Genomic DNA, 56,707 nt, shown 5'->3' on the forward strand with positions numbered 1-56,707 from the left:
AACCAAACCTTCAGCAGTCCCCCCCCTTCTCGGCTGAATGGTGGTGGCTCGCGACGGTTCGTCGTGAGGGCGACGTGGCGACTGTGGTGCCCTTCGAGCCGGCAGACGCGTTCGGCATCGACGAGCAAGGCCTCGTGCACTTCCACTACCCGCAGGAGATGCCCCTGCGCTATCTGGCCAAGGGAATCGCGGAGGGTCACTACTCATCTGCCGAGGACTTTCTCGTCGTCACAAGAGCGGGAGAGTTCGGTGGCAATGGGTTCCAGATCACTTCGTTGGTCGTGTGGCTCCTGCAGGAGTTCCCAGCCATCCTGCTCGGTGTCGGCGTAGATCGGCTGGTCCTGCGGTACGACACCAAGAAGCGCGAGGACTTGGAGGTGCTGGCTGCCGACTGGGCCGGTCGGCACGTCCTCTACCCCAGGAAACTGAGGCAGTTCGTTGAGTCCAAGACCGCTTGGTACCCCTCGATCCTCGCTGAGCGGCTCGCCCTGAGCGAGGCCGCAGCCAAACGACTTCTAGAAGCCGTCGGATACGTGGCGTCCCCACACGACGCTGAGCTCATGGAGTTCTCGGACAGCCCAAGCGCGCATGCGGCTCGCCGTTGCTGGGAGGACGTGGAATGGGAACGAACCTTTACCAGTCTCGACGAGCTGCTCGAAGCTGGCACCGATCGCCCCGAGGTCCCCTACTCGGCCCCGCTCTCCGACGAGGAGTGGGACGCACCGCAAGAGGATCGTGCGTCGGTGTGGTCACGGTTCCGGGACTGGTTCAGGCGCAGCTAGAGCCGGCCACTCATGACGTGGTCGATGTAAGCACACACAGTCATCGCGGCATGCCCGGACGTTCGAGCTGCGCTAGGTGCGGCGGAATGACCTGGGTTGGCGACTGTTCAGCCCAGGAAGGGTCCTGTCCGACCGCTAACCGATCTGAGCGCGCCGAGGAGCAGTGGCTAGTTCTTGTTGAGTCCGTGTGCTCGGGTGTCGAGCGCGGTCTTGTAATGGCTCTCAACGGAATTCACGTCGGCGGTGGCAGTGCTGGGATCGAGGACGCGGAGGACCGAAAATCGAAAGTTGCTCCGCTCGCACTTCTTCAGCACGACGTTGCCGCCGTGCCCGTTGGTGGCGTAGGCCGTCCACCGCTGGAGGAGGGTGTCGTTGCCGTCCGCCTTCCCGACGTACTGTCGGCCGTCGCTCAGATCGGTAATGAGGTATATCCCAATGACCGAGGAGAGCGCGGTCCTCCATGCGGCGTACCGCGGGTCGCTGACAACCGCTTGCAGGCGATCAAAGTCGACAACGAGGTTGTCGAAGCCGGGGAACGGTTCAGGTTCTGCTTCGACAACCTCCAGTACGGGATAGTTCTGCGCGGTCGTGCCGTTCACCCACCACGCTCGGGGTGAGGCCCACCGGATGACGAGACGGCCAGCAAGATCAGAGAGTGCATCGGGTCTCACTCGGAGGTCGAACTCTCGAAGTGGCCCGTCGTTCGCGATCTCGCCCAGGTTCTCTACCACAGCCCACAGACGCGCGGTCGTTCCGAGTTCAGGGAGAAAGACGACCCAGTAGCGTGCTGGCTCCTTCTTGAAACCCTTCGGGTCGCGACTCTGCGTGCTAGTGAAAGTCATGATCTGGTCGAACGTCGAGTCGGCGTTGATGCCAGGGAATCCGTCTTTGTGGATCTTGAGATAGGCATGACGGATCACCATGGTGTCCGCAAGGGGGAGGCCAGCCTTCGCGAGCGCGTCGCCGAGGGTGAAGGTCGAGGGAGTCAGCAGCGCTGGCTCTGGTACCTGCTTAGCCTCCAAGGTCGAGGGGTCTGTGGGCGTTGATCCGGCCATGGAGCCATCTTTCCCCACTCGAGGCCGCCCTGCAGTGTGATCGGGCGCCGGCAGGAGGAGCTAAGCCGCGCGAGCCGTGGCTGTTCAGGTGCCTGGCTGTCGCAGGCGGTAGGTACCGCGGTCGACACGGTCGACGTCGTCGTAGCTTCCGATGTTGGAGCCTTGTACTTGGGCGCACATGTGGCTCGTGAGCATGGTGCGGACCGTCGATTCGGCGTAGCGCGATCCGCTTCGTCGCATCTCGTCGACGACCTGTTGAACGGCGACCTCGGGGCTGCCAGATCTGGAGGTGAGAGCGTGGATGGCGTCGAGGATCTCTGAACGAGCCGTTCCGTTCCGGGGGGAACGGGCCACGTCGGGTAGAGGTCGTGGCGTTCGAATAGCGGTGTCAATGGTTGTCAGCGGTCCGGGGACGGTGCCATCTGCTGGTGCCTGGACTTGGTAGGCGAAGAGGGCGAGGTCGACGCCAACGGGGGTTGCGACGACGCAGCGTGCTTGGACGGGCAGGGCCCAGGCGAGTGGCCCGATGGCATCTCGTGCCGTCTTGGGCAGCGACTCGAGTTCCTCGCGGGCCAGGATGATCTGGTCGCCTACTTCGCTCTTCCACTGGGGCGCGGACAGCCGTGCGAGGTATCGGCGGAGTTCGGGTTCGAGGACCGCGACAACCCACCGATCGGTTGCTGGGGTGAGCGCAACGCGTAGGAAGTCTCGAAGCAGTTCCCCGCGGATCATGGTGTCGGGTGATGCACCAACCCGTGAGCCTCGGGGGTACTTGAGTTCGATCACGGCGCGTGTGGCTGAGCCGGTCGCAACGAGGTCAAGCTTCCCGCCGCGGAGGACGGGGTCTGACACCTCGATGGCGAGCTGGCCGGGTTCGACGCCGGCTCGCTGGAGGGCGAGGACGGTGCTCATGCGGACCGTGTCCTCGGTCAGTAGGTGTTTTAGTCCTGCTGACCGGTGTGCTGCCAGCTGCTCGGCGACGTCGATCCACACTGCGGCCCAGTCGATCGTGCCCAGGTCGTCGATCATCGATTTCCCTCCAGCCTGCCGCGTCGGAAACGGTTGTGGGCGGCGGCAACCAGCTCGACTCATGTTGACGGAGAACCCGGTCCGATGCGCCGCGATCGTCGAACTCGAGCGCTACGGTCAGAATGTGGCGAGCGCAATCGGACGACTCCTGGATGAGTTGTCGTGGGAGGGCAACGCTCGGAAGTACCGCGGTGGTGGTCGTGGATTGGAGAACGTGCTGACCGCCGAGGTGTTCCAGGCGCTCGACCTTCTACCGCGGGCAGCGTTCCTTGGCGCCGTCCTGCGCGCGGCCACCACAATCGCCCCGGAGGACAGGAGCTCTGTCGCACTGCCGAACGCCATCGAGCATCTGGAGGCTGCCTCGGTCGAGGTGTTGCTGGGAGACCTGGTGATTCCCGACCTGGGAATCCAGGCCCAACCTGACGTGGTGATCGAGTCAGAGTCGAGCTATGTCTTCGTTGAGGCGAAGCGGGTCCGTGGTGGCTCGTTCCCAGAGGAGCAGCTCGCGCGCGAACTCCTGCTGACTGCGACCTACGGGCAAGGTCGCCAACCGGTGCTGTTGCTGGTGGTGGGTGGGCCACCACCCCTGCTGGTGAAAGGCCATGGACGGGTCTCGGTCGAGGACGCAATCGAGGTCGGTCTGCGCAGCATCGAGGAGCGTATTGGGTTCTCGGTGCGTGACCGGCTCGCGGGGGCGACGGTGGCGTTTCTAACGTGGGCTGAGATTTCGGCCCACGTCGAGGCCGCTGTCGCCGATTACCAGAACTCCGACACTTCGACCCGGCAGGCTGTCCAGCGAACCGCGGCCACCCTCGTCGATGCGGTGGCGACCCACAGCTGAAGTGAGCAGCTCTGCGCCTGTCCCGCTTGAACCGAATCTGATCGGCTCACACGCCGGCAACGTACGCGGTGAGGAAGTGGACGCCGTGCCGGTCGAGGTTGCCGCGGGCGCGGTCGTAGTGCTCGGTCGTCCGTGGATCGGCGTGGCGGGCGAGGATCTGGGCGTCGCGCAGTGGCACGCCTGCGTCGAGCGCATTGGTGATGGCTGCGTGCCGCAGGGAGTGCGGGCTGATGTGGCGTGGGATGCCAGCGACCTTCGCGATCCTGGTGACCATTCGATAGGCGTCGCGGCGGTCAATCGGGTTGCCCGAGACCGGTCGGAGGAGGAGTCTTCCGGTGGTGCGTTGGCCGCGGCATGCTTTCAGGACGCGGAGGACGGGCACCGTGATCGGCATGGTGGCTGGCTTGTTGCCTTTGCCGACCAGGTGCAGTACTCGGTGGCCCCGGAGGGTTTCGGCGTAGTCCTCGATCCGCACGGCTGCGGCTTCGGATGCTCTGAGGGCATTGATGCCGAGCAGGTAGGCCAAAGCCCCGTGGTGAACGGTGAGGGTCTGTGCGACCTGGAGGAACCGGATGAGTTCGAGCCGGTCGAGTCCCTGGGTTCGGGACTCGTCGCGGTGGACTTTCGGAAGTCTCGCGTAGACGGCTGGGTCGGACACGATGAGGCCGTCGATGTGGGCAAACCGGAAGAACCCTCGGACCGGTGCATCATCGTGACGACTGAGGAGTCCATCAGCCCCGAGTCGCTGAGGTGGCGGATGTAGAGCTCGATATGGGCGCGCTGGATCCCTTGTAGCGGGTCAAGCTTGTTGCGCTCGCACCAGGCGAACCAGCGTCGTAGCTGGAACGCGTACAGCTGGCGAGTGTGCCCGGAGTAGCGGGCATGGTAGGAGACCGCGGCCAGTTGGGCCGGGGACATCTCGGTCGGTTGGAAGGCTAGGAGTGCGGTTGTGCCTGACATGGAGTCACCTCGCGGCGGCCCTGTACGGCCCGACCCGCCCGCCGTCAACGCAACCGAGCGTCTGGCCTATCGACGCTAGACCCTCTCGCCGCGCTCGCTAGCGCCTGCTCGCGGCGGTATGACGTGGACTCCTTGTCCAGGGCGCTCAGTCCTCAAGCAGGTCGTCATCGAGCTCCTCGATGCCGGGTACCTCAGTCGGCATCTGGCCCCAGCTGTTCGCTTCGTAGAGCGACACCCGGCGTTCGTGGGCAGCGTCACGGAGGTACTTGATGTGCTTCGGCTTGTATCCGTAGCGACGCAGGTACCGGAGGTTCTTGGTGAGCGCCAGGGCCCATGCGCTGTATTCCCAGGCCCTTTCGAGCTGCTCGGTGACAGTCTCACCCGGACGGTGTCGCTCCATTACGACTCGTGCGATCACGGACCCGAGGGACATTTCCTCGGCGAGCCAGGTGTCGAACCCGTCCCACTCATGCAGGTGGTCTATGAGCAGGGTCAAGCGTATTCGGAGGTCTTGGTTGCGCGTTCCGACGGCTTCCCTGGCAGGATCAAACCCCATATGCCGGTTCGCGGCCTCGATGGCTCCGGTCCATAGGGCGAGCTCGACGGACTCTTTGCGTGCGAGGCGGGCGTCCTCGAGTGCTTCGCGAGCGGTCTTCTCGCCCGCCTTGGCCCGCTCGTTGGCGAGATAGGTGCCTCCCACCGCAACCAAGACGGACAGCACAGCAAGAACCAGCGTCAGCAGCTCATTGGTCGACAACCCGGCGTCGGAAGCTGGATCGGTGGCGACACGCACAGCCTGCGCCCACGAATGAATCTCGAACCTCGTCGAAAACACAAGAAGGCACTCTAGAGCCGACTTGGGCCTGCAGTATGCGCTTCGCCTGGCTGACCCATGAAGACGATCCCACCGCGGGTATCGATCCTGAGCGCAGACCTCAACCGGGAGGCATCTTCGTAGCGGCGAGACGTACTCGACACACGGTGGAACCGATCCACGTGCCGACGTCACTGGCGCAGGCAAGCGGCGGATAGACGCACCTCCGCAGCCGCGCTCATCGCGGCTGCTCCGGTCGGTTAGCTGAGAACCCAACCGGCCGAGCGCAACGACGCGGTGCGCGGTCCGGATCCGAGATGCTGCCGTATCAACGAGGACCAGGACGGCACCGCCTGCGGGGCATCCGCCGGTCGATCGGGCTAGCCGCCGACCGGCCGGCGTTTCGGCCTAAGAGGGTGGCTCGCTGTCACTCTCGGCCTGCCGGGAAACGACTCGGTCGGTCAGCTCGATCGTCCCGAGGTACCACCAAAAGATCCAGTCGAGGAAGACCGGATCGTAGTCGCCCTTCTGGCTCTCGCTGCGGTGCCGCAAGTCGAACTCGTTGGCGATCTGGAAGAGCGCCCCCTCGTCTCTCCGATAGAGCTCCTCCTTCAACAACGAGCGGCGGAGCTCAAGTACCCCCGCGAGCGTCGTACACGCCGACCGTTTGTCCTCAACGGTCGCGCCGCGTCGACGAAAGAGAGCAACCGCGTGCTCGATCGGGCTGCGCGTGTCCTCGTCAGCGCCTTCGATCGTCGCGGTGACGAGGTCATTGCGCGCATCGCCATGGGCTTCGACCAGCCGACCCCGATCCTCACCCGAGGTCGCCAGCCGGAGGTCGAACGTGGTTCGCTCCAGCAGCCTATTGATCTGCCAGAAGTAGATGTCACGTCCCATCTGGATGTTGAAGTCGCGGTGGTGCCATCCGCACCCGCCGTAGCCGTGGTTCGATCTACTTTGGGGAGCGGCGACGAACTCGCCGAGAACCTCGATCACATCCATGAAAACGTCGAGGTCGTCGATCAGGCGGTCGACGGAGAGCGGCCATAGGTCAGGCACGCCGATTTCCTCTTCGATGAGCACCGAAGGGTCGATTGATCGCGGGTCGTCTACGCAATCCTTCTGGAAAGCGCGCTCGAAGTAGCCACGCTCGTCGAGGTCGATGATCAGGCTGGTGAATCGTGCGACGGTCGCCGACAGCGAGATGGTTGGAGCTGTGCCATCTGGCCGGCCACGCTGCGAACGGTACGGCCGGCGTTGGACCTCGTGCGGTAAGGAGTCTGCGGCCTGGAGCAGGTCGACCAGGTAGCGGCGCCTCGGGGGGATCTGTTTGTGATTCGCTGGCTCGGCAGGGCCCCACGGATCGATCACCGGGCTGTTGGACGTGGAGCGAAATGTGTCGACCGGCCGGTTGCCGTCGAACGCGTCGTCGAGTAGGAGCTCTACTTCTTCAGCCCAACCGGGGGTGAACTGCTGCTGTGCGTTGATCAACTCCGCCAAGCGACGCCGGAACAACTCGCGCGGCCACCGCAACACATGGTCCTCGGCCTCGAACGTCCCGGGCAAAGCGTCACCTCTCCTAGTCGTCAGGGCTCCATGATGCCGCGAGGGTCCCGTTCGAGCGCAGAGGATTGCCGTGCGCAATCAGACGTTCCGCAGAACTGTCGGAGCCATGCGACAGCATGGCTTGCATGACCGAAGACTTCGCGAAAGACGTACACGACCTGCTGGCAGAGATTCGTGGCGTCGCAACTTCGCTAACCGTGGGCGGGCCTGATGCTTTCGTGCGCAACTTTGAGCTTGGGGTGGGCACGTTCTCTCACGGGCCGGACCACGCTGTCGGCATCGCCGCGATGATGTCGGTTCGCCGCTTCGAGCAGATGAACGACGCCCGCGTTCAGTCGGGTCGCAAGACCATCGCCTTCCCAGAAGCAGCGCTGCTCGAGCGCTTTCCAATCCGCAAGGGCGTCGTGCCCGATTGCCTGGCACTGATCGGTCATCTCGTCGACCACGGGATGACCGACCCCGAGCCGGTCCGCGAGCTCGTGCGCGGCCATGGCGTCCCTGGATTCATGATGCTTGTGCAGATCTACAACGAGCTCGGGAAGATGCTCGTCGATGTCGATCCGGACCTCGATAGTTTGACGGAGTTGATGACCCGCGAAGCCCTCGCAGACGAGCGGGATTGGTTCGGCGGCGACTTCTGACGCACTGGAGCATCGCCGGGCTGCGGCAAACTGTGCCCGCTCCTCGCAGATCCGGTCGCTTCGCCGGCGCCGACAGGCGGCTGAGTGATGCACCGGCTCGGCTAGCGTCAGACCGGCACGACCGGACTCTCAGGTGCCGAGGATGGGCTCGCTTGGCCAAGGCAATGGGGAGGCATCTGCTACGGCGCCATCCCTGGGCCACTGGGCGTGACCAGTGGCGTCCGGGCATGCTTTCCGTCGCGGGCTGACGGGCCCAACGGCGGCAACTGGCGGCGGCGGCACTCGAGCCGCGCGGAAAACCATTCGGTCGGTGTCGGTTTGCGAGATTCAATGGTGAGGCGACCAACTTCGATCCGGCTGCTTGACCGGTCGGCGCCGGCGTTGGCCCAGGGGAGGAACGACATGACCGACGACACCGACGTCGACGACGTCAGTATGCGCCTGCGCTTCTACGGCGCCGGCGACTACGCCACCTACTGGCAGAGCCAGGAGGCGGCAGACATCATCCAGCGGTTCAACCCGTCCGCCCGGCCCGAAGACGTCAACGGCATCCTTGAACTCCACAACGCACGCCTTTTCGTGGAGGCAGGCTTCACGCCGAAGGACCTGCCCGAGGCCGAGCAGGCCACGCTCACCGAGGCGGCCGGCCCCATCAGACGAGTCGTCGCCCAGTGGTTCCACGCGCTCGAGGACGAGGATCTCGATGACAAGCTCAGCGACGTCGACTGGCAGTACCACGAGCACCTCCTCGAGCTCCTTGCCGGACTCGGTGTTTTCGGGCGCTGCAGTGCGACCCCCATGCTGGCAGCCCTCGACCGGGCCCGCATCCACCCCGGTGACCTGCTCACCAGCAAACGGCTCGTCGAGAACTACGACACCCAGGTCCGCGACCTCGTCCTCGCCGACCCCGACCGAGCCGAGCTCGTCATCCGCCACCACCTCGAGGACCAAGTCAGGAAGGAGACCTTCCTCCCTGCCAGCCTCACCCCAGCCGACCAGCGCGCACTGATTCAGAAGTACATCGACAGCGACAACCCGAACGGCAACTACCTAAAGCTCGTCGCGAACGCCCCGATCGACGCCAAGACCGGTGTCGACAAGCGCCTGATCGTCAACGCCAAGCGCCGCTACGACGCCCAGGTGAAGGAGTTCTTCGCGACCAACACCGGCATCAGGACCGGATGCTCGGTCTCCGTGTCTGACACGCAGATCGAGCCGATGACGGTCTCCCTGGACGACACCGTCATCGAGTACACCTTCAGCGAGGCCTGGCTCGAGGACACCCTGGACAACGCCTCGGTCCTCAACAACTTCCAGTTCCTGTTCGAGTTCGCACCCGAGGACGGACTGCTGACGATGCCAGCCGTCGACAGCGAGCGCCGCGGTCTCGAGTCCGTCTTTGGCCTCGACGGCACCCACGACTACCTGACCGGACACGTTTTCGCAGCCAAGGACCTCGCAACCCTCTCGCAGACGGTCATGTACCGACGCTTTCTCGAAGCGAGGGACATCGACCTTGAGGAAGTGCTCCGCTGGTACTTCGAGGAGCACCTGGCCTCGGAGCTCGGCATCACCGGGTTCGCCTTCACCCCCAGCAGCTCCACCGCGAACTACCTGGAGAGGTGCCGCAACCTCTTTGCGGAGATGGAGTCGATCGCCACCCAGTACAACCTCTTCATCGAGGACGGCGAGATCGACCACGACGTGGCCACCGCCGGGGCAGACCTGGTCCGGTACCGCGCCATCCCCAGCGCGCTCGAGGGCAAGTACGCCTACGCGACCGACCACCCCGAGATCCAGTCGATCCTCCACATCCTGTTCTCCGACCAGTCACACCTCGCCTACGTCGACGACAACCTGAGCGGCGACAATGCCGTCGACCTCCTGGTCCGAAACGAGGTCCCCTACCAGGCACTGCACGCCTTCCAGCAGCCCATGATCGACAAGCTCATCGAGATCGGGCTCGCAGAGAACACAGGGCAGCGCATCGTGTTGACGAACTTCCCGCTCTTCTCGGTCTTAAGGTCACTCAGTCACCACGAGGCAGTGGCCTACCACCACCTCGATCAGGCGGCCCGCGCCCACGTGGACACGATGATCGACGCAGGATGGCTGGTACGACGCTCCACCCTGCTGACCGAGGCCGAGGCCGCGTACTTCAACTACAACCTGAACTCGGTCGACTTCAGCAACGGCCCCAAGCTCCGCAACAAGTACCAGCACGGAGTCCAGCCCAAGGGCGAGGGCGAGGCCCAGCACCAGGACACCTACTACAGGGCCCTACGGCTGATGATTGCGCTGACGATCAAGATCAACGACGAACTCGTCCTCGCGTCGGCTGAGAACGGCATCCCGACCGCCGACGAGACCCCGGCAGACCGAGACAGCTGACCGAGCGTCCAGGTCAATCGGACTTGCGGGCGTCCATTGACGCCTCGCTATATGTACTTCTCCGGAAGCGGCTCCGCATTCACGGCAGGGTTCACGTTGGAGGCGTCAAGTTCGACCGGCGCATGACTAGTGCAAGACATTGTGGGTGCTGCGCACCCGCGTCCAAGCGGGCGCTATGCACCTGCGTCTATCTGGGCGCAAAGAGCTACCGGTGGTCGTTCAACGCGTGCCCAGATCGAGGTTGCATGTGAGGATCCGTCGTTGGTCGCGGCGCAGGCAGGTGGAGCAGTGACCGACGAGTGGCACGCCCTCCGGAGTCGCGGGGCGCGGCGTCCCGGCCGACCCCACCGACTGCGTTAGCTGACCGCGTGAGTGGCGATGGGTCCCGCCTCGCCATGGTCAATTGGCCTGATGGCCGGCCGCTGGTGCTGCGCAAGGCTGACGGCTACTCACCGGCGCGTGTCACAGGCGCACGACGTCCTTCTCGGCGCGCAGCTCAGTGCGGGCGACCTTCCGGTCGGTCACCACGATCCAGGCTGCGAGCGCCGCGCCGCCCAGGATGGCGGCCGAGAAGAGGACTATGCCGATGGCCGGGTAGCCGAGGATCTGGCTGTCGGTCGGCACCTGCATGAGCAGCGAGGCGCCCAGGATCGTGGCGCTGATGACCAGCCCCAGGGTGAGTCGGTTGGCCAGGCGATGCAGCACGGTGTGCAGCCGCTCCTCGTCGACGGCGTCGACCCGAAGCCGGAGTCGCCCGTCCGCGAGGTTCTCGAGGATCTGGTTGGCTCGCCGAGGGAGCTCGGCGGTGAACTCCTTGGCGTCCAGCGCGGCGGTGACCAGACCGCCCGGCGACGTACGCAGCCCGTCGCGCAGGAGGTGCGGCAGGTTCTCGCGGATCGCCTCGGCCGGGACGAAGTCGGGATTGAGGTGGAGCGTCGTCTGGTCGAGGTTGAGGAGCGCCTTGCCGACCATGGACATCTCGGGCGGCGGGCGCAGGCCGTGGGAGCCGGAGACGCGGCTCAGCTCGACCAGTAGTCGCCCCGCCTGCAGGTCCCTGCCCTGGGCGATGGAGTCGGAGACCAGGTGCGTGACGTCGTCGCGGAAGGCGGTGGCGTCGTAGCTGTCCAGCGGCTGCCCCATGGTGGCCAGGACTCGTGCGGCCTGCTCGCCGTTGTCGTCACCGATGGCGACCAGCAGCCGAACGACCTTCTCCTGGAGGCGCGGCGGAATCGTGGCGACCATGCCCAGGTCGAGGATCGCGAGCCGGCCGTCGGGAGTGACCAGCACGTTGCCGGGGTGAGGGTCCGCGTGCAGGAAGCCCTCCTCCAGGATGCACTTCAGGTACGCCGAGAAGAGCTGCTCCACGATGGCGCGTGTGTCCAGGTCGAGCAGGCCGAGCGGTCCGACGTCGGTGACCTTGCGACCCTCGATGTAGTCCATGGTGAGGACCCGACCCGACGTCAGGGCCGGCACCGGCTCGGGCACCACCAGGAGGTCGTAGGCGCTCATCAGCCCGACGAAACGCTCCAGGTTGCGGGCCTCTCGTCGATAGTCGAGCTCGAGGTTGAGGGACCTCTCGAACTCCCGCAGCAGCCGCGCGAAGCCGTAGGTCCGGCCGAGGTCGCTGCCCTTGTCGGCGACCGTGGCGATCCGGGCGAGGGCCGCCATGTCGGCCCGTACCTCCTCACGTACGCCGGGACGCTGGACCTTGACGGCCACCTCGCGCCCACCGCGGAGGGTGGCCCGGTGCACCTGCCCGAGCGAGGCCGCGGCCAGCGGGTTGGGGTCGAACTCGGCGAAGAGGTGGCGCACGTCGCCGCCCAGCTCCTCGGCGATCGTCGCCCTCACGACCTCGAATTCGAACGGCTCCACCTGGTCCTGCAGGCGACTCAGCGCCGTCGTGTAGGAGGCCGGAAGCAGGTCGAACCGGGTCGAGAGGAGCTGCCCCAGCTTGATGAAGGTCGGACCCATCGACTCCAGGTCGGCCGCGAACGACTGAGCCCGGTCGGCTGCACCTTCGTCCTCGAGCGCATCCCCTGCGTACTCGTCGAGGCTCGCGTCGGGCACCAGGTCCGAACGCCCGTGGCGGATCAACAAGCGTGCGATCGCCGCGTAACGCCGGGGCGTCGAGTCCTCGAACCTCATGCCGCCACAGTGCCCAGCACCTGGCCATGAAAACGCGCTGTGGCGTGCGTCCCATTCCTCGCACGACCGGTGTCGGGGCGCCGTCGTCGAGGCGGTCTCGAGATGACGCACGAGTGGACCACGTCCCTTCAGACCATCGGGCAGACTTGGATCGATGACGGACCAGCGGACGGTCGTGGTCACCGCGAACATTCGCCGGGGCCTTCCGCTCGAGGCTGCCCGCACTGCGCTTCGCGGTGTCCTCGACATCGGCCCCGACCTGGTCGGCCTCCAGGAATGGAACCTCTCCCGGGCCGGGCTGCTGCTCGAGACCGGGCGGCTCGGTCTGCTGCCGGCTGCCGGGATCCGGCTCGGACGGGCGTCTGGGTATCTGTGGACCGCACCGCTCATCGGCGGTTGTCCGGTCGGGGCCCGGGTGGATCGCTACGAGCAGGTCGGGGGCTATGCGCGCAGCCTCAGCCGGGTCGGTCACGCCGACAAGCCGGACCGCTGGCTCGGCGTCGAGCCGCCCCGGGTGCTCACCGCAGGGATCTACCGGGACCGTCGCGACGACCGGACGGTCGCCCTGCTGAACTTCCACCTGGTCCCGGGCGTGCAGGCAGGCGGTCGCTACCGGGCGGACCGGCCGCTGCTCGTCGTCCGGCACCGGCGGGAGGTGCACAACATCGAGCGCCTGGTCGCCAGGCACCTCGACCTCGGGCATGTCGTGTACGCCGTGGGCGACTCGAACTACGACGGGTTGCGGCTCTCCGGTCTGACGTCAGCCTGGGAGGGACGCGAGGCGGACCCCGGCACGCTGGGGCCGCGCCGCAAGGTCGACGACGTGCACGGTCCCGGCTCTGCTACCGCCGTCCGGTTGCTGCTCAACGACTCCGACCACAAGGCGGTCGTTGTCGAGCGGCTGGCTTGACGCAGCGTCCGATCCGCCCGCTGGCTGGCTGGGGATCAGGTCTTGATTTTGAATCGAACATGTGATCGAATATCCACTGATGCAGTAGTCCTCCGGCTCGACCGGGGCTCGTCGTGTGACGCGCTGGCATCGACGTCGAGATGTAGTCCCGTGTGGTGTCAGTCCCCGGGCGGCCGTCGATCCCGAGGTGTGTGTGTCCCAGTCCGAGGTCCAGCTGCATCCCGTGCTCGCCGCGCTGTCCGCGGTCGGTGCGGCGCTGAGCGACGTCGCTGAGGTCGATCCGATGTACATGGACGCCGGGGAGAAGGCGGCGGCGCTCCTGGGGTTGAGCACCATCGTGGATCGGGTGGAGGAGCTGCGGATGCGGGTGCTGGCCTCCGCCGAGGACGTCGCCGCCCAGCAGGGCGCGCGCGACGCCGCGGCGTGGTTGGCCCACCACGGCCGCCGCGACCCGGGCGAGTGCCGCCGGCAGCTCCGCCTGGCCGGGGCCTTGGCCGAGCGGGAGGCCACGGCGGCGGCGTTGCGCGAGGGCGGGGTGAGCCTCGCCCAGGCCGAGGTCGTCGTGCGCGCTCTGGAAGCCCTGCCCGCCGAGATCGGTGCCGGGGTGCGCACCGCGGCCGAGACCCGGCTCCTGGAGGAGGCCGCCCGGTTCGGGCCGCGGGCGCTGCGGGTGCTGGGGCGCCGCATCGTCGACGTCGTCGCGCCCGAGGTGAGCGAGGGCCTCGAGAGACGTCTGCTGGAGCAGGAGGAGGCCCGGGCCGCGCGGCGTACGTCGCTGACCACGCGCCGCAACGGCGACGGCACCACCGACATCCACATCCGTGTCGCCGACCTGGTCTGCGACCGGTTCCTGACCTACCTCGACGCCTTCACCGCACCACGACGGGGCGGCACCGGGTCGCCCGATGACCGGCGTCCGCACGAACGCCGCCTCGGCGAGGCGTTCGGTTCCTTCCTGGAAGCCATCGACCCGACCCGGCTGCCGCTGCACGGCGGCGACGCCACCACCCTGCTCGTCACTGTCGACCTCGACGTACTGCGAGGAAGCCGCGGCGCCGCCCTGGTCGGCGACACGCCGATCTCCGCGGGCCAGGCCCGGAGGCTCGCCTGCACCGCCAGCATCATCCCGGTGGTCCTCGACGGCGCCAGCCAGGTCCTCGACCTCGGGCGCCAGCGCCGGTTGTTCTCCCGCACCCAACGCAAAGCCCTCTCGATCCGGCAGCCGACCTGCGGAGCCGACATCTGCGACATCCCCGCCGCCTGGTGCGAAGCCCACCACGCTGGCGATCCCTGGTCCCGCGGCGGCCGCACCGACCTGGTCGACGGCGTCCTCCTGTGCTCCTTCCACCACCACCGCGCCCACGACCACCGCTACCGCACCGACCGACTCCCCGACGGAGGAGTCCGCTTCCACCGACGGACGTAAGCCAACCCTGACCGCGTCACGTCCGTCTCTCATGAACCGGGTCTAGCGTCCGGCGCATGATCCTGCCCACCATCTCGTTCGTCCGTGCGTCTCGTGTCGTCGCCGGGCTCGTGCTCGTCACAGGCCTCGCGGCCGTGCCCGCCGCGCCCTTCCTCGCAGGGTCCGCGACCGCCGGCGGCCCCACCGTGTCGGTCGCGAACATGCGGTTCACGCCCGCCACCCTGAAGACCGGTCTGGGCAGCACCGTCACCTGGAGCTTCCCCGACGCGATGGCTCACACCACGACCTCCAACCAGGGCTTCTGGAACAGCGGGCCGAAGTCGGGCGGCGCCACCTTCGCCCACACGTTCGGCTCCGCCGGCAGCTTCGCCTACCGGTGCACCATCCACCCGTCCATGACCGGCACCGTGCAGGTCCCCGTGAGCCGCAGCGGGTCCGCGGGCAGCGGGTGGACGCTGCGGTGGGCGACCGCCCGGGGCACCGGCGGCACGACCTACGACGTGCAGGTCCGCAAGGGCACCCACCCGTGGCGGGCGCTGCGCACCGACACCACCGCGCCGAGCGCGACGTTCGCGAAGCCGGGCGCCTGGTCGGTGCGGGCACGCACGTCTGCGGGATCCGCCACGTCGGGCTGGTCACCCGCCGTGGTAGTCAAGACCTCGTGATCGACCTCCGCAGCGACACCCTGACCAGACCGACCGAGGCGATGCGCGCCGCGATGGCGCGCGCCGAGGTCGGCGACGACGTGTACGGCGAGGACCCGACGGTCGCGCGCCTCGAGGAGCGGGTGGCCGGCCTGTTCGGCCACGAGGCGGCGCTGTTCACCCCTACCGGGTCGATGGCCAACGTGCTCGCCGTCCGGTCGGTGGTCGGCGTCGGCCAGGAGGTGCTCTGCGAGGCCAGCGCCCACATCGCCCGGGCGGAGCTGGGCGCGCACGCCGCCTACACCGGCCTGACGATGCGCACCTGGATCCACCCGCGGGGCCAGGTCGACCTGCCGACGATCCAGACGATCTTCGCGCCCGACATGGGGCCGTTCTTCGTGCCGACCGCGGCGATCTCGGTCGAGAACACGCACAACTTCGCCGGCGGCGCCGTGCTGCCGCTCCAGGACCTGCGCGACCTGCGCGAGTACGCCACCGGCGCCGGCGTTCGCGTGCACATGGACGGCGCCCGCGTGTGGAACGCCCACGTGGCGACCGGCGTCCCGCTCGCCGAGTACGGCGCCGTCGCCGACGTGCTGGCGGTCTGCCTGTCCAAGGGCCTCGGCGCGCCGATCGGCTCGCTGATGGTCGGCAGCGCCGACGCGATCGCCGAGGCCCGCATCTGGCGCAAGCGGATGGGCGGCGGGATGCGCCAGGTCGGCATCCTCGCGGCGGCCGGCCTGCATGCCCTCGACCACCACGTCGAGCGGCTCGCCGACGACCACGCGCACGCCCGGTTGCTGGCCGAGGCCTGCGGGGTCGACCCGGCGACGGTCGACACCAACATCGTGGTCGTGCGTCGCGACGACGCCACGTCGTTCGTGGCGGCGGCGCGCGAGGCGGGCGTGGTCGTGGCGACCGTCGGCCCGACCGCCGTACGCCTGGTCACGCACCTCGACGTCACCCGCGACGACGTCGAGAAGGCCGCGGCGGTCCTGGCCCGCCTGTAGGTCTCGCTGGGCCCGTTGCATGAGGGAGCCCTCATGAGCGGCACGTACGGTCTGGAGGTATGACCAGAACCCGCCGGTGGGCCGTCGTCGCCGTCGGCGTGCTGCTGGTGGTCGGGGTGCCGGTCGCGATCCGGGCGATCCCGCCGTCCGACTCCGACGTCGGCGCCGGTGAGCTGCTCGCGGCGGTGGCCGGATCCGAGGACCACCCGTGGTCGGGGTACGTCGAGACCGAGGGCGCGCTCGACCTGCCGGTCGAGGACGACTTCAGCGACGTCGGCTCGCTGTTCGGGGAGAGCACCCGGATGCGGGCGTGGTGGCGGGGCGACGACGACTGGCGGGTGGACCGGCTCCTGGTCGCCGGCGAGACCGACCTGGTGCACCACTCCGGGCTGACGATCGAGTGGAGCTACGAGGGTGACCGGGCGCGGCTCAGCCGCGACCCCGACATCCGGCTGCCGCGCACGGCCGACCTCGTGCCCCCGGTGCTGGCCGAGCGCCTGCTGCGCGACGTCGACGCAGGAGACGTCGTCCGCATCGAGGCGCGCAGGGTGGCCGGCGTGGACGCCCCCGGGCTGCGCCTCGAGCCGACCGCCCCCCAGGCCAGCGTCGACCACGTCGACCTCTGGGCCGACCCCGAGAGCGGGATCCCGCTGCGGATCGAGGTCTTCGCGGCCGGGGAGCCGAGCCCGTCGTTCACCACCGAGTTCCGCGACTTCTCCGCCGCGACGCCGGCGACCGCAGCCACCGACTTCCCCGCGGCGCCCGGGATCGAGGTGGACCACGACGACGTGCTCGACATCGCCGACGCCGCCAACCAGTACGCGCCGCTGCGCCCGCCGGACCGGGTCGGTGGCCTGGCGAAGTCGTCGACCTCCGACGGCGCGGTCGGCGTCTACGGGGTCGGGCTCACCCAGCTGATCGCGATCCCGATGCGCGACCGCGAGGCCGACCCGCTGCGCGAGCAGCTCGGACAGACGCCCGGGGTGAGACACCTGGCCGCCGGCACCGCCGTCTCGGCCGGCCCGCTCGGCGTGCTGCTCACCGGCGAGGACGGCGACGGCGGCTGGCTGCTCGCCGGCACCGTCACCGAGACCACGCTGGTCGAGGCCGCCGGCGACCTCGCCCGCGGCACGACGTACCTCCAGGACGACTCGTGATCCGCACCGAGGGACTCACCAAGCAGTACGGCCGGATCACCGCCGTCGACGGGATCGACCTCGACGTGCGCGAGGGCGACGTCTACGGCTTCCTCGGGGCCAACGGGTCGGGCAAGACCACGACAGTGCGGATGCTGCTCGGGCTGGTGCTGGCGACCAGCGGGTCGATCGAGGTGCTCGGTCGCCCGATGCCGGCGTCGGGACGCGACGTGCTGCCACAGGTCGGCTCGATGGTCGAGGGGCCGGCGGCGTACCCCCAGCTCTCCGGGCGCACCAACCTGGCGCTGGTCGACGCCTCGGGCCCGGGAGGCGGACGCCGGACGCGGGCCGGTCGCATCGACGACGCGCTGGCGCGGGTGGGTCTCGACGGGGTCGACAAGCGGCCGGTGCGCGCCTACTCGCTCGGCATGCGTCAGCGCCTCGGCCTGGCCGCCGCGCTCCTGCGCACGCCGCGGCTGCTCGTGCTCGACGAGCCGACCAACGGCCTCGACCCGCAGGGCATCCGCGAGATCCGGCAGCTGCTGCTCGACCTCAACGCGGCGGGCACGACGGTCTTCCTCTCCAGCCACCTGCTCGCCGAGATCGAACAGATGTGCACCCGCGTCGGCGTGCTCGACCGCGGCCGTCTCGTCCTCCAGGACGAGCTCGCCGACCTGCAACGGCCCACCGGCCGGATGGTCGTCCGCACCCCGGACGTCGCCGCCGTGCGCGGGCTCTTCAACGGGCAGGTCGAGAGCCAGGACGGCGACCGGCTCTGGATCCGGGTCGACGATCCCGCGGCGCTCAACGCCCGCCTGGTCGGCGCCGGCATCCGGGTGGCCGAGCTCGCGCCCGAGAAGCGGACCCTCGAGGAGATCGTGCTCGAGGCGGCGACCACGAGCGGTGACCGCCGATGATCGCCGTCGAGCTGCGCAAGCTGCTCCTGAGCCGCCGCACGTGGGTGACGATCCTCCTGATCGACGCGCTGCCCACGCTGGTCGGCGTCCTGCTCGCGGTCACCGACCTCGGCCCGCGACCCGGCACCGGCCCGGCGTTCCTGTCCGCCGTCCTCACCGACGGCACGCTCTTCCCGCTCGCCGCGCTGGCGATCGTGCTGCCGCTCTTCCTCCCGATCGCGGTCGCGGTCACCGCGGGTGAGGCGATCGCCGGCGAGGCGCAGCAGGGGACGTTGCGCTATCTCCTGGTCCGGCCGGTCGGGCGCACCCGCCTGCTGGTCGCCAAGCTCGTGGGCGTGATGGTCTTCGTGGTGCTGACGGTCCTCGTCGTGGCCGCGACGGCGTACGTCGTCGGCGTGGTGCTCCTCGGCAGCGAGGACGTCACGACCGGCGCGACCAGCGTCTCCGGGAGCTCGCTCTCGACCCAGGAGCTCGCCGGTCGCACGATGCTCGCGCTCGCCTACGCGATGCTCTGCATGCTCGGCGTGGCCGCGATCGCGCTCTTCCTGTCGACGGTCGTGACCACGCCGCTCGCCGCCGCGCTCGGCACCCTCGGTGTGCTCGTCACCTCGACCGTGCTGCTCACCCTCGACGCGGCCGACGTGCTCCAGCCCTATCTGCCCACCCGTTACTGGCTGTCCTTCGTCGATCTCTTCCGCGACCCGATCCTGTGGCGCGACGTGGAGCGCGGGGTGCTGCTCCAGATCGTCTACGTCGTCGTGTTCCTGGGCGCCGCCTGGGCCAACTTCGCGACCAAGGACATCACCGACTGACGCACACCGTGGCGTCCGGCACCGACGGCTCGCCGCGCCCGAGCTCGGCGGCGACCATGGCCATCACCGCCGGGGTCCGCGGGACGTCCGGGTGCCCCACGACCAGGCCGGGACACACTGACTGCACCGAGAAGGCCGTCGCGCCGTCCAGCACGCCGGAGTCCGGCGGCACGACCGTCTTGTCGTCCTCGGTCCAGATCGCCACCCAGCGCGGCCCGGCGGGCGTCTCGTCCCCGGCGTTGAGCTCGCGGAGGAGGTCGCTGTCGGTCGCCAGCTGCCGACAGGCCGCAGGGCAGGCCGTCGTCCCGAGGCCGCTCGCGACGGTGGCCAGGTCGGTGCCGTGGTTGGGGGTGGCGAGGGTGACGACCCGCCGGGCCAGGGCGTCACCGCCGAGGTCGGCGACCCAGAGCCGGGCGACGATCCCGCCCGCGGAGTAGCCGACCACGTCGACCGAGGCCGCGCCCGACTCGTCGAGGACCGCCCGGACGGCACGACCGAGCGCCGCGGCCTGGTCACGCAGGTCCTCGGTCCCGGCGCCCTCGGCCGGCACGACGGTCACGTCGCGGCCGTCGGCACGCAGCGCGGCGGCCAGCACGTCGAGGGCGGCCGTCGACCCGTCGTACCCGGGCACCAGCAGCACCGGTCCGGGCTGGTCCTGCGACACCGGGGTCACCTCGTCGGGACGGGACAGGACGACGGCCACGACGACCGCCACCACGGCGACGGTCGCCAGCGCCGCCAGGGCCAGGACGAAGCGCCGCCGCGCTGGAGACAGGCGCCCGAGCACGTCGTCAGCCAGCGCTGATGATGGAGAGGTCGCTGATCGCGGTGTAGTCGCGAGCCGCGCGGCCGGTGCCCGGCGCGGAGACCGAGACCAGCCGCAGCGTGATCGTCGAGGTCCGTACGTCGTCGACGTCGATCGACTGCATCGCGGTGCTGTCCTCGAGGTCCTGGTCCAGCGTGGTGCCGTCGTCGAAGACCCACGCGACCGAGAGCACCCGTCGGTTGCCGTGGTACCAGTCCAGCTCGCGGCCCTGGGCGTCGCGGGCGGTCTTGGCGTAGCCGTTGACCAGGCCGACGCTGCTCACCACGGTCTCGCCGGGCAGGGTGATCGTGATCTGCTCGCCGGTCCCGTCGCCCGCCATCCGCCAGCAGGTCTCGGGCACGCCGTCGAGCATGTTCGCAGCCTCGAAGTCGACCGGGTTGCCCTGGACGTCCTGGTTGGGTGGCGCCGTCGCGGGCACCTGCGCGGTCGACTCGGCGGTCACGTCGCCGGCCGGGACGGGGTCGCCGGGCGCGGACGTGCGTGGGGACGTCGACGACGAGTGCGACGCGCTCGGGCTCCGGTCCGGCCCCGGATCGGTGGCGGTCGAGCCGTCGTCGTCGGTGAGCAGCCAGACGCCGAGGCCGGCGACGAGCACGAGGACGGCGGCGACCGCGACCCACGGCCCCCAGGATCGCCGGCGCCGGTGGGGGGACCGCGCCGACGGTGCGGGCGGCGGTGCGAGCGGTGGGGGAGGCGGCACCGGCGCGGGGTCCACCGGGCCCGGGGCACCGTCGACCTCGTCGGCGAAGAGGGGGAACCGCGGCTTCGGCGGCACCGATCCGACCGGTGGCGCCAGCGGGGTGGCCGGCTGCCGCTCGGCGGTGTCGGTGCGCCAGTCGGCCGGCGGGGCTCCCACGGGGTGGCCGCAGTTGGTGCAGAAGCGGCCCACTCCGAGCTCGTGGCCACAGCTCACACAGGTCGACATGGCTCTCCTCGCAGGCCCTTCTCCCCGCCCCGGGCACAGACTAGTGGTGACCGCTAGGTCACGCCGTGCGCACCCGCTCAGCAGCGCTGGTCCGGCCCACGGCCTCCGGCAGCCGGCGCACGGCCTGGGCGAGCTCTCGCAGCTCGGTGCCGAGCAGCGCCTGCGGCCCGTCGCAGAGCGCGGTCTCCGGGTCGGGGTGCACGTCGACGATCACGCCGTCGGCGCCGACCGCGATCGCGGCGCGCGAGAGCGGGACGACGAGGTCCTTGCGGCCGGCCGCGTGGGACGGGTCGACGATGATCGGCAGGTGGCTGGTCGCCTGGACGACCGGCACCGCCGAGATGTCGAGGGTGTTGCGGGTCGCCGGCTCGAAGGTGCGGATGCCGCGCTCGCACAGCACCACGTCGAGGTTGCCCCGCTGGGCGATGTACTCGGCCGCCATCAGCCACTCCTCGATGGTGGCGGTCATGCCGCGCTTGAGCAGCACCGGCTTGCCGGACTCGCCGACGGCCTGGAGGAGCCCGAAGTTCGCCATGTTGCGGGTGCCGACCTGGAGCATGTCCGCGTGCTCGGCGACCACCGCGACGTCGCGCGCGTCGACGATCTCCGTGACGATCGGCAGGCCGGTCACCTCCCGGACCTCGGCGAGGATCTCGAGCCCGGCGACGCCGAGGCCCTGGAACGCGTACGGCGAGGTGCGCGGCTTGTAGGCGCCGCCCCGCAGGATGGTGGCGCCGGCCGAGCGGGCCATGTGCGCCGCCTCGAGGGTCTGCTCCCGGGTCTCGACCGCGCACGGCCCGGCGATGAACGTGAACGTGTCGGGACCGATCGGCACCTGGTGGCCGTCGCGGCCGACCCACACGGTGGAGCGAGTCGCGTGGTGCTGGCGGCTGACGAGCTTGTAGGGATCGGAGATCCGGTGCACGTCGGCGACGCCGCGCAGGGTCCGCAGGTTCAGGTGGTGGAACGAGTCGATGTCTCCGACCAGGCCGATGATGGTGCGCACGACGCCGGTCGAGACGAAGGCCTCGCCTCCCACACTCTCGACGCGCTCCACGACGTGCGCGACGTCCTCGGCGGTGGCATCGGGGGACATGACGACGACCATGGGATGGTTCCTCTCAGGTTCCAGCCACGTCGTCGGGGCCTGTTCAGGAAGGAACCGTAGGCCACGGTGAGGCGGCTCGTCGCGGGCATTCAGCATCCGGACCGACGGGCACCGAGAAGGGGCACCGAGAAGGGCGCCCCGTGAGGGTGTCCGGGACATCGTCCGCCGCTGCGTCGGACGAGTTCTGCAGACACCCTCACGGGCGGTGAGGCCCCGGCCGCTGCGCCGGGGGAGTGCCCTCGAACAGGCACGCTATGCGCCCAGGTCCCAGAAACGCAGCGAAATCGTGGGTACTAGGACCAAAGGGCACCGCGGTGCGCACTCACCCAGGCGCACCTTCCTGGCCGGCCGGCCTCCTCCAGTCCGCTCTCGTGGGCGACGACGACCAGCTGCGTGCGGTCGCGCAGGCCGAGCTCGGTGAGCAGGCCGGAGAGTGCGTCCTCACCGTCGCCGAGCCGGTGGACAGCTCCGCCGAGATCTCGGTGTTGCTGGCGCGCCGGGCGACCGGGAGCTGCACCTCGCGCCCGCGGATCGACACCTCCGGAGCACCATCCTCGCGACCCCGCTCAGACCGCGATGTGCGGCACCTCGGCCTCGAGCCGGCGGCGCGGCCCGATCTCGACGATCAGCATCGCGGTGAGGACCATCAGCCCGCCGGTGACCATCCGCACGGTCGTCGACTCGCCGCCGAACCAGACCGCGAAGAGCGCCGCGAACACGGGCTCCATGCTCATCACGATCGCGGTGCGGGTCGGCGGCAGGTGGGCCTGGGCCCAGGTCTGGCCGAGCAGCGCCAGGGCCGCGGGGAAGACCGCCATGTAGCCGACCGAGAGCCAGTCGCGCCCGTTGTCGGGCAGCTGGATCCCGTGCGGCGCGCTCGCGACCAGGCAGATGACGGCGACGACCACGACCTGGAGGATCGACATGCCCAGCGCGTCGCGCGCCGTCGACCAGGCGCCGAGCCCGACGATGTGCAGCGCGTAGAGCATCGCCGCGACGAGCGTCAGCGCCTCGCCGTACCCCACCGAGAAGCCGTCGAGGGTCAGCACGCCGAGCCCGCCGGCGGCCAGCGCGACGGCCGCCCAGGTCATCCGGGTGATCCGGCTGCGCAGCAGGACCGCGGCGAACAGCGGCGTCGCCACGACGTACATGCCGGTGATGAAGCCGGAGACGCTGGCAGGGGTGTGCGCGAGGCCGGCGGTCTGCAGGATCTGCGCCACACCGTAGAGACAGCCGAGCACCAGTGCCTGACGGCGGGTCGCGGGGGAGAGGCGGAGCACCGCCTTCGGCGCGACGGCGAGCAGCAGCACCGCCGCGATCGAGAAGCGCACCGCGAGGAAGTCCACGGCGGGGATCCGGTCGAGGAGGTCGTGGATCAGGAAGAACGTCGATCCCCAGCAGGCCGTGATGCCGAGCAGGACGGCGGTGGCGACGACCGTCGTACGACGGCTGCTCATCCGCGCAGCTTCTTCAGCAGCGGGATGTCGCGGGTGTCGGCGTCGCGCGAGTCGGGCGTCTCGAGGATGAACGGCACGCCCGCCGTCGCCGGGTGCGCGAACAGCTCCTCGAACGCCGCGGTCCCGATGTGCCCCTCGCCGATGCGCTGGTGGCGGTCCTTGAAGGCACCGCGCACGTCCATCGAGTCGTTCGCGTGGATCAGCCGCAGCCGGCCGGCGCCGCCGATCTCGACGATCCGGTCGACGGTCGCCGTGGTGCCGCCGGGCTCGTCGAGCGGCGCACCCGCGGCGAAGACGTGGCAGGTGTCGAGGCAGATGCCGGCCTTGGGGTGGAAGTCGAGTGCCGCGAGGTAGGCCTGGAGATCCTCGACGCCGGCGCACAACGACCGGCCCTGGCCGGCGGTCGGCTCGAGCAGCAGCCACGGCGCGGCGTCGTCGGCGACCGCGTCGAGGATCGGGAGCAGGCCCTCACGCACCTGGCGCATCGCGGCGGCGTACCTCGCCCCGCTGTCGCCCTCGCTCGGGTCGACGAACGACCCGGTGTGCACGACGACGCCCTCGGCGCCGATCTCGGCCGCGCGGCGCAGGTTGTGGGCGACCGACGCGACCGACCTCTCGTACGTCGCGGGGGTCGGACTGCCGAGGTTCACGAGGTACGGCGAGTGGATGAAGGTGCGGGTCCCGCGCTCGGCCATCAGGTCCCGGAAGCGCGCGTCGTCGGCGGGCTTGCCGGCACTCAACGCCCAGCCGCGCGGGTTGCCGACGAAGACCTGGAAGGTCTCCGCGCCGACGAGGTCGGCGTTCGCGACGGCGCCGTCGACCAGGCCCTTGCCGACCAGGACGTGGGTCCCGATCGGGTTGCGGAGGGCGGGATCGGCAGCCGGGTCGAGCACGGCGTCAACCTAACGTGCGCCCCGGTGCGTACGATCGGCTGGCCTGCTCGGGCGGAGGGAGCGTGGACGTGTGATGAGGATTTCGGGCACCCGGCGGATGCCGGTCGTGGTCGTGGTCGTGGTCGTCGTCGTGCTGGCCGTGGGGGTGGTGGCCGCGCTGTGGCTGCGCGACCACCGGCGCGACCAGGAGTGGGCGCACGGCGGCGACGGGGTCGACGCCCGGGCCCGGATCACCGCGACGGGTCCGGCCGGCTTCGGCGATGCGCTGGTCGCCGCCGGGGTCGGCCGTGAGGCCGGCATCGCGCGGGCTGCGCAGATGTACGTGGTCCACGTCTCGTGGAGCGGCACGCCGGACCAGGGCGGGAGCTACGAGTTCCTCCTCCTCGACCGTCGCCTCTCACCGCCGACGCCGGTCCGCGGGTTCGGGGTGTGGGACGCGGAGGGTGGCACGGGGTCGAACTGGTCCGGCGCCTACGAGTCGCTGGCCGACCACTACCCGTGGCTCGCCCGCACCGCTTCGCAGCACACCGACCAGGGCTGGACGAACGACACCGACGCGCTGGGTGTCGACGCGACCGACAGCGGGGACGGGACCCTTGCCTACTACCTCGACCCGGGGCAGCTCGAGACCAGCAGCCCCGAGCGCGACCTGCTGCTGGCGATGGTCTTCGTCGACGCCGACGGCGAGGTGCGCTGGGCCAGGAAGGTCCCGCTCACCAGCCTCATCTGACCGCGGTCAGATGAGGCTGAGCGTGATCGTGGAGCCCTTCGGGGCCATGTCGCCGCCGCCGGGGTCCTGGGAGAACACGAAGCCCAGGCCGAGGTAGCCCGACGCGCGCTCGGTCACGACGTGGAAGCCGAGCGCCTCGAGGGTGGCCGTGGCCGCGTCGACGCCCTGCGCCCGCACCGACGGCACCTCGACCAGCTCCGGACCCTTCGACACCACGAGCGACACCGGGTCGCCGCTGTGCATCGTCGTCCCGGCCGGCGGGTCCATCGAGATGACGTCGCCCTCGTCGACCGTGTCGGAGTACTCCTCGCCCGCGATCGAGCCGTCGAGGCCCTTCCCGTCCATCCAGGCGAGCGCGTCGTCGGCGTCCTTGCCGACCCAGTCCTTGAGCGTGACCGGCTTGGGTCCCTTGCTGACCACGAGGTCGACGACCGCGCCGGGCCGCAGCGTGGTGCCGGCCTTGGGCGTGGTGGCGATCACGATGCCCTCGGCGACGGTGTTGGACCACCGCTCCTCGCTGGTGCCGTACTCGAGCTTCGTGGCGGTCAGCGCGTCCTGCGCCTCGTCGACGGTCTTGCCCTTGAGCTTCGGTACGTCGTACCGCTCCTTGCCCAGCGACAAGTTGACGGTGACCGTGCCGCCGTCGACGACCTTCGAGCCGGGTTCGGGGTCGGTCGCGACCACGCGGCCCGCCGGGACCGTCTCGGAGTAGACCTGGTCGCCCCACGCGACCTCGAGGCCCGCGTCGTCCAGCTTCTGCGTGGCGGCGCCCTTCGTCATCCCCAGCACGCCCGGGGTCGAGGTGTAGCGGCCGTCGAGGAACCACCAGGCGCCGACGCCGGTGCCGGCGGCGAGCAGCAGCGCGACGAGCAACAGCACCAGCCCGCGGCGCCGGCGGCGCGGCCGTGACGGCGGTGGCGTCCGCCGCGGTGGCCTGCTCGCCGGGGGTCCGGCGGGTGGGCGGTCGAGCGTGTGCAGCTGGGTCGTCCGCTCGGCGCGAGCAGCGGACGGCGCCATCAGCGCGGCGTACTCCCGCGGGTCGAACGGGTCCGCGGCGGTGTCGTCGGGCGACGGCGCCTCCGTCGGCTCGACGTGCATCAGCAACGGAGTGAGGTCGGCGGTCAGGTCGGGGTCGTCCTGGACGCCCTCGGCGAGCGCGTGGGTGACCCGGTGCACCTGGTGGAGCAGCACCGCGGCGTCGGCCGGGCGCAGGCTGCGGTCGCGTGCGGTGGCGCGGGCGACGAGCGCGTCGACGTACGCCGGGATCCCGGGCACCAGGCTCGACGGTGGAGGCACGTCCTCGTGGACGTGCTTGTAGGCGACCTGGATCGGGGTCTCACCCTCGTGCGGCTTGACCCCGGTGAGCAGCTCGAAGAGCACCACCCCGGCGGCGTACACGTCGGCGCGGGCGTCGGCCCGCCCGTCGACGACGAGCTCGGGGGCGAGGTAGGAGACGGTGCCGATCAGCACGCCGCCGGTCGCGGTGTGCTGGGTCTCGGTGCTGATCGCCCGGGCCAGCCCGAAGTCGGCCACCTTGACCCGGCCGTCGTCGGCGATCAGCACGTTCTCGGGCTTCACGTCGCGGTGGATCAGCCCGGCGCGGTGCGCGGCGGCGAGCGCCGAGAGCATCGGCTCGACCAGCGCCAGGGCCCGCGACGGCGTCATCGGGCTCTCCTTGCGGATGACGTCGCGCAGGGTGTGCCCCTCGATGAGCTCCATCGCGAGGAAGACGGTGCCGTGGTCATCGCCCTGGTCGTAGACCGCGACGACGTTGGGGTGGGAGAGGCGGGCGGCGGAGCGGGCCTCGCGCACGAACCGGGCCGCGAACTCGTCGTCGTCGCCGAGGCCCGCGTGCATGATCTTGACCGCGACCGTGCGGTCGAGGCGGATGTCGGTGGCCTCGTAGACACTGGCCATGCCGCCGCGGGCGATGCGCGCGCCGACCCGGTAGCGACCGTCCAGCAGGCGGCCGTTCAGGGGGTCGCTGGAGGCGTCGGTGCCCGTGCGGGCGTGCCGTTCTGGCTGCACAGCGACCCTCCTGCGACCGGATGGGGAAGGATCCGGGGTCTCAATCGTACGGACGCGGAGGCGTCGTACGGCGCGCAGACGTCCCCGGCGTGGCGCGCCTCACCCTCGGCGCTCGTCCGCGGTCCGGATTCCGCGAGCGGCCGGCCCGGTGGAACACTGGGCGCATGAGTGAACACCGACTCGCTGACGCCGATCTCGCCGCCCTCGTCCCCGCGTGGATCGACTGGGCCGAGGCCGCCAGCCAGCTCGGCGTGACCGTCGCGAAGGTCCGCACCATGATCCGCGACCACGAGCTCGCGGCGGCGGTCCCGGTCGCGGGCGCCGGTCAGAAGATCCCGGCCGACTTCATCCAGGACGGCCTGGTCGTCAAGGGCCTGCCCGGGCTGCTGACGATCCTCCACGACGGCAAGTTCGACGACCGCGAGTGCATCGCGTGGCTGTTCACCGACGACGACCTGCCGGGCCGCCCGATCGACGCGCTGCGCGAGAACCGCGGGTCCGAGACCAAGCGCCGCGCGCAGGCCATGGCCCTGTAGCTCTCCGTCAGACGACCCGCTGCGTCGCCGCCGAGGCGAGCTCGCGGAGGACCGCGCGGGCCCGGTCGTCGATGTCGGCCTTGTCGAGGGCGGCGACGGCGTGGTCGGCGAGGCTGCCGATGACGGCCTCGACCTGGGCGTGCGCACCGGAGGAGTCGATGATCCGGCGCAGCTCGGCGACCTGGTCCACGGACAGTGCGGTGCCGAGCGAGCGGTCGAGCAACGCCGCGTCGGCGGGGGAGGCGGCGTCGAGGGCGAGCGCGACCAGCACGGTGCGCTTGCCCTCGATCAGGTCGTCCCCGGCGGGCTTGCCGGTCGCGTCCGGGTCGCCGAAGACGCCGAGCAGGTCGTCGCGCAGCTGGAAGGCCTCGCCGAGCGGGAGGCCGAACGCGGTCAGCTCGGCCATCGTCGCGGGGGAGGCGCCGCCGAGCGCGGCGCCGATGTGCAGGGGACGCTCGATGGAGTACTTCGCGGACTTGTAGCGCAACACGGTCATCGCGGTGTCGACGTCGGCCCGGCCGCGGGCCTGGACAGAGACGTCGAGGAACTGACCGGCGATCACCTCGGAGCGGCAGCGGTCGAAGACCTCGAGCGCGGGCGCGACCTGGGGGAACGGCAGCCCGCAGCGCCGCAGCAGCTCGTCGGACCAGCTCAGCAGCAGGTCACCGAGCAGGATCGCCGCGGCCGCGCCGTACTGATCCGGGTCGCCGCGCCACCCGGCGGACCGGTGCTCACGCTCGAACTGCCGGTGCGTGGCCGGCCGGCCCCGGCGGGTGTCGGAGGCGTCCATGAAGTCGTCGTGCACGAGGGCGCTGGCGTGCAGCAGCTCCAGGGAGGCGCAGGCCCGGACCAGGGCGTCCTCGTCGTCGGGTGCGGGCTCGACCGCGCGGTGGCCCCAGTAGCAGAACGCGGCGCGGAACCGCTTGCCCCCGGACACCGACGCCCGGGCCTCGTGGACCAGGCGGGCGGCGTCGTCGCCGAGGGGGGTGAGCGTGGTCGCCTGCTCGTCGATGAACGCGTCGAGCGCGGCCTGGACGCCGTCGCGGAACCCGGCGCTGTCCCAGCCACTCGCGGTCCCTGTCACGGCCATGAGACTAGCCACGGGCCGTCGTGGACACGGCACGGGGCCGACCCCCCGGGTCTCCTAGACTGTTGCGTATGGCGAACGAGCGCACCCGGAGCATCGGTGACCTGATCCGTCACGGTGAGCGCTCCTTCTCCTTCGAGTTCTTCCCGCCCAAGGACGACGCGGGCGAGGAGCAGCTCTGGCAGGCGATCCGCGAGCTCGAGCCGTACCGTCCCACGTTCGTCTCGGTGACGTACGGCGCCGGCGGCTCGACCCGCGACACGACCGTCCGGGTGACCGGCCGGATCGCGGCCGAGACGAGCCTGACCCCGATGGGGCACCTCACCTGCGTGGGGCACACCCGCGCGGAGCTCCGGAGCATCCTCGCGTCGTACGCCGACGCGGGCGTCGCCAACGTGCTCGCCCTGCGCGGCGACCCGCCGGACGGTCCCGGCACCCCGTGGACCGCGACCGAGGGCGGGTTCACCTACGCCGACGAGCTGGTCGCGCTGGTCAAGCAGACGGGCGGCTTCAGCGTCGGCGTCGCCGCGTTCCCGGAGGGGCACCGCGAGGCCGCGTCGCTCGACCACGACGTGCAGGTGCTGCTGGGCAAGCAGCGGGCCGGCGCGGAGTTCGCGATCACCGAGATGTTCTTCCGGGCGAGCGACTACTTCGGGCTGGTGGAGCGCGGACGCGCCGCCGGCGTCGACATCCCGATCGTGCCGGGGATCATGCCGATCCTGAACCTGCGCCAGGTCACCCGGATGGCCGAGCTGTCCGGTCGTGCGGTCCCGGCCGAGGTCCTCGACCGGCTGTCGGCGCACGAGGACGACCCGGCCGCCCTGCGCGCCGAGGGCATCCGGGTCGCCGCCGAGCTGTGCGACGAGCTGCTCGGCGGTGACGCGCCGGGGCTGCACTTCTACACGCTCAACCGGTCCAAGGCGACCCGCGAGATCTTCGCCGCGCTCAACATGGCCGTCTAGGCAGGCCCGATCTCGGCCGCGACCAGCGCGGCCGAGAGCCCGACGTACGGCAGGCCGGCGCCCGGCGTCGCGTGCGCCCCGGCGGCGTACACGCCGGTGACCGGGGTGCGCGGGCCGAGCCGTTGCCGGGTGGTGGCGCGGCCCTGCCAGAGCACGCCCATCGGCGAGCCGCCCCAGCGCTCCACCAGGTCGCGCGGGCTGCGGTCGACCCGGGTGACGACCTGGGCGCGGACGTCGACCCGGTGGCGGGCCAGGGCGCGCAGGATGTCCTCCGACAGCTTGCCGCGCCCGTGGACGGTGATGGCCGAGCAGCCGTCCGGCGCCCGGCCACCGGTGCGGACGACGAGCGTCGCCTCGCCGTGCAGCACCAGCTCGTGGGGGAGGTCCGGGCCCGGTCCCTCGAGGCCGACGTGGGTGACCACTGGCGGGATCGCGGGCATCGAGCGCTCGACGTACGCCGCGAGCGCCGGCAGCCGGCGCGGGTCGACGGCGCAGATGACAACGTCGGCGTCGAGGTCACCGGCAGCGGTCGCGACGGCCACCACGCGACCCTCGCGGACCACGAGGTCGGTCGCCTCGGTGGAGGTCAGCACGGCGACCCGACGGGTGGCGAGCCGCTGCTCGAGAGCGGCGCCGATCCGGGCCATCCCGCCCACGACCGTCCAGGTCCCGAACCGCTGCTCGACGTAGGCCGTCATCCCGGCCCAGGCCGGCACGTTGCGCAGGTCGTGGCCCTCGGCGACGAACGGGTGCCCGGCCACCATCCGCAGCCGCTCGTCCTTGAAGGTCCTCTTGAGCCGCTTGTGCAGCGTCTCCCGGCTGCCCAGCCGGGCGGCGACGTCGCGGGGGAGGTCGGTCGGGTCCCAGGGGTTCTCGAGGTAGCCGCGACGCAGCACGTCCCAGTCCTCGGCGTACGACGCGACGTGGTCGACCCACCGCTGGCCCAGTCCGGGCGACATCGCGTCGAAGGCCGCGACCTGCGCCGACCGCGAGCCGCCGGGCAGCCGGACCGAGGTGTCGTCCTCGAACCGGTGCTCGCGCACCAGGTCCAGCGGCACCAGCTCGAGCTCGCGCTCGACCGGGCGGCCGGACTTGCGGAAGAGGTCGCGGATCACCGCGGGCAGCATCGTGTACGTCGGGCCCGCGTCCCACGCGAACCCGTCCTGGCTCACCTCCGACAGCGCGCCGCCGAGCGTGGCCGACCGCTCGACGAGGGTGACGTCGTGGCCGAGCTTGGCGAGCCGGACCGCCGAGGCGAGCCCTCCGAAGCCACCCCCGACCACCACCACCCGCGCCATGCCGTGACCCTAGGGCCTACGTCCTGAGATCGGGCACGGGCCGACGGGTCGGCGAGGATCACTCGACCTCGATCTCGGGCGCCCCCGTCATCGACGCGAGCTCGTCGAACGTCGTCGAGAAGACCGCCGCGGGATGGCCGGCCGCCGCCCACACCACGTCGTAGCGACGCAACCAGGAGTCGAGGTACGTCGGCACCGGCGCCGGGTGGGCGATGGGGGAGACGCCGCCGATGACCTGGCCGGTGTGCTCCCGGACGAACTCGGGGCTCGCGCGCTTGAGCTCGGTCACCCCGACGAGCCCGGCGACCTTGTGGGTGTCGACCCGGTGGGCGCCGGAGGTGAGGATGAGGACGGGTGACCCGTCGGCGTCGAAGAGCAGGCTGTTGGCGATCGCTCCGACCTCGCAGCCCAGTGCCTCGGCGGCGAGTGCCGCGGTGTGCACGGAGTCGGGCAGGATGACCACCTGGCCGGTGCCACCCCGGCGGCTGTGGTCATCTCGAAATCGGGTGATCGAGGGGTGCTCGGTCGTCATAGTGCGAGACCCTAGGGGAGTCGACCCGGGGAGATGCGTCCGACGGGCGCGCGAGAGGAGAGCGGATGAGTCAGCAGCGGCCGGGTTCGGTGATGGCGGCGATCTGGCTGCTGGTCGCCCTGGTTGTGCTGAGCGGACTGACCGCGGTGCTCAGCGTCGTGTTCAAGGACGACCTGATCGACGCGTGGGCGACCAGCGAGTCCGCCAGCAGCTCGGTCGAGCCGCCGTCGTTCGTGCCGGTCGCCTTCACGCTCTTCATCGTGCTCGCCCTCCTCGCCGGTGTCCTCGTCATGTTCTTCCGCGACGGGGTCAACTGGGCCCGGCTGGCGCTCACCGCTCTGGGCGTGATGATGGGCATCGCGACGCTGGCCGGCCTGCGGGTGCACCCGCCGACGCTGTTCTGGGCGCTGGCGGTCGCCGCGCTCGTCGTCGACGCGGGCGTCGTCGGCTTCCTCTGGCACAAGGACACCCGGGCCTTCTGCGCGCCGCACGCGATCGAGGCCGACACCCGGCCCTGACGGGCTTGACGCGGTGTCCGCGGCGGGGTGTAGCGTGAGCACTGTTCGAACACGCGTTCGAACGACGCTCGGCGGGGACGACCTCGACCCCCGTCCCCGCCGGGCCACGGGCTCGCCCGTGGGCTTGATCAGGGGTCGCCGCCCCGGGGTCGACGGAGAGGCACCGATGAACCCGTACGCCCTGCCCGCCACCACCCACTCCTACCTCGCGCGCTCGGCCGAGTCGCTGAGCGAGGCGATCGCCGCCACCGAGGTGCCGACCCGCTACGCGTGCGCCCACGTCGCCGCGCTCCGGGCCGCCGCCGCGCTGCTGGCCGCCCGGGCACACCCGGCGCCGGCGCGCCGGCGCCCCCAGAAGAACGCCTGGGTGCTGCTGGCCGAGGTCGCACCCGAGCTTGCCGAGTGGGCGCAGTTCTTCGCCGCCGGGGCGGCCAAGCGCGCGGCGGCGGCCGCGGGCTCGACCCGCGCGGTCACCGAGCGGGAGGCCGACGACCTGGTTCGCGACGCCGACCGGTTCCTGGCCGTCATCGAGCGCTCGCTCGGCCTGGTGCCGCACGCCGCGACCACGCGGCGGGTGCCGGTGGCCCGGGCCGGCTGAGGCCCTAGGGTTGGTCCATGCCCGATCGGCCCAGTGAACGGCCCAGTGAACGGCCCAGTGAACGTCGCAGCGCCGCCCGGACGTCCGTGGTGTGGGACGCGCTGCGTCCCGTCCTGGACTCCGGCCCGCTCGACGTGGTCGACATCGGCGGCGGCACCGGCGGGTTCGCGGTCCGGGTCGCCGAGCTCGGCCACCGCGTGTCCGTGGTCGACCCCAGCCCCGATGCCCTGGCCGCGCTGGACCGCCGGGCCCGCGAGCTCGGCGTCAGCGTCGCCGGGCAGCAGGGCGACCTGTCGACCCTCCTCGACGTCACCGGTCCGGGCGGCGCCGACGTGGTCCTGTGTCACGGGGTGCTCGAGGTGGTCGACGACCCGGTCGCGGCGCTCGCCACCCTGCGTGGCGTGCTCCGCCCGGGTGGGACCCTGAGCCTCCTGGTCGCCCAGCGGCACGCGGCGGTCGTCGCCCGCGCGATGGCCGGACACTTCGCCCAGGCGCTCGCCATGCTGGACGACCGGGCGGCCGGCGCGGGCCGCAGCGGCCACCGGTTCACCCACCCCGAAGCGGTCCGGCTGCTCACCGACGCCGGCTTCGACGTCACCGCGGTCCACGGCGTCCGGGTCTTCGCGGACCTGGTCCCCGGTTCCCTGCTCGACCTGGAGCCCGGGGCGACGGCCGCCCTGGTGGAGCTCGAGCGGGCGGTGTCCGAACGGGCGGAGTACCTCCCGCTCGCCACCCAGCTGCACCTGCTCGCCCGCTGACCGTCGCCGGGCCGCGACGGTTCGATCACGAATTTCCCGGTCCCGCCTACCGTGACGACCACGCGCTGCCTAGACTTGGGACACGCCGGACTGGTCTCGACGGCGACGACATGTGGGGAGGAACGGTGCCACTCTCGGAAGAGGAGCTCCGACTGCTCGAGCAGATGGAGCGCGCCCTCGTCGAAGAGGACCCCAAGCTCGCCTCGACTCTGCGGGGGACGGCGTTCCGCCGCTCCGCCCGGCGCCGGGCCATCGTCGCCGGGGCGTGCTTCGTGCTCGGTGTCGTGGTGCTGATGACCGGTGCGGTTGCCCGGATCACCCCGATCGGCATCGCCGGCTTCGTGGTCATGCTGGTCTCGGCCACCATCGCGCTCACCGCGCTGCGGGGTCAGCAGGCCCAGGCCACTCCCGACCCGCGCGCCGCCGCGCACCCGAGCCACGGCTTCACCGTCATCGACGGCGGCCGCACCGGCCGGCTGCGTCGTCAGCGTCGCGGCGGTGGCCACTCCTTCATGTCCCGCGTCGAGGAGCGGTGGCGCCGCCGTCGCGAAGACGGTGGTTACTGAGGTTGCGCTGACCCGTCGCTTGTGCGCGTCGAGGTTGCGCTGACCCGGCGCTTGCGCACGTCGAGGTTGCGCTGACCCGGCGCTTGCGCACAGCTGGATGTACGTGACCCGTCGTCCGACGACGACGGGTCACTGCTATTTCAGCGTGCTTTCCCGACGGGTCAGCGCCCCTCCTGCGTGCAGAAGCGACGGGTCGATGTGAACTCCGTCAGTTGACGCGGTCGACGACGCCGCCGAACCTCGCCTCGACCGTGGGCGCGGCGGCCCGGACCGGACGGGTCACGGTGAGCACCGAGCGCGGCCACCACTCGGCCCGGCGCCGAGCCGACCGCGGGGCACCGCCGGCGAGCGCGGCGACGCAGGCCTCGCCGTCGGAGCGCAGGGTCGAGCGGTTCGCGGTGGCGCCGGCCCGCGAGTAGCGGAGCAGCTCGAGGTCGAGGACGAGCCGGTCGAGCGCGGCCACACCCTCGGGTGCGACGTCGGCTCCGTGCGCGGGCCGCTCCGTCGTCCACTCGTCGACCGGGGCGCCCAGGTGGTCGACCAGGACATCGCGGGTCGCGCGCGGGGACCGGTCGGCCGGCCACGGCACGCCGAGGTCGACGGCGGTGTCGCGCAGCTCGGCCCAGATCTCCTCGGGGCCTCCGGCGAGCCGGTGCTCACGGCGCCGCCGACGGACCAGCCGCGGCAGCATCAGGCCGGCGAGCACCAGGACCACGCCCGCCAGCGCGCCGCCGGCCGGCGCCCAGGGGAAGCCGGAGCCGGCATCGCCGTCCTGGCCCCCGGTCGAGGCGGGCTCGAGCTGCTTGGTCGGCCGGTCGGCCGGTCCTGACGAGGAGGCGCCGGGGCTCGTGGACGCGGACTCGGTCGGGTCGGCGTCGGTGCCGGTCGGGTCGAGGATCGTGTAGGCGGGCACGTCCTGGGCGCGGCCCGCCGGGGTGGGCTCGAAGCGCACCCAGCCGGCACCGTCGAAGTAGAGCTCGGGCCAGGCGTGCATGTCGCGTGCGCTGTAGATCCAGGTGTTCGGACCGGCCCGGGTCGGGGTCAGGAAGCCGATGGCCACCCGGGCCGGGATGCCGAGCACCCGGGCCATCACGGCCATCGAGGCGGCGAACTGCTCGCAGTAGCCCGTGCGGCCACCGGCGTCGTCGCTGAGGAAGCTGACGAGGGCGTCGTTGCCGCTGCCCTCCGCGGTGTCGAGGGAGTAGGTGAAGCCGCCGTCCTCACGGAACCAGTTCTGCAGCGCCACCGCCTTGTCGAAGCGGGTCGCCTGGTCGCGGGTGACCTCGACGGCGAGGTCGCGGACCAGCTGCGGCAGGTCGCTCGGGACGTCGGTGAAGATCTCGCTGACCTTGCCGCTGGAGGTGCCGGCATCCTCGAGCTGGGTCGCCGTCAGGTCGAGGTCGAGTGCGCCCATCGTGTAGTGCAGGCCCGCGGTCGACAGGTCCTCGTCGCCGGCCAGGAAGTCCATGGTCTGGTCGTCGTAGCGCCAGTCGCCCTGCGCGTCGATCCGGCCCAGCGGCGTCTGGGTCGGCAGCCAGGTCGAGTCGAAGGCCGGGAACACGGTCACGTCGTACGGGATCTCACGGCGGGTGACCCGGGCCCCGACGCCCGCAGGCGCCGGGAGCTGCCCGTCGGCCGTCTGCTCGACCGGCACGTCGCGGTTGCCCGGCGTCCACTCGGCGTCGGTGTAGCGGGTGAGGGTCAGGATCCGGAGGTACGCCGGGCGGGGGTCGGTGGTCGTCACCTGGACGAGGGGCGTGTCGTCGCCCTGCTTGAGGTCGCGGACCAGGTCGGCCGTGGGGTTGTCGACCCGGATGTCGCTGCCGTTGCCGTTGCCCGGCCCGAAGTCGAAGACGTGGAGCCCGAGCGAGGGGATCAGGGCGGGGAGGAAGACGGCCAGGGCGGTGGCCACCCCGCCGACGGTGCCGGCCGTGGCGCGCACGGTGTGCGCGCCCGCCCCGTAGGCGATCGGGTCGCCGGTCTCGCGGTCCTCCCCGAGCGGCCGGCCCCAGCGGGTGACCTGGTCGCTCTCCTGCAGGTAGAGCATCGTGAGGAAGCCGGCGGTGGTCAGCACGAAGATCCACCAGGAGATCCCGTCGCCGACCATGCTCACCGGGATCGTGTAGATCGTCAGCAGCGGCAGACCCGCGAGCGGCACCCGGTGCAGGGTGCAGGCGAAGAGGTCGACGAGCAGCAGGCAGCCGAGCCCCGACAGGATCAGCACCGAGTCGAGCGGCGGAGCGCTGGCGGGCACCGGGGCGGCGAACCCGTTGGCGGTGTGGACCGCCTCGCTGAGCGCGGTGTGCAGCTCCGTCCACGCGCCGCCGACCGGGATCGGCGACCCGGTGATGAGCAGCGAGGCGACGATCCCCGAGACGACCACCTGGACGAGCACGACCAGCGGCGCCGGGAAGCGCCACCAGCGGGTCACCAGGCCGGTGCTGCCGACCACGACCGCGAGCAGCATGAGGGGGTTGAGGTAGCCGCCGGGCACCGCGGAGAAGCCGCGCCAGGAGGACATCGCGATCCAGGCCGTGCCGGCAGCGGTCGCGGTCAGCAGCGTGTTCGCGGCCAGGCTGCCCCGGGAGCGGCTCATCAGACGACCTCCCGGGAGGCGACGATGCCGCGGGAGCTGTGGGCGCTCATCCGCCCGAGCTCCTGCCAGACGGCGTCGAGGCGGTCCCGCGGTCCGAGGGACGCCGCGCGCCAGCCCTGCTGCCCCAGCCGCGCGGTGGCGGTCGACTCCGTGGTCGCGCCGACCCACGCGTCGACGTCGACGGCGATCGCGAGGGCCGATCCCGCCTGGTGCTGCATCCGGCGCAGCATCGGCAGGTCGGTGGGCTCGACCCCGCCGAAGACGGCGACGGTCAGGCCACCGTGCGACCCTTCCGTCAGCCAGCCGGTGTCGATGCGGGGCTGCTGCACGGGCTGGATGACGGCCAGCGCCTCGAGCAGCGGACCGGTGTTGAGGTCGGCCGCCCTCAGGTGCCAGGCGCTGCTCGGGTCCTCGCCGGTGGCGGTGACCAGGCGGACGGCGAAGCCGCGATGCGTCAGGTGTACGGCGACCGACGCGGCCGCCGAGACGGCGGCCTCGAGCGACGACGCGATGCCCTGGCCGCGGTGCGACTGCAGCCGGTTGTCGAGGAAGAGCGTCGCCCGGGACTGCCAGGGCTGCTCCTCGCGGCGCACCATCAGCTCGCCGAAGCGGGCCGAGCTGCGCCAGTGCACGCGGCGCAGGTCGTCGCCTCGGCGGTACTCCCGCACGGTGACGTCCTCGGCGCTGCCGATGGCGAAGGCGCGCGGCCGGTTGTCGCCCGAGCCGGTCCAGGCGCCGCCGAGCGGGATCTGGGGGAGCTGCACGGTCCGGGGCGTCACGATCAGCGGGACCGTGGTCCGGAAGGTCCGGCCCAGCTCGACCAGGCCGAAGGGGTCGCTCACCCGCACCGACATCGGACCGATCTCGAAGCGGCCGCGCACGTCGGAGCGCACCTGGTAGCTCACCGATTGGCGCCAGCCCTGCCCGATGCCCTCGAGCACGAAGCGCGGGCGGGTGCCGAGGACGTACGGCACGTGGTCCTCCAGGAGGAGCACGCCGTTCGGGCCGCGGCCCTCGTTGGAGAGCGCCAGCGTCACCCGGGCGGGCTGGCCGGCCGCGACCAGCTGCGGGGTGACGGTGCGGACCAGGGCCAGCCGGTAGCGGTTGCGGCCGACGACCCAGGCCATCAGCAGCGGCAGCGCGACCACGAGGATGCCGACCCGGGTCAGCGCCGACTGGTCCAGCACGACCGCACAGGCGATCGCCGTGACCCCCGCCGCCAGGAACGCCCGTCCCCGGACGGTGAGTCCGGCCAGCGCCTCCCTCATGTCAGCTCCCCCTCGGCAGGTGTCGTCAGTGGACGGCGTCCGGCACGGGCACTGTGCCGAGGACCGCGTCGAGGACCGCCGTGGTCGAGCGTCCGCTCATCGCGGCCTCGACGCTGGGCAGCAGCCGGTGCGCGAGCACCGGCCGGGCGAGTCGGAGCACGTCGTCGGGCAGCACGTAGTCGCGGCCGCTGATCGCCGCCATCGCCTTGGCCGCGCGGACCAGGTGGAGGGTCGCGCGCGGCGACGCGCCGAGGGTCAGCTCGTCGGAGCGCCGGGTCGCGGAGGTGATCGCCACGGCATAGCGCTGCACCGCGGGGGAGACGTAGACCTGGCCGACGATGCCGATCAGCTTGCGCACCTCGGCGGCGTCGGTGACCGGCTCGAGGTCGTCGAGCGGGTTGGCGCCGGTGTGGGTGTCGAGCATCGCGATCTCGGCCGCCTCGACGGGGTAGCCCACGGAGACCCGCGCCATGAAGCGGTCGCGCTGCGCCTCGGGCAGGGCGTAGGTCCCCTCCATCTCGATCGGGTTCTGCGTCGCGATCACCATGAACGGCGTGTCGAGCTGGTAGGTGTTGTTGTCGACGGTCACCTGCCGCTCCTCCATGCACTCCAGCAGTGCGGACTGCGTCTTGGGGGAGGCCCGGTTGATCTCGTCGCCGACCACGATGTTGGCGAAGACGCCGCCGGGGCGGAACTCGAACTCGCGGGTGTTCTGGTTGAAGACCGACACGCCCGTGACGTCGGACGGCAGCAGGTCGGGGGTGAACTGGATCCGCCGCACCGTCGAGTCGATGCTTCGCGCGAGCGACTTCGCCAGCATGGTCTTGCCGACCCCGGGCACGTCCTCGATCAGCAGGTGGCCCTCTGCGAGGAGCACCACCAGCGACGACGACACCACGTCGGGCTTGCCCTCGATGACGCGCTCGATGTTCGTCCGCACCCGGCCCACGACCCGCGCCAGGGTCTGGAGGTCGGCCCCACCCGATTCAGTTGCCACGTCCGTCCCTTCCCTGCCTCGGTGACCCGCGTCACGAGTTAGCCCCACCGTATCCGTCACGGAAACCTACGTTGTCCGGTTCACCGTGCTCTGACTCGCGGGGTCACGGTTTGGTTGCGTTCCCGGCCCCCGTCGCGGGGGCGGATTCCCCACCATCCACCCCACCACGCCCCACCTGGCCTCCCCACCCGTGCGCCCGAGGCCGCTGACCTGCACAAACGCGACCTCGCGGCCGAGCCCGCCGCCGCCACCGGTGCGGCGTCGTACGCCGAAAACAGGCGCGCAACACGCGAACGATGGTTGACGGTGGAGTGAAGTGGAGTAAAGTGGTGCGCAGTGGAGGAAGAGGGTCCGGGCAGCCGGGTCCGACCCAGGGGTCAGGGGAGTGAGGCGCTCATGTTCTTCATGGGCACGTACACCCCGAAGCTCGACGAGAAGGGGCGGCTCTTCCTCCCGGCCAAGTTCAGGGACCGACTCGCGGAGGGGCTCGTGGTGACCCAAGGTCAGGAGAACTGCCTGGTCGTGTGGCCCACGGACGTCTTCATGGAGGAGGCCCGGCGAGCCCAGGCCACCCCGATGACCGTGCGCGGGGCCCGTGACTACGCCCGCGTGCTGTTCGCGGGTGCCGACGAGGGCTCGCTCGACAAGCAGGGCCGGATCGGGATCCCCGCCACGCTGCGCGAGTACGCCGCGCTGGAGCGCGACGTGGTCGTGATCGGCGTGATGGACCGGATCGAGATCTGGGACCCCGCCCGCTGGCGGGAGTACTCGGCCGGCGCGCAGGCCAAGTTCGCCGAGCTGGACGAGCAGCCCGCACCGAGCACCACCAACTAGCAGCGCCGCACGACAACAGAAGAACGATCCGCAGGACGAGGTCTCGAGCCCGCTCCCGCCGCCATCTGGGGCACCTTCCCCGGTTCCAGGATGGCACCTTCCCCGGGGGTGACCCCAGGGAGCGGGCAGGGACCTGGTCAGGCGGATCGGCACATTTCGGGAACACCGGCAGCACCGAACGCTTACGAGGGTCGACATGAGCATCGCACCAGCGGCACTGACGCCGCCCCTGAGCGAGGGGGAGGCCGCGCGCCGCGTCCGCCACCAGGCCCGGGACGCCGCGACGCTGATGGTCTTCTCCGCCGCGACCTCCGTCGGCGTCGCCGTCGTCTTCCTCGCGCTCGCGGTCCTGGCTCGGCAGGCCTGATCCGATGAGCCCCTCCCACGTCCCGGTCCTGCTCGACCGGGTCGTCGCCTTGTTGGCGCCCGCACTCGAGCGCGAGGGTGCCGTGCTGGTCGACGCCACGCTCGGCCTCGGCGGCCACACCGAGGCGGTCCTCGCGCGCTTCGAGCTCGCCCGGGTCGTCGGCATCGACCGCGACACCGACGCCCTGGCCCTCGCGGGTGCTCGCCTCGCGCCGTACGGCGACCGCTTCACCGGCGTGCACGCGGTGTACGACGAGCTGCCCGACGTCCTCGCCTCGCTGGGTCTCGACTCGGTCGACGCGGTGCTCTTCGACCTCGGTGTCTCCTCGATGCAGCTCGACGTCCCCGAGCGCGGCTTCGCCTATGCCGTCGACGCCCCGCTGGACATGCGCATGGACGGCACCGAGGGCCGCACCGCCGCCGACGTGCTCAACACCTACGACGTGGGGGAGCTGACCCGGGTCCTGCGGGAGTACGGCGAGGAGAAGTTCGCCCCCAAGATCGCCCGGGCCGTGGTTCGCGAGCGCGAGCGCGAGCCCTTCACCAGCTCCGCCCGCCTCGTCGAGCTGCTGTACGCCGAGATCCCGGCGCCGGCCCGCCGCACCGGGGGACACCCCGCGAAGCGCACGTTCCAGGCGCTGCGCATGGAGGTCAACGACGAGCTCGCGGTCCTGCGCCGGGCGATCCCCGCCGCCATCGACGCGATCTCGGTCGGCGGCCGCGTGGTCGTCGAGTCCTACCACTCGCTGGAGGACCGGCTGGTGAAGCAGGCGTTCGTCGCCGCCACCCGCAGCCACGTCCCGGTCGACATGCCGTTCATCCCGGAGGGCCACGAGCCGGCCCTCCGCCTGGTCACCCGGGGCGCCGAGAAGGCGAGCCCCGACGAGATCTCCGAGAACCCGCGCGCAGCCTCGGTCCGGCTGCGCGCGATCGAACGCATCCACGAGGGAGCAGCAGCATGAGCGAGCGCAGCGAGCGAATCATTCAGCGCCACGGTGCCTCATGCGCGCACGGAGCGAAGCGAGTACGCGCATGAGTAATCCGGTTCCTCAGTTCCGTTCGCGGATCCCGCGGCTCGCCGAGGTCGCGGTCGAGCGGGCCCGCCTCACCGTCGTCCCGCGCCGGCGCACGCGTGCCGCCCGGGTGCCCTTCGTCGCGCTGGTGACGATCGTGCTGCTCGGTGGCGTCGTCGGCCTCCTCCTCTTCAACACCTCGATGCAGCAGGCGTCGTTCGCGGCGACCGCGCTCGAGGGGCAGGCCGACACCCTGGCGGCCCGCCAGCAGGCGCTCCAGATGGACCTCGACCGGCTCCGCAACCCGCAGCGGATCGCGGACAAGGCGCAGCGGCTCGGCATGATCCAGGCCGGCAACCCCGCGTTCGTCCAGCTCGGCACCGGCGAGGTCTCCGGTCAGCCGTCGGCCGGCGACCCGGCGGTGCCCTTCCGGATCTGGCCGTCGATCACCAAGCCCGCCGCGCTGAACCCGCGGCCGCACGTCGTCACGGTGCCGCCCGAGGGCACGCTGCCCGACGCCCAGAACGGCAACCGGTCCGGCAACCAGACCGGCAACCAGACCGGCAACCAGACCAGCAATTCGGGCGACACGGGCGACGGGAAGCCGGCGCACGGCACCGCGAGCGGTAAGAATCGCCAGAACCAGCAGTCACACCAGCCCCAGAACCAGAACCAGCGCTGAGACCGGAGAAGCCGTTGCGACCGACCCGATCGACGCCCCGCGGTTCCCGGCGCGGCTCTCCCCAGCTGCGGCTGCGCGTGGGGTTCGTCGTCATCGCGATGGCCCTCTCGGTCTTCGGGGCGCGCCTGGTCCAGCTCCAGGGCCTGGACCCCAACTCGTACGCCGAGATGGCGGCCGCCGAGGGCCTGGTCGAGGTCGACCTGCCCGCGGCGCGCGGCGACATCCTGGACCGCAACGGCGAGCCGCTGGCCGACTCCGTCGCCGGCCTGATGGTCGTCGCGGACCCGCAGATGACCGCCGACCGGGCACCCGAGCTCGCGAAGTTCCTCTACAAGCGCCTCCACGTCGACTACGCGAGCACGCTCGCCAAGCTGCGCGAGCAGGGCAGCCGGTTCGAGTACATCGCGCGTCGCGTGCCGTCGACCCGGGCGACCCAGGTCGTCGACGCCGCAGCCGAGGCCGGCTTCAAGGGTCTCGACACCCGGCGCGACCCACTGCGCGACTACCCGGCCGGCGACGTCGCGGCCAACCTGGTCGGCTTCATGGGCACCGACGAGCCGCTGGCCGGTCTCGAGCGCACCTTCGACGAGCAGCTGGCCGGCACCGACGGCTCGGCGAAGTACGAGGTCGGCGGCGGCAACCGGATCCCGCTCGGCGACAACACCGTGACCGAGCCGGTCGACGGCCAGGACCTCCACACCACCATTGACCTCGACCTCCAGTGGTACACCCAGCGGGTGCTCCGCCAGACCGTGGAGTCCTCGCGGGCCGAGTCCGGCTTCGCGGTCGTCATGGACACCCGGACCGGCGAGCTGCTCGCGATCGCCGACGACCCGACGTTCGACTCCAACGCGCCCACGGAGTCGCCCAAGGCCGACCTCGGCTCGCGGGCGATGCAGGACGTCTACGAGCCCGGCTCGGTCGAGAAGGTGCTGACGCTCAGCTCCCTCATCGATCTCGGCGAGGTGACGCCGCGCACCCGGATCCAGGTGCCGAGCCAGCTCGACGACGGCGGCACCCACCCGATCCACGACTGGTTCTCGCACGGGACCATCAGGCTGACGCTGGCCGGCGTGATCGCCAAGTCCTCCAACATCGGCACGGTGCTCGCGTCGAAGCGCTTCGAGGACGGGCAGCTGCGCTCCTACCTCGAGAGCTTCGGCCTGGGCCGGCGCACCGACATCGGCGTGCGCGGCGAGACCCCCGGCATCCTCCCCGACGACAGCCTCTGGACCCCGCAGACCCAGGACCGCATCGCGTTCGGCCAGTCGCTGTCCGTGAACGCCGTCCAGATGGCCGCAGCGGTCAACACCATCGCGAACGACGGCGTGCGGATCTCCCCGAGCCTGATCGAGGGCTCGGCCACCACCGAGGACGGGGCCGTGGTCGGCACCGACCACGCCACCAAGCACCGCGTGATCAGCATCTCCGCCGCGCGCCAGACGGCGCACATGATGGAGCGCGTCGTCGACCCCGACGTCGGCGTCGCGCCGGCTGCCGCGGTGCCGGGCTACCGGGTGGCCGGCAAGACCGGTACGGCGCAGCGCGTCGGCGCCGAGTGCGGCTGCTACGACGGCACCTTCACGGTGTCGTTCGCCGGCTTCGCTCCGGCCGACGACCCACGCTTCACGATCTACGTCGTGGTCCAGAACCCCGGCAACGGCGGTGGCGGTGGCTCGGTCGCCGGCCCGGCGTTCGCGAAGATCATGAGCTACGCCCTGCGGCGCTACGCCGTCCCGCCGACCGGCACGCCCCCGTCCCGCCTGCCGGTCGAGTGGTAGATAGCCTCGACCGGTGAGTGACGACCCCATCGCGGCTGCCCGACCGCGACACCCGGTGCGGACGCCGCTCCCGACCCTCGTGGACTGGCTGACGACCGTCGATCCCGGCAGCTCGCTGCGCGGCGACGCCGGCGGCGTGGAGCTGAGCGGGGTGTCCCTCAGCTCGCAGCGGATCCTGCCCGGTGACCTGTACGCCGCCCTGCCCGGCACCCGCGCGCACGGCATCGACTTCGCGCCCGCGGCGGTCGAGGCCGGCGCCGTCGCGATCCTGACCGACCCGGCCGGGGCGGCCCTCGCCGAGGCCGCGCGCACCGCCGTGCCCCTGCTCGTCGTGGACCACCCGCGCGGCGTCCTCGGCCGGCTCGCGGCGCGGGTGTACGGCGAGCCGGCGGCGTCGATGCGGATGATCGGCGTGACCGGCACCCAGGGCAAGACGACCAGCACCCGGCTGCTCGTGAGCGGCCTCGAGCAGGCCGGCGTCCGGGCCGCGGTGATCGGCACCGTGGGGACCCGCATCGCCGGCGACGACCTGAAGACGACGCTGACGACGCCCGAGGCGCCCGACCTGCACGGCCTCTTCGCGATGATGCTCGAGCGGGACGTGGAGGTCTGCGCGATGGAGGTCTCCAGCCACGCGCTGGTGATGGGTCGGGTCGACGGCGTCGTCTTCGACGTCGCGGTCTTCCTCAACCTCGGCCGCGACCACCTCGACTTCCACCGCGACCTGGACGACTACTTCGACGCGAAGGCCTCGCTGTTCACGCCCGAGCGCGCCCGGCTCGGCCTGGTCAACGTCGACGACGAGCACGGCCGGCTCCTGCTGGAGCGGGCGACCGTCCCGCTGCGCACCTTCTCGACCGAGGGCGCCGACGCCGACTGGCGGGTCTCCGACATCGAGCTGAGTGCCGAGGGCTCGGCGTTCGTCGTCACCACGCCGACCGGCGACCGGATCTCCGCTGGCTGCCCGCTGCCCGGCGACTTCAACGTGTCCAACACCCTCGCCGCGATCGCGGCCGCGGGGGAGGCCGGGCTCGACCCGGCCGTGGTGGCGGCCGGCATCGCCGACGGCGGGGGAGTCCCCGGCCGGCTGGAGCGGGTCGTCGCCGGCCAGGACTTCGTGGCCGTCGTCGACTACGCCCACAAGCCCGACGCGGTCGAGGCCGCGATCCGGACCCTCCGCCCGCTGACGGAGGGCCGCGTCATCGTGGTGCTGGGTGCGGGCGGCGACCGCGATCCCGGCAAGCGCCCGATCATGGCCGAGATCGCCGCGCGGCTGGCCGACGTCCTCATCGTCACCGACGACAACCCGCGCACGGAGGACCCCGCCGCCATCCGTGCGGCCATGCTCGCCGGCATCACCGGACCCGGCGCGGAGGTCGTCGAGATCGGCGACCGTCGGGCCGCGATCCGCGAGGCCGTCGGACGCGCCCGGCCGGGCGACATCGTGCTGGTCGCCGGCAAGGGGCACGAGACCGGCCAGGAGATCGCCGGCGTCGTGCACCCCTTCGACGACCGTCAGGTTGTCCGGGAGGCGATGGCATGATCCCCATGACCTTGGCCGCGATCGCCACCGCGGTCGGCGGCACCGTCGACGGGCCCGCCGACCTCGTCGTCGACGGACCCGCCTACGTCAACAGCCGCGAGCCCGTCCCCGGCGGGCTCTTCGTCGCCGTCGTCGGGGAGCGGGTCGACGGCCACGACTACGTGGCCGGGGCGCACGCCGTGCTCGGGTCCCGCACCACCGGCGTCCCCACGGTCCTCGTCGACGACCCGGTGGTCGCGCTGGGCCGCCTCGCCCGCCACGTGCTCGGCCGGATCGACGCGACCGTGCTGGCGCTGACCGGCTCGCAGGGCAAGACCGGCACCAAGGACTACCTCGCACAGGTGCTCGCGACCGCGGGACCCACCGTGGCGACCGCCGGCAACAACAACAACGAGATCGGCGTCCCGCTCACCGTGCTGCGCGCCGACGAGACCACCGACCACCTCGTGGTCGAGATGGGGGCCCGCGGGATCGGGCACATCGCCTACCTCTGCGAGATCGCGCCGCCCCAGGTGGCCGCGGTCCTCAACGTCGGCACCGCCCACGTCGGCGAGTTCGGCAGCCGGGAGGCGATCGCCGCCGCCAAGGGCGAGATCGTCGAGGCGCTGCCGCCCGAGGGCACGGCGGTGCTCAACGCCGACGACGACCTCACCGCACCGATGGCGTCCCGCACCGCGGCCCGCACCCTGACGTTCGGGACCGCTGGCGACGTCGCGTGGCGCGGGGTCGAGCTCGACGACCTCGGCCGGCCCGCCTTCGAGCTCGGGTACGACGGCGCCTGGCTCCCGGTGCGGCTGCGCGAGAGCGGCGCCCACCAGGTCCTCAACGCGGCGGCGGCGGCCGCGATGGCCCTCGCCGCAGGCCTCCCGCTCGAGCAGATCGCGACCGCGCTGTCCGCGGCCACGTCGGCCTCGCCGATGCGCATGGAGCTGCACGAGCGCGCCGACGGGCTGGTCGTGATCAACGACGCCTACAACGCCAACCCGGCGTCGATGACTGCGGCGATCCAGGCGCTGGTGGCGATCGGTGGCCGCCGCGCGCGTCGTACCGTCGCCGTCCTCGGCGAGATGCGCGAGCTCGGCGAGGGCTCCCACGCCGCCCACGTCGAGGTCGGGGGAGTCGCGGCCGGGGCGGGCGTCGACGTGCTCGTCGTCGTCGGCGAGCCCGCGGCCGGGATCGCTGAAGGGGCCCGCGCCGTCGACGGCTGGGGCGGTGAGGCGATCCTCACGGCGGGGCGCGACGAGGCACTGCTCTGGGTGCGCGAGAATGTCGCGGCGGCAGACGTCGTCCTGGTCAAGGCGTCCAACGGCGTCGCGCTGTGGCCGGTCGCCGACGCATTGCTGGATCACGGGCCGGAGGGACAGGTGGAGGGAGAGGTGGGCGCGTCATGAGAGCCATCCTGTTCGGCGGTGGCCTGGCCCTGCTCATCTCGCTGCTCGGCACCCGCGTGGCGATCAACCTCTTCACCCAGTGGGGCTACGGCCAGGAGATCCGCGACGACGGGCCGACCAGCCACCACACGAAGCGCGGCACGCCCACGATGGGCGGCGTGGTCATCATCCTGGCGACGGTGATCGGCTACTTCTCCGCGAAGCTGATCACCCAGGACATGCCCTCGGCCTCCGCGCTCCTGCTGCTCTTCCTCTTCGTCGGGATGGGCATGGTGGGGTTCCTCGACGACTACATCAAGATCTCCAAGCAGCGCAGCCTCGGCCTGCGCAGCAAGGCGAAGATGATCGGCCAGACCGTCATCGCCCTCGTGTTCGGCGCGCTCGCGCTGTCGCCGTGGCTCGAGGACGCCAACGGCCGCACGCCGGCCTCCGAGAAGATCTCGTTCCTGCGCGAGATCGACTGGCTCGCGCTGCCCATGGTGCTCGCGGTGATCCTGATCTGGCTGATCATCACGGGCACCAGCAACGCCGTGAACCTCACCGACGGCCTCGACGGCCTCGCGACCGGTGCCTGCGTGATGGTCTTCGGCGCCTACATGCTCGTGAACATCTGGCAGAGCAACCAGTTCTGCCAGGACAACCCCGGGCCGCTCTGTTACAACGTCCGAGATCCGCTCGACCTCGCGATCGTCGCCGCCGCGATCACCGGAGCCTGCTTCGGGTTCCTGTGGTGGAACGCCTCGCCGGCCGCGATCTTCATGGGCGACACCGGGTCGCTGTCGCTCGGCGCGGCGCTGGCCGGTCTGGCGATCCTCACCCGCACGGAGCTGCTGCTGGTCATCCTCGGCGGCCTGTTCCTCGTGATCACGCTGTCGGTGATGGTGCAGGTCGGCTTCTTCAAGCTCTCCCGGAGGTCCGGGCTGGTTCAGAAGGTGTTCCGCGTGGAGCCCGGCCACCGGGTCTTCCGGATGGCGCCGCTCCAGCACCACTTCGAGCTCCTCGGCTGGGAGCAGGTCACGATCGTGATCCGCTTCTGGATCATCACCGGCCTCTGCGTCGCCGCGGGCCTGGGCGTCTTCTACGCCGAGTGGGTGGCACGACTGTGAGTCCCCTGCCATGAATCCGGAGAGCCTTGGACGGCATGACTCCTGGGAAGGCGTGCGGGCCGTCGTGGCCGGCTTCGGGGTCTCCGGCTTCGCTGCTGCCGACAACCTCAACCACCTGGGTGCCCAGGTGATCGCGCTCGACGAGTCCGACGCCGGCGACCGTCCCGAGAAGGCGGAGCTGCTGGAGGTGCTCGGCGCCGACGTACGCCTCGGCGCCGGCAGCACCCTCACGCTGCCCGACGACGTCGACCTGGTCGTCACGTCGCCCGGCTGGAAGCCCACGGCCCCGTTGCTCGCCCAGGCGCGCGAGCGCGGCATCCCGATCTGGGGCGAGGTCGAGCTCGCGTGGCGCCTGCGCGACCCGAACCACGACACCCCGTGGCTCTGCGTCACCGGCACCAACGGCAAGACCACGACGGTCCAGATGCTCGACGCGATCCTCAAGGCCGCCGGGCTGCGCAGCATCGCCGTCGGCAACGTGGGCCTGCCGATCGTGGAGGCGGTGATGGACCCCGAGCCGTACGACGTGTTCGCGGTCGAGCTCTCCAGCTTCCAGCTGCACTACACCGACTCCATGAGCGCCGAGGCCGCCGCCGTGCTCAACATCGCGGAGGACCACCTCGACTGGTACGACTCGATGGCGCAGTACGCCGCCGACAAGGGCAAGATCTACGAGCGCGTCCAGAAGGCCTGCGTCTACAACGTGGCCGACCCCGAGACCGAGCGGCTCGTCCGGGAGGCCGATGTGGTCGAGGGAGCCCGCGCGGTCGGCTTCACCCTCGGCATGCCGGGCGTCGGGATGCTCGGCGTCGTCGAGGACATCCTCGCCGACCGGGCCTTCATCGAGGAGCGCGAGTCGAGCGCCGCCGAGCTCTGCACGCTGTCCGACCTGGCCAGCCAGGCCCCCCACAACGTGGCGAACGCCCTGGCCGCCGCCGCGCTGGCGCGGGCCCACGGCGTCCCGCAGGCCGCGGTCCGCGACGGGCTGCGGTCGTTCCGTCCCGACGGCCACCGGATCGCGGTGGTGGGGGAGCGCGACGGGGTCACCTGGGTCGACGACTCCAAGGCCACCAACCCGCACGCCGCGCAGTCCTCGCTCCAGGCCTACGAGCACGTGGTCTGGGTCGCCGGCGGGCTGGCCAAGGGCGCCCAGTTCGACGACCTGGTGCGCACCGTCCGGGGCCGGCTCCGGGGCGCCGTGCTCCTCGGCCGCGACCGCGACGTGATCGCCGCCGCGCTTTCGCGACACGCGCCGGATGTGCCCGTCATCGTGGTCGACGACGACGAGACTGGGGCCGTAGAAGGTGGACATGCCTCCATGGAGCGCGTCGTGGTGGCGGCTGCCGAGTTGGCCCGACCCGGCGACACGGTGCTGCTCGCTCCCGGATGTGCCTCCATGGACATGTTCACCGACTACGCCGAGCGCGGCAACGCGTTCGCCGAGGCCGTACGACGCAGGTTGTGAGCGAGGACTGACACCGAGAGGGGGACCGCGATGACCACCGCGAACCCCCTCGACGACCAGGTCGACGGTGCTCGCCGCCGGCCCGGTGTCCTCAGCTGGTACGACGCCGCCCGGCACGCGCTCGACCGGCCCCTCACGGCCTACTACCTGCTGCTCGGTGCCTCCGCGCTGCTGCTCACCATCGGTCTGATCATGGTGCTCAGCGCGTCGAGCGTGTACTCCTACAGGCAGAACGACGGCAACTCCTACGCCGTCGTCACGCGGCAGCTGATGTGGGTCGCGATCGGCGTGCCGTGTGCGTGGGTCGCCTCGCGGCTGTCGCACTCGTTCCTGCGCCGCGTCGCCTGGCTGGCGCTGATCGTCTCGATCGTGCTGCTCGCGCTGACCCAGCTCGGCCTGGGCCGCACGGTCAACGGCAACACCAACTGGCTCGGGGTCGGCCCGTTCGTCGTCCAGCCCGCCGAGATCGCCAAGCTCTCGATCGTGCTGTGGGCGGCGCACATCTACGCCCTCAAGGAGAAGCGGCTGAGCAGCCTGCACGAGGTGCTCGTGCCCGTCGTCCCCGGCATGCTGGTCGTGGTCGCCCTGGTGGTCGTCGGCCACGACCTCGGCACCGCCCTGGTCCTGATGGCGATCCTGCTGGCGATGCTCTGGGTGGTCGGCGCCCCGGCCCGGTTGTTCTCCGTGTCGCTGACCGTGATCGGCGTCGTCGCGATCTGGCTGGCCTCGACCAGCGCCGAGCGGCGTCAGCGGCTGACCAACTTCGCCGACCCGTTCAAGGACTTCCACAACGCCGGCTGGCAGCCCGCGCACGGCCTCTACGCGCTCTCGAGCGGCGGCTGGTTCGGTGAGGGCATCGGTGCCAGCCGGCAGAAGTGGGGCGACCTGCCCGAGGCCCACACGGACTTCATCTTCGCGGTGCTCGGTGAGGAGCTCGGTCTGGTCGGCACCCTGCTCGTGGTCGCTCTTTTCCTGACCATCGCGTTCGCCGCGGTCCGGGTCGCCACTCATACGTCGGACCCGTTCGTCCGGTACGCGACGTTCGGCATCGTCGTCTGGCTGCTCGGCCAGATGATCATCAACGTCGGCATGGTGCTCGCCCTGCTCCCGGTGATCGGCATCCCGCTGCCGCTCGTGTCGTACGGCGGGTCCGCGCTGGTGCCCTCGCTGGTGGCCCTCGGTCTGCTGATCGGGTTCGCGCGCCGTGAACCCGAAGCGGCCCAGGCCCTGGCGCAGGGCAAGAAGGCACGCTCGGCCGGTCTCTCCGCGGGCCGCGTGTCCAACTAGGGTTACTGCCGATGCGCGTACTCCTCGCCGGCGGCGGCACCGCCGGCCACACCTCGCCCCTGCTCGCCACCGCTGACGCCCTGCGCCGGATCCTGCCGGACGTCGAGATCACCTGTCTCGGCACGCCGCGTGGCCTCGAGAACAGGGTGGTCCCCGAGGCCGGCTACCCGCTCGAGCTGATCCCTCCGGTCCCGTTGCCGCGCCGGCCCAACGCCGACCTCCTCAAGGTGCCGGCCCGGCTGCGCGGTGCCGTGAAGGAGACGCTGGCGATCGTCGACCGGCTGCAGCCCGACGTCGTCGTCGGCTACGGCGGCTACGTCTCGATGCCGGCCTACCTCGCCGCGCGCCGGCGCAGGCTGCCGCTGGTGGTCCACGAGCAGAATGCCGTGCCCGGCCTGGCCAACAAGGTCGGCGCCCGGGTCGCCACCCGGGTGGCGGTCAGCTTCCACGACACCCCGCTGCCCCGAGCCGAGTACGTCGGCCTCCCCATCCGCACGATGATCTCCGGCCTCGACCGGGCAGCCCGGCGCGCCGAGGGGCGGGCCTTCTTCGGCCTGGACCCCGACCGGCCGACGCTGCTGGTCACCGGCGGGTCGCAGGGCGCCCGCCGCCTCAACCAGGCGGTGTCCGGGGCGGCCGCCGCGCTGGCCGCGGCCGGCGTCCAGGTCCTCCACGTCGTCGGCCCGCAGGGCGAGGCCACCCCCGCCGCCGGCGAGGGAGCGAGCGCGCCGTACGTCATCGTCGACTTCGTGGACCGGATGGACCTGGCCTACGCCGCCGCCGACCTGGTGGTCTGCCGGGCCGGGGCGTCCAGCGTCACCGAGGCCGCCGCGGTCGGGCTGCCCGCGGTGTTCGTGCCGCTGCCGATCGGCAACGGCGAGCAGGAGCACAACGCGCGGCCGGTCGTCGACGCCGGCGGCGGGCTGATGGTCATGGACGCCGACCTCACCGCGGAGTGGGTCGCGGCGACCGTCCCCGGGCTCGCCACCGACGCGGGCCGGCTGGCCGCCATGGGTGCCGCGGCGTCGTCGCTCATCCCGCGCGACGCCGACGAGAAGCTGGCCCGGATGGTCATCGAGGCAGCCGCCCGATGAAGATCCCCGTCCCGGACGAGATCCTCCCCGCCGACCGGTTGGGGCGCGTGCACTTCGTCGGCATCGGCGGCGCGGGGCTCTCCGGCATCGCCCGGATCATGCTGGCCCGGGGCATCGCCGTCTCCGGCAGTGACGGCACCGACTCGCCCACCCTCGAGGCGCTACGCGCGCTCGGGGCGACGGTCCACCTCGGCCACGCCGCGACCCAGGTCCGCGACGTCGACACGGTCGTCGTGTCGACCGCCGTCCGCGACGACAACCCGGAGTACGTCGAAGCGGTGCGCCAGGGCCTGCGGATCCTGCCCCGCTCGGCCGCGCTCGTCTCGGTGATGGCCGGGCGCCGGGTGGTCGCCGTCGCCGGCACCCACGGCAAGACCACGACGACCTCGTTGCTGACCGTCGCCCTCCAGGCCGCCGGCGCCGACCCGACGTACGCCATCGGCGGCGACCTGACCGCGACCGGCGTGAACGCCGACGAGGGCTCCGGCGACCTGTTCGTCGCCGAGGCCGACGAGAGCGACGGCGCCTTCCTGCACTACGCGCCGTACGCCGCCGTCGTCACCAACGTCGACGCCGACCACCTCGACCAGTGGGGCACGCCCGAGGCCTACGCCGCCGCCTTCGACGAGTTCGCCGAGACCCTCGACCCCGAGGGCTTCCTGGTGTGCGTCGTGGACGACCCCGGCGCTGCGGCGCTGGCCGAGCGGCAGCGGGCCGCGGGTCGCCGGGTCGTCACGGTGTCGGCCCGTGAGCCCGGAGCCCTGACCGGTGTGCGGCTCTGGTCACCGGGGGAGCACTACCTCGCCGACGCGCTCGCGGCGCTCGCCGCCGGCACGACCCTGGGCTTCGCCGAGGACGACCTGGTCCGCGGCCTCGTCTCCTACACGGGCACCAAGCGCCGCATGGAGCGCAAGGGCGAGGCGGGCGGTGTGCGGGTCTACGACAGCTACGCCCACCACCCGACCGAGATCGCCGGTGACCTGCAGGCCGCGCGGGAGCTCGCCGGCACCGGCCGGGTCGTCGTCGCCTTCCAGCCGCACCTCGTCTCGCGCACCCGCATCTTCGGGGTCGGCATGGGCGAGGCCCTGGGTGCCGCCGACGAGGTCGTGGTGCTCGACGTCTACCTCGCCCGCGAGGACGCCGATCCCGCGGTCACCGGCGCGCTGGTCGCCGACGCCGTACCTCTCCCGGCCGGCCAGGTCGCCCACGTCGCGTCCTTCGACGCCGTGGCCGCCGAGCTCGTCGCCCGCGCCCGTCCGGGCGACCTGGTGCTGACCCTGGGCGCGGGGACGGTCACCGAGATCGGCCCCCGGGTGCTGGAGCTGCTCGCCGATGGCTAGGAGATCGGCCGGGCCCGCGGCTCCGGTGGCCGACCGGGCCGTGGTGCGGACCCGGCGCCGGTTCGCGCGCCGCCAGTGGGCGCGGCGCTGGCTGGCCTGGAAGCCCGTGGTCGCCGTGGTGCTCCTCGTCGCGCTGCTCGTCGGAGCCATCTGGCTGGTGTTCTTCTCGTCCTACCTGGCCGTGCAGGGCGTCCAGGTCAGCGGCACCCACCAGCTCTCCGCCGGCGAGGTGCGGGCCGCGGCCGCCGTCGAGCAGGGCCAGCCGCTCGCTCGGGTCGACCTGGACCGGATCCGCTCGCGGGTGGAGGCGATGGCCCCGGTGCGCTCCGCCGACGTGACCCGCGAGTGGCCCGACCAGGTGCGGATCGTCGTCCAGGAGCGCGAGGCGATCGCGGTGGTCGAGATCAGCGGACAGCTGCGCGGGATGGACGCCGAGGGCGTGGTGTTCCGCAGCTACGCGAAGGCGCCTCCCGGGCTGCCCCGGGTGGAGAGCGCGGCCGCGACCGGCAGCGAGGCGTTGCGCGAGGCAGCGCTCGTGGTGGCGGCCCTGCCGGGTGACCTGGCCGGGAAGGTCGACCACGTCGCGGTGACGACGATCGACGAGATCTCGCTGGTGCTGCGCGACGACCGCACCGTCGAGTGGGGGAGTGCGGAGCAGTCGGACGAGAAGGCCGACGTGCTGGCCGCGCTGCTCGCGGCTCCGACCACCCAGGAGGCCCGGACCTTCGACGTCAGCGTCCCGGGTCAGCCGACCACGTCCAACTGACGGGTCCGGCCCGGCGTGTCGTCACGATCTGCGGCGCTGCGCTGCCTAGTGTCTTCAGCACGGCGAGGTTGACATAACTATAACCCTCAGCCTGAGGGTAAGAGTTCTGGACCACCGAGCCGGACTTCCCCGCGACCGAGCAGCACTCCCGTCCGGACCCGGACACGATCAGCGAGAGGCGATCACGCCGTGGCAGCAGCACAGAACTACCTGGCCATCATCAAGGTCGTGGGCATCGGTGGTGGTGGTGTCAACGCCGTCAACCGGATGATCGAGGTCGGACTCAAGGGCGTCGAGTTCATCGCGATCAACACCGACGCGCAGGCGCTCCTGATGAGCGACGCCGACGTCAAGCTCGACATCGGCCGCGAGCTCACCCGCGGCCTCGGCGCCGGCGCCGACCCCGGCGTGGGAGCCCGCGCCGCCGAGGACCACGCCGACGAGATCGAAGAGGTCATGAAGGGCGCCGACATGGTGTTCGTGACCGCGGGCGAGGGCGGTGGCACCGGCACCGGTGGCGCCCCGGTCGTCGCGCGGATCGCGCGCTCCTTGGGTGCCCTGACCATCGGCGTCGTGACCCGGCCGTTCGCCTTCGAGGGCCGACGCCGCGCCAACTCCGCCGAGGAGGGCATCGCCCAGCTCCGCGAGGAGGTCGACACCCTCATCGTCATCCCCAACGACCGGCTGCTGTCGATCAGCGACCGCAACGTCTCCGTGCTCGACGCCTTCAAGCAGGCCGACCAGGTGCTGCTCCAGGGTGTCTCGGGCATCACCGACCTCATCACCACGCCGGGCCTGATCAACCTCGACTTCGCCGACGTGAAGTCGGTCATGTCCAACGCCGGCTCGGCGCTGATGGGCATCGGCTCCGCCCGTGGCGAGGACCGGTCGGTGGCCGCGGCCGAGATGGCGGTCTCCAGCCCGCTGCTCGAGGCCAGCATCGACGGCGCGCACGGCGTGCTCCTCTCGATCGCCGGTGGCTCCGACCTCGGCCTCTTCGAGATCAACGAGGCGGCCGCTCTGGTCGCCGCGGCCGTGCACCCCGAGGCCAACATCATCTTCGGTGCCACCATCGACGACGCCCTCGGCGACGAGGTCCGGGTGACCGTCATCGCGGCCGGCTTCGACGGCGGCATGCCCAAGCGCAGCGGCGAGGGCACGGTGCTCCGGCGCGACACCAAGCCGGTGCAGACCCAGGAGGAGACCAAGGCCGCGGCCCAGGCGCTCGCCTCGAGCGAGCAGCAGAAGGAGAAGGAGAAGGTCCCGGCCGGCTCCTCGCTGCGCCCGCCGGCCAGCACCACCCCCGACGCCGCTGCGTCCGGTGGCAAGCCGGCGCCGAGGCAGGTCCAGTTCGACGACGACGACCTGGACATCCCCGACTTCCTGAAGTAGCCGCTTGTACTCCTTCCGCACCTCACTCGACCCCGTCGACCTGGCCTTCACGGACAGGTACGGCGGGGTCAGTGCGTCTCCGTTCGACGAGCTCAACCTGGCGATCGAGGGCGACGACCCGGCCCCGGCGCGCGAGCGCAACCTCGCGCTGCTGCTCGCCGACTTCGCGCCCGACGCCGCGCTCGCCGACCTCCACCAGGTGCACGGTCGCGACGTGGTGGCGGCCGACGGCCCCGTCGACCGGGCCCGGGCCGACGGCCTGGTCACCGACCGTCACGACGTGGTGCTGATGGTGCGCGCCGCCGACTGCGTGCCCGTGCTGCTGGCCGACGCGGCCGCCGGGGTCGTGGGTGCGGCCCACTGCGGGCGGCCCGGCCTGGCCGCGGGGGTGGTGCCCGCGACCGTGCAGCGGATGCGCGATCTCGGCGCCGGCGACATCACCGCCTGGATCGGGCCGCACGTGTGCGGGGCCTGCTACGAGGTGCCCGAGCAGATGCGGGCCGAGGTCGGAGCGGTCGAGCCCGCCAGCGTGGCGACCACCTCGTGGGGCACTCCGTCCCTCGACCTGGGTGCGGGCGTCCGTGCCCAGCTCGAGCGCGCGGGCGTCGTGGTCGTCGACGTCTCCCGCTGCACGCGCGAGTCGGCCGACCTCTACTCCTACCGCCGCGACGGCGCCTCCGCCGGCCGGCTGGCCGGCGTGATCCGGGTGCGGTCCTCGTGAGCCGCCGCGACCAGCTCGAGGCCAACCTCGAGACCGTGCGCGCCCGGATCGCCTCGGCCTGCGCCGACGCCGGTCGCGCGCCCGACGACGTCCGCCTGGTCGTGGTGACCAAGTTCTTCCCCGCCAGCGACGTCCGGCTGCTCGCCGAGCTGGGGGTCACCGACGTGGGGGAGAACCGCCACCAGGAGGCCGAGGCCAAGGCGGCGGAGTGCGCCGACCTCGGGCTCACCTGGCACTTCATCGGCGGGCTGCAGAGCAACAAGGCGGCGGCGGTGGCGGCGTACGCCGACGTCGTCGAGTCCGTCGACCGCGCCAAGCTGGTCGCGCCCCTCGCCAGGGGCGCCCACCAGCGTTCACACGCGGTCGACGTGCTGCTCCAGGTCAGCCTCGACCCACCCGGCGCCGGCGGCCGCTCCGGCGCGGCGCCCGACCAGCTGGCCGCCCTGGCGTCGGCCGTGCAGCAGGCCGGCAGCCTGCGGCTGCGCGGGCTGATGGCCGTCGCCCCGCTCGGCGAGGACCCGGCGGCGGCCTTCCAGCGGCTTGCGGGCATCCGCCAGGAGCTGCTCGCCGACCACCCCGATGCCACCTGGCTCTCGGCCGGGATGAGCGGCGACCTCGAACCCGCCGTGAGAGCCGGCGCGACACACGTACGGATAGGGTCCGCGGTCCTCGGTTCGAGGCCACAGACCAAGTAGGGTCCCAATCACCTAAGAGTGCGTCCCTGCAAGGGATGCGGAGTACCGGAGGGCAACAGTCATGAGCGGCGGAATGCGCAGGATCGGCGAGTACCTCGGCCTGCTCGAGGACACCGGTCGGTACGACGACGAGTACGACGAGTACGAGACCCAGGAGACAGCCCCCGTCGCGGCTCGTCCCGTGAAGCGAGAGGGGCGCCCCGCCCCGGTGGCCGACCTGTCGGAGCGCCGGCGTCCGGCGCCGGGTCAGGTGGGCCCGGTGGGAGTCGTGGCCGAGCTGTCGCGGATCACCGCCCTGCACCCGCGCACCTACAACGAGGCACGCACCGTGGGGGAGAACTTCCGCGAGGGCACCCCCGTGATCATGAACCTCTCCGAGATGGACGACAGCGACGCCAAGCGCCTCGTCGACTTCGCCGCGGGCCTGGTCTTTGCGACTCGTGGCACCATCGAGCGCATCACCAACAAG

General features: G+C 71.5%; 53 protein-coding genes (1 of these 53 cut by a window edge). 35 read left to right on the plus strand and 18 right to left on the minus strand.

The genetic code is table 11. The annotated features are described in order from the left end of the window. Nucleotides 1-782: hypothetical protein (locus PD653B2_RS18000; protein WP_165763996.1), on the plus strand; the 782-nt coding region annotated here is incomplete at its 5' end. A gap of 167 nt (nt 783-949) precedes the next feature. Here PD653B2_RS18000 and PD653B2_RS18005 read toward each other — a convergent pair. Next, nucleotides 950-1,837, minus strand: coding sequence for a GIY-YIG nuclease family protein (locus tag PD653B2_RS18005; protein ID WP_123061253.1), 888 nt, complete (start codon nt 1,835-1,837; stop codon nt 950-952). A gap of 84 nt (nt 1,838-1,921) precedes the next feature. Beyond that, nucleotides 1,922-2,866, minus strand: a complete 945-nt coding sequence (locus PD653B2_RS18010) for a hypothetical protein (RefSeq protein ID WP_085873779.1) — start codon at nt 2,864-2,866, stop codon at nt 1,922-1,924. A gap of 61 nt (nt 2,867-2,927) precedes the next feature. On the opposite strand from PD653B2_RS18010, the gene PD653B2_RS18015 reads away from it, so the two are divergent. After that, entirely contained in the window at nt 2,928-3,707 is a 780-nt protein-coding gene (locus PD653B2_RS18015) for a hypothetical protein (RefSeq protein ID WP_085873780.1), read from the plus strand. A gap of 46 nt (nt 3,708-3,753) precedes the next feature. Here the strand turns inward: PD653B2_RS18015 and PD653B2_RS18020 are convergent, their stop codons facing one another. From PD653B2_RS18020 to PD653B2_RS18030, 3 genes are all read right to left on the minus strand, one after another. After that, nucleotides 3,754-4,365: a tyrosine-type recombinase/integrase gene (locus PD653B2_RS18020; RefSeq protein WP_165763531.1), complete on the minus strand. Its 612-nt coding sequence runs from the start codon at nt 4,363-4,365 to the stop codon at nt 3,754-3,756. A 447-nt stretch (nt 4,366-4,812) separates the two neighbouring features. After that, nucleotides 4,813-5,460, minus strand: a complete 648-nt coding sequence (locus tag PD653B2_RS18025) for a hypothetical protein (RefSeq protein WP_085873782.1) — start codon at nt 5,458-5,460, stop codon at nt 4,813-4,815. Between the two features lie 429 nt (nt 5,461-5,889). Further along, complete coding sequence (locus PD653B2_RS18030) at nt 5,890-7,047, minus strand: hypothetical protein (protein ID WP_207559323.1); 1,158 nt, start codon at nt 7,045-7,047, stop codon at nt 5,890-5,892. Between the two features lie 125 nt (nt 7,048-7,172). Here PD653B2_RS18030 and PD653B2_RS18035 point away from each other — a divergent pair, with 125 nt between their 5' ends. Together PD653B2_RS18035 and PD653B2_RS18040 are read left to right on the plus strand one after the other, a co-directional pair. Further along, nucleotides 7,173-7,688: a hypothetical protein gene (locus PD653B2_RS18035; RefSeq protein ID WP_133058939.1), complete on the plus strand. Its 516-nt coding sequence runs from the start codon at nt 7,173-7,175 to the stop codon at nt 7,686-7,688. Between the two features lie 402 nt (nt 7,689-8,090). Beyond that, the gene (locus tag PD653B2_RS18040) at nt 8,091-10,079 is read left to right on the plus strand and encodes a hypothetical protein (RefSeq protein ID WP_085873784.1); all 1,989 of its coding nucleotides are present in this window, start codon (nt 8,091-8,093) and stop codon (nt 10,077-10,079) included. Between the two features lie 462 nt (nt 10,080-10,541). On the opposite strand, the gene PD653B2_RS18045 is transcribed toward PD653B2_RS18040, so the two are convergent. After that, the gene (locus PD653B2_RS18045) at nt 10,542-12,224 is read right to left on the minus strand and encodes an ABC1 kinase family protein (RefSeq protein WP_085873785.1); all 1,683 of its coding nucleotides are present in this window, start codon (nt 12,222-12,224) and stop codon (nt 10,542-10,544) included. A gap of 154 nt (nt 12,225-12,378) precedes the next feature. On the opposite strand from PD653B2_RS18045, the gene PD653B2_RS18055 reads away from it, so the two are divergent. The 7 genes from PD653B2_RS18055 (at nt 12,379) to PD653B2_RS18085 (ending at nt 19,079) form a co-directional block, all read left to right on the plus strand. Beyond that, nucleotides 12,379-13,134, plus strand: coding sequence for a hypothetical protein (locus PD653B2_RS18055; protein WP_089504016.1), 756 nt, complete (start codon nt 12,379-12,381; stop codon nt 13,132-13,134). A 193-nt stretch (nt 13,135-13,327) separates the two neighbouring features. Next, nucleotides 13,328-14,560, plus strand: a complete 1,233-nt coding sequence (locus PD653B2_RS18060) for an HNH endonuclease signature motif containing protein (RefSeq protein ID WP_085873788.1) — start codon at nt 13,328-13,330, stop codon at nt 14,558-14,560. 56 nt (nt 14,561-14,616) lie between these two features. Further along, a complete protein-coding gene (locus tag PD653B2_RS18065) occupies nt 14,617-15,225 on the plus strand; it encodes a hypothetical protein (protein ID WP_085873789.1) in 609 nt (202 codons plus the stop codon). After that, entirely contained in the window at nt 15,222-16,214 is a 993-nt protein-coding gene (locus PD653B2_RS18070; RefSeq protein ID WP_085873790.1) for a threonine aldolase family protein, read from the plus strand. The genes PD653B2_RS18065 and PD653B2_RS18070 overlap by 4 nt, the downstream gene beginning before the upstream one ends. Nucleotides 16,215-16,273: 59 nt before the next feature. Continuing rightward, nucleotides 16,274-17,371, plus strand: coding sequence for a hypothetical protein (locus PD653B2_RS18075; protein WP_085873791.1), 1,098 nt, complete (start codon nt 16,274-16,276; stop codon nt 17,369-17,371). After that, the gene (locus PD653B2_RS18080; RefSeq protein ID WP_085873792.1) at nt 17,368-18,267 is read left to right on the plus strand and encodes an ABC transporter ATP-binding protein; all 900 of its coding nucleotides are present in this window, start codon (nt 17,368-17,370) and stop codon (nt 18,265-18,267) included. The genes PD653B2_RS18075 and PD653B2_RS18080 overlap by 4 nt, the downstream gene beginning before the upstream one ends. After that, complete coding sequence (locus PD653B2_RS18085) at nt 18,264-19,079, plus strand: ABC transporter permease (protein ID WP_085873793.1); 816 nt, start codon at nt 18,264-18,266, stop codon at nt 19,077-19,079. The genes PD653B2_RS18080 and PD653B2_RS18085 overlap by 4 nt, the downstream gene beginning before the upstream one ends. Here PD653B2_RS18085 and PD653B2_RS18090 read toward each other — a convergent pair. The 5 genes from PD653B2_RS18090 to PD653B2_RS18110 all read right to left on the minus strand — a co-directional run bounded on the left by PD653B2_RS18090 (nt 19,069) and on the right by PD653B2_RS18110 (nt 24,288). Further along, the gene (locus tag PD653B2_RS18090) at nt 19,069-19,866 is read right to left on the minus strand and encodes a lipase family alpha/beta hydrolase (protein ID WP_085873794.1); all 798 of its coding nucleotides are present in this window, start codon (nt 19,864-19,866) and stop codon (nt 19,069-19,071) included. The genes PD653B2_RS18085 and PD653B2_RS18090 overlap by 11 nt on opposite strands. 4 nt (nt 19,867-19,870) lie before the next feature. Next, the gene (locus PD653B2_RS18095; protein ID WP_133058938.1) at nt 19,871-20,830 is read right to left on the minus strand and encodes an NADase-type glycan-binding domain-containing protein; all 960 of its coding nucleotides are present in this window, start codon (nt 20,828-20,830) and stop codon (nt 19,871-19,873) included. Nucleotides 20,831-20,888: 58 nt separating this feature from the next. Continuing rightward, on the minus strand, nt 20,889-21,938 hold the full coding sequence (gene aroF, locus PD653B2_RS18100) for a 3-deoxy-7-phosphoheptulonate synthase (RefSeq protein ID WP_085873796.1): 1,050 nt from the start codon (nt 21,936-21,938) through the stop codon (nt 20,889-20,891). A 566-nt stretch (nt 21,939-22,504) separates the two neighbouring features. Beyond that, on the minus strand, nt 22,505-23,395 hold the full coding sequence (locus PD653B2_RS18105; RefSeq protein ID WP_085873797.1) for a DMT family transporter: 891 nt from the start codon (nt 23,393-23,395) through the stop codon (nt 22,505-22,507). Further along, complete coding sequence (locus PD653B2_RS18110; protein WP_085873798.1) at nt 23,392-24,288, minus strand: deoxyribonuclease IV; 897 nt, start codon at nt 24,286-24,288, stop codon at nt 23,392-23,394. The genes PD653B2_RS18105 and PD653B2_RS18110 overlap by 4 nt, the downstream gene beginning before the upstream one ends. A gap of 70 nt (nt 24,289-24,358) precedes the next feature. Between PD653B2_RS18110 and PD653B2_RS18115 the strand changes: the two genes are divergently transcribed. Continuing rightward, nucleotides 24,359-25,018 (plus strand): hypothetical protein, encoded by a 660-nt coding sequence (locus PD653B2_RS18115; RefSeq protein ID WP_133058937.1) that lies wholly within the window; start codon nt 24,359-24,361, stop codon nt 25,016-25,018. Nucleotides 25,019-25,024: 6 nt separating this feature from the next. On the opposite strand, the gene pknB is transcribed toward PD653B2_RS18115, so the two are convergent. Then, the gene (pknB, locus tag PD653B2_RS18120) at nt 25,025-27,046 is read right to left on the minus strand and encodes a Stk1 family PASTA domain-containing Ser/Thr kinase (protein ID WP_085873800.1); all 2,022 of its coding nucleotides are present in this window, start codon (nt 27,044-27,046) and stop codon (nt 25,025-25,027) included. A gap of 164 nt (nt 27,047-27,210) precedes the next feature. On the opposite strand from pknB, the gene PD653B2_RS18125 reads away from it, so the two are divergent. Then, entirely contained in the window at nt 27,211-27,582 is a 372-nt protein-coding gene (locus PD653B2_RS18125) for an Rv2175c family DNA-binding protein (protein WP_085873801.1), read from the plus strand. 7 nt (nt 27,583-27,589) lie between these two features. On the opposite strand, the gene PD653B2_RS18130 is transcribed toward PD653B2_RS18125, so the two are convergent. Next, a complete protein-coding gene (locus tag PD653B2_RS18130) occupies nt 27,590-28,666 on the minus strand; it encodes a polyprenyl synthetase family protein (protein ID WP_242665337.1) in 1,077 nt (358 codons plus the stop codon). Nucleotides 28,667-28,740: 74 nt separating this feature from the next. Between PD653B2_RS18130 and metF the strand changes: the two genes are divergently transcribed. Further along, nucleotides 28,741-29,631 carry a methylenetetrahydrofolate reductase [NAD(P)H] gene (gene metF, locus PD653B2_RS18135; RefSeq protein WP_085873803.1) on the plus strand — a complete coding sequence of 297 codons (891 nt, stop codon included), beginning with the start codon at nt 28,741-28,743 and terminating at the stop codon, nt 29,629-29,631. On the opposite strand, the gene PD653B2_RS18140 is transcribed toward metF, so the two are convergent. Beyond that, nucleotides 29,628-30,929 carry a phytoene desaturase family protein gene (locus PD653B2_RS18140; protein WP_085873804.1) on the minus strand — a complete coding sequence of 434 codons (1,302 nt, stop codon included), beginning with the start codon at nt 30,927-30,929 and terminating at the stop codon, nt 29,628-29,630. The genes metF and PD653B2_RS18140 overlap by 4 nt on opposite strands. A 58-nt stretch (nt 30,930-30,987) precedes the next feature. Then, on the minus strand, nt 30,988-31,461 hold the full coding sequence (locus PD653B2_RS18145) for a YbaK/EbsC family protein (protein ID WP_085873805.1): 474 nt from the start codon (nt 31,459-31,461) through the stop codon (nt 30,988-30,990). A gap of 65 nt (nt 31,462-31,526) precedes the next feature. Here PD653B2_RS18145 and PD653B2_RS18150 point away from each other — a divergent pair, with 65 nt between their 5' ends. The 4 genes from PD653B2_RS18150 to PD653B2_RS18165 all read left to right on the plus strand — a co-directional run bounded on the left by PD653B2_RS18150 (nt 31,527) and on the right by PD653B2_RS18165 (nt 33,901). After that, nucleotides 31,527-31,979, plus strand: coding sequence for a hypothetical protein (locus tag PD653B2_RS18150; protein ID WP_133058936.1), 453 nt, complete (start codon nt 31,527-31,529; stop codon nt 31,977-31,979). 166 nt (nt 31,980-32,145) lie between these two features. Continuing rightward, nucleotides 32,146-32,577, plus strand: coding sequence for an SAV_6107 family HEPN domain-containing protein (locus PD653B2_RS18155; protein ID WP_085873807.1), 432 nt, complete (start codon nt 32,146-32,148; stop codon nt 32,575-32,577). 17 nt (nt 32,578-32,594) lie between these two features. Beyond that, on the plus strand, nt 32,595-33,335 hold the full coding sequence (locus PD653B2_RS18160) for a methyltransferase (RefSeq protein WP_085873808.1): 741 nt from the start codon (nt 32,595-32,597) through the stop codon (nt 33,333-33,335). A 125-nt stretch (nt 33,336-33,460) separates the two neighbouring features. Beyond that, nucleotides 33,461-33,901, plus strand: a complete 441-nt coding sequence (locus PD653B2_RS18165) for a DUF3040 domain-containing protein (protein WP_085873809.1) — start codon at nt 33,461-33,463, stop codon at nt 33,899-33,901. A gap of 208 nt (nt 33,902-34,109) precedes the next feature. Here the strand turns inward: PD653B2_RS18165 and PD653B2_RS18170 are convergent, their stop codons facing one another. From PD653B2_RS18170 to PD653B2_RS18180, 3 genes are read right to left on the minus strand one after another with little or no spacing between them, the layout of a single operon-like run. After that, nucleotides 34,110-36,497, minus strand: coding sequence for a transglutaminaseTgpA domain-containing protein (locus tag PD653B2_RS18170; protein ID WP_085873810.1), 2,388 nt, complete (start codon nt 36,495-36,497; stop codon nt 34,110-34,112). Further along, nucleotides 36,497-37,765, minus strand: coding sequence for a DUF58 domain-containing protein (locus tag PD653B2_RS18175; RefSeq protein WP_085873811.1), 1,269 nt, complete (start codon nt 37,763-37,765; stop codon nt 36,497-36,499). The genes PD653B2_RS18170 and PD653B2_RS18175 overlap by 1 nt, the downstream gene beginning before the upstream one ends. Nucleotides 37,766-37,790: 25 nt before the next feature. Continuing rightward, nucleotides 37,791-38,762 carry an AAA family ATPase gene (locus PD653B2_RS18180; RefSeq protein ID WP_085873812.1) on the minus strand — a complete coding sequence of 324 codons (972 nt, stop codon included), beginning with the start codon at nt 38,760-38,762 and terminating at the stop codon, nt 37,791-37,793. Nucleotides 38,763-39,158: 396 nt separating this feature from the next. Between PD653B2_RS18180 and mraZ the strand changes: the two genes are divergently transcribed. The 17 genes from mraZ to PD653B2_RS18260 form a co-directional block, all read left to right on the plus strand. Further along, the gene (gene mraZ / locus PD653B2_RS18185) at nt 39,159-39,596 is read left to right on the plus strand and encodes a division/cell wall cluster transcriptional repressor MraZ (protein WP_085873813.1); all 438 of its coding nucleotides are present in this window, start codon (nt 39,159-39,161) and stop codon (nt 39,594-39,596) included. Nucleotides 39,597-39,792: 196 nt separating this feature from the next. Then, nucleotides 39,793-39,963 (plus strand): hypothetical protein, encoded by a 171-nt coding sequence (locus PD653B2_RS25130; protein WP_165763532.1) that lies wholly within the window; start codon nt 39,793-39,795, stop codon nt 39,961-39,963. A gap of 4 nt (nt 39,964-39,967) precedes the next feature. Continuing rightward, nucleotides 39,968-40,924 (plus strand): 16S rRNA (cytosine(1402)-N(4))-methyltransferase RsmH, encoded by a 957-nt coding sequence (rsmH, locus tag PD653B2_RS18190; protein WP_085873814.1) that lies wholly within the window; start codon nt 39,968-39,970, stop codon nt 40,922-40,924. A 70-nt stretch (nt 40,925-40,994) separates the two neighbouring features. Then, entirely contained in the window at nt 40,995-41,657 is a 663-nt protein-coding gene (locus PD653B2_RS18195) for a hypothetical protein (RefSeq protein ID WP_085873815.1), read from the plus strand. 14 nt (nt 41,658-41,671) lie between these two features. Then, entirely contained in the window at nt 41,672-43,438 is a 1,767-nt protein-coding gene (locus tag PD653B2_RS18200; protein WP_085873816.1) for a peptidoglycan D,D-transpeptidase FtsI family protein, read from the plus strand. 79 nt (nt 43,439-43,517) lie between these two features. Continuing rightward, nucleotides 43,518-44,981 (plus strand): UDP-N-acetylmuramoyl-L-alanyl-D-glutamate--2,6-diaminopimelate ligase, encoded by a 1,464-nt coding sequence (locus PD653B2_RS18205; protein ID WP_414689169.1) that lies wholly within the window; start codon nt 43,518-43,520, stop codon nt 44,979-44,981. Nucleotides 44,982-44,986: 5 nt separating this feature from the next. Then, a complete protein-coding gene (locus PD653B2_RS18210) occupies nt 44,987-46,372 on the plus strand; it encodes a UDP-N-acetylmuramoyl-tripeptide--D-alanyl-D-alanine ligase (protein ID WP_414689170.1) in 1,386 nt (461 codons plus the stop codon). Next, on the plus strand, nt 46,369-47,478 hold the full coding sequence (mraY, locus tag PD653B2_RS18215; protein ID WP_085873818.1) for a phospho-N-acetylmuramoyl-pentapeptide-transferase: 1,110 nt from the start codon (nt 46,369-46,371) through the stop codon (nt 47,476-47,478). Before PD653B2_RS18210 ends, mraY begins: the two co-directional genes overlap by 4 nt. Before the next feature lie 10 nt (nt 47,479-47,488). Beyond that, nucleotides 47,489-48,943, plus strand: a complete 1,455-nt coding sequence (murD, locus tag PD653B2_RS18220) for a UDP-N-acetylmuramoyl-L-alanine--D-glutamate ligase (protein ID WP_085873819.1) — start codon at nt 47,489-47,491, stop codon at nt 48,941-48,943. Between the two features lie 30 nt (nt 48,944-48,973). Further along, complete coding sequence (ftsW, locus tag PD653B2_RS18225) at nt 48,974-50,230, plus strand: putative lipid II flippase FtsW (protein ID WP_085873820.1); 1,257 nt, start codon at nt 48,974-48,976, stop codon at nt 50,228-50,230. Between the two features lie 11 nt (nt 50,231-50,241). Continuing rightward, complete coding sequence (gene murG / locus PD653B2_RS18230) at nt 50,242-51,324, plus strand: undecaprenyldiphospho-muramoylpentapeptide beta-N-acetylglucosaminyltransferase (RefSeq protein ID WP_085873821.1); 1,083 nt, start codon at nt 50,242-50,244, stop codon at nt 51,322-51,324. After that, a complete protein-coding gene (gene murC / locus PD653B2_RS18235) occupies nt 51,321-52,664 on the plus strand; it encodes a UDP-N-acetylmuramate--L-alanine ligase (RefSeq protein ID WP_085873822.1) in 1,344 nt (447 codons plus the stop codon). Before murG ends, murC begins: the two co-directional genes overlap by 4 nt. Then, nucleotides 52,657-53,430, plus strand: a complete 774-nt coding sequence (locus PD653B2_RS18240; RefSeq protein ID WP_085873823.1) for a cell division protein FtsQ/DivIB — start codon at nt 52,657-52,659, stop codon at nt 53,428-53,430. Before murC ends, PD653B2_RS18240 begins: the two co-directional genes overlap by 8 nt. Before the next feature lie 189 nt (nt 53,431-53,619). Then, entirely contained in the window at nt 53,620-54,822 is a 1,203-nt protein-coding gene (gene ftsZ / locus PD653B2_RS18245) for a cell division protein FtsZ (protein WP_085873824.1), read from the plus strand. Between the two features lie 4 nt (nt 54,823-54,826). Next, complete coding sequence (gene pgeF / locus PD653B2_RS18250) at nt 54,827-55,543, plus strand: peptidoglycan editing factor PgeF (protein ID WP_085873825.1); 717 nt, start codon at nt 54,827-54,829, stop codon at nt 55,541-55,543. Continuing rightward, on the plus strand, nt 55,540-56,238 hold the full coding sequence (locus tag PD653B2_RS18255; RefSeq protein WP_085873826.1) for a YggS family pyridoxal phosphate-dependent enzyme: 699 nt from the start codon (nt 55,540-55,542) through the stop codon (nt 56,236-56,238). The genes pgeF and PD653B2_RS18255 overlap by 4 nt, the downstream gene beginning before the upstream one ends. Before the next feature lie 61 nt (nt 56,239-56,299). Further along, on the plus strand, nt 56,300-56,707 hold the 5' portion of the coding sequence (locus tag PD653B2_RS18260; RefSeq protein ID WP_085873827.1) for a cell division protein SepF. The gene runs 87 nt beyond the window's last position; only the first 408 of its 495 coding nucleotides appear in the window; its start codon is at nt 56,300-56,302; its stop codon lies beyond the right edge, outside the window.

The organism is Nocardioides sp. PD653-B2 (assembly GCF_002117935.1).
In the GTDB taxonomy this organism is placed as follows: domain Bacteria; phylum Actinomycetota; class Actinomycetes; order Propionibacteriales; family Nocardioidaceae; genus Nocardioides.

What these genes read in the sequence shown, in the direction of transcription:
- PD653B2_RS18005 (WP_123061253.1), bottom strand. Translation starts at nt 1,837, where the DNA reads ATGGCCGGATCAACGCCCACAGACCCCTCGACCTTGGAGGCTAAGCAG.
- PD653B2_RS18010 (WP_085873779.1), bottom strand. Translation starts at nt 2,866, where the DNA reads ATGATCGACGACCTGGGCACGATCGACTGGGCCGCAGTGTGGATCGAC.
- PD653B2_RS18015 (WP_085873780.1), top strand. Translation starts at nt 2,928, where the DNA reads ATGTTGACGGAGAACCCGGTCCGATGCGCCGCGATCGTCGAACTCGAG.
- PD653B2_RS18035 (WP_133058939.1), top strand. Translation starts at nt 7,173, where the DNA reads ATGACCGAAGACTTCGCGAAAGACGTACACGACCTGCTGGCAGAGATT.
- PD653B2_RS18040 (WP_085873784.1), top strand. Translation starts at nt 8,091, where the DNA reads ATGACCGACGACACCGACGTCGACGACGTCAGTATGCGCCTGCGCTTC.
- PD653B2_RS18045 (WP_085873785.1), bottom strand. Translation starts at nt 12,224, where the DNA reads ATGAGGTTCGAGGACTCGACGCCCCGGCGTTACGCGGCGATCGCACGC.
- PD653B2_RS18055 (WP_089504016.1), top strand. Translation starts at nt 12,379, where the DNA reads ATGACGGACCAGCGGACGGTCGTGGTCACCGCGAACATTCGCCGGGGC.
- PD653B2_RS18065 (WP_085873789.1), top strand. Translation starts at nt 14,617, where the DNA reads ATGATCCTGCCCACCATCTCGTTCGTCCGTGCGTCTCGTGTCGTCGCC.
- PD653B2_RS18075 (WP_085873791.1), top strand. Translation starts at nt 16,274, where the DNA reads ATGACCAGAACCCGCCGGTGGGCCGTCGTCGCCGTCGGCGTGCTGCTG.
- PD653B2_RS18085 (WP_085873793.1), top strand. Translation starts at nt 18,264, where the DNA reads ATGATCGCCGTCGAGCTGCGCAAGCTGCTCCTGAGCCGCCGCACGTGG.
- PD653B2_RS18095 (WP_133058938.1), bottom strand. Translation starts at nt 20,830, where the DNA reads ATGTCGACCTGTGTGAGCTGTGGCCACGAGCTCGGAGTGGGCCGCTTC.
- aroF (WP_085873796.1), bottom strand. Translation starts at nt 21,938, where the DNA reads ATGGTCGTCGTCATGTCCCCCGATGCCACCGCCGAGGACGTCGCGCAC.
- PD653B2_RS18105 (WP_085873797.1), bottom strand. Translation starts at nt 23,395, where the DNA reads ATGAGCAGCCGTCGTACGACGGTCGTCGCCACCGCCGTCCTGCTCGGC.
- PD653B2_RS18125 (WP_085873801.1), top strand. Translation starts at nt 27,211, where the DNA reads ATGAGTGAACACCGACTCGCTGACGCCGATCTCGCCGCCCTCGTCCCC.
- metF (WP_085873803.1), top strand. Translation starts at nt 28,741, where the DNA reads ATGGCGAACGAGCGCACCCGGAGCATCGGTGACCTGATCCGTCACGGT.
- PD653B2_RS18140 (WP_085873804.1), bottom strand. Translation starts at nt 30,929, where the DNA reads ATGGCGCGGGTGGTGGTGGTCGGGGGTGGCTTCGGAGGGCTCGCCTCG.
- PD653B2_RS18145 (WP_085873805.1), bottom strand. Translation starts at nt 31,461, where the DNA reads ATGACGACCGAGCACCCCTCGATCACCCGATTTCGAGATGACCACAGC.
- PD653B2_RS18150 (WP_133058936.1), top strand. Translation starts at nt 31,527, where the DNA reads ATGAGTCAGCAGCGGCCGGGTTCGGTGATGGCGGCGATCTGGCTGCTG.
- PD653B2_RS18155 (WP_085873807.1), top strand. Translation starts at nt 32,146, where the DNA reads ATGAACCCGTACGCCCTGCCCGCCACCACCCACTCCTACCTCGCGCGC.
- PD653B2_RS18160 (WP_085873808.1), top strand. Translation starts at nt 32,595, where the DNA reads ATGCCCGATCGGCCCAGTGAACGGCCCAGTGAACGGCCCAGTGAACGT.
- PD653B2_RS18170 (WP_085873810.1), bottom strand. Translation starts at nt 36,497, where the DNA reads ATGAGCCGCTCCCGGGGCAGCCTGGCCGCGAACACGCTGCTGACCGCG.
- PD653B2_RS18175 (WP_085873811.1), bottom strand. Translation starts at nt 37,765, where the DNA reads ATGAGGGAGGCGCTGGCCGGACTCACCGTCCGGGGACGGGCGTTCCTG.
- mraZ (WP_085873813.1), top strand. Translation starts at nt 39,159, where the DNA reads ATGTTCTTCATGGGCACGTACACCCCGAAGCTCGACGAGAAGGGGCGG.
- PD653B2_RS25130 (WP_165763532.1), top strand. Translation starts at nt 39,793, where the DNA reads ATGAGCATCGCACCAGCGGCACTGACGCCGCCCCTGAGCGAGGGGGAG.
- rsmH (WP_085873814.1), top strand. Translation starts at nt 39,968, where the DNA reads ATGAGCCCCTCCCACGTCCCGGTCCTGCTCGACCGGGTCGTCGCCTTG.
- PD653B2_RS18195 (WP_085873815.1), top strand. Translation starts at nt 40,995, where the DNA reads ATGAGTAATCCGGTTCCTCAGTTCCGTTCGCGGATCCCGCGGCTCGCC.
- PD653B2_RS18210 (WP_414689170.1), top strand. Translation starts at nt 44,987, where the DNA reads ATGACCTTGGCCGCGATCGCCACCGCGGTCGGCGGCACCGTCGACGGG.
- mraY (WP_085873818.1), top strand. Translation starts at nt 46,369, where the DNA reads ATGAGAGCCATCCTGTTCGGCGGTGGCCTGGCCCTGCTCATCTCGCTG.
- murD (WP_085873819.1), top strand. Translation starts at nt 47,489, where the DNA reads ATGAATCCGGAGAGCCTTGGACGGCATGACTCCTGGGAAGGCGTGCGG.
- ftsW (WP_085873820.1), top strand. Translation starts at nt 48,974, where the DNA reads ATGACCACCGCGAACCCCCTCGACGACCAGGTCGACGGTGCTCGCCGC.
- murG (WP_085873821.1), top strand. Translation starts at nt 50,242, where the DNA reads ATGCGCGTACTCCTCGCCGGCGGCGGCACCGCCGGCCACACCTCGCCC.
- murC (WP_085873822.1), top strand. Translation starts at nt 51,321, where the DNA reads ATGAAGATCCCCGTCCCGGACGAGATCCTCCCCGCCGACCGGTTGGGG.
- PD653B2_RS18240 (WP_085873823.1), top strand. Translation starts at nt 52,657, where the DNA reads ATGGCTAGGAGATCGGCCGGGCCCGCGGCTCCGGTGGCCGACCGGGCC.